The organism is Alteromonas sp. C1M14 (assembly GCF_018860965.1).
Lineage (GTDB): Bacteria > Pseudomonadota > Gammaproteobacteria > Enterobacterales > Alteromonadaceae > Alteromonas.
On record NZ_JAHKQF010000015.1, the window covers coordinates 173,014 to 230,684 of the forward strand.

Sequence of the window (57,671 nt, forward strand, 5' to 3'; positions counted from 1 at the left end):
ACACCAAATTGAACATTTCACCTTACTACATGAAACCAGGGTTTGCTTTTGGTGGATCCTGTTTACCTAAAGATGTTCGAGCGCTGGTGTATAAAGCGGGTGCGCTGGATATCAATACACCACTTCTCTCCTCAATTTTGCCGTCTAACCAGCAGCAAGTCGAAAATGGCATAAATTTGGTTACCTCAAAAGGGAAACGTAAAATTGGCATTCTCGGATTTAGCTTTAAAGCAGGTACTGACGATCTCCGCGAAAGCCCTATTGTAGAGCTTATTGAACGCCTGTTAGGCAAGGGCTACGATCTAAAATTGTACGATCGTAACGTCAACCTTGCTGCCATTGTTGGTGCCAACAAAGATTATATACTCAATCAGATCCCTCATATTTCCAAACTCATGGTTGATGATGCAGCTCAAGTCATCGCTGAAAGTGATGTGATTGTTATCGGCAATGGAGACGAACAGTTCCGTGAGCTCGTCACCACGATCCCGGCTAACAAGCACGTGATTGATTTGGTTCGCATTAATGATGATGCGTTAGGACAAGAAGGATATGAGGGAATTTGCTGGTAACCACCAGCATTTAATTTAATGGATAAATTCGTAGGTAAACTTCGTAAAGAATGGACTGACACCCTCAGGTATTCGCCTTGGGTAAGAAAAACGTTTCGTAAATGGTTTGAATTTAAAGGTGACCGAGCATCAACCCCTGAACGCCGCCTAGATTATTACTTCAAGGCGGCTACTTCGTTGCTATCGCCGGCGGAAGACACCTTAAGTCATAAAATCAATAAGGTCATTGATGAGATCCCTGATCTCTATCGCTGGACGACCGCCCGCTACCGCGAGCCACAGAAGGTGGTATCAAAAGGGATAATTATTAAACCCTGGGTGAGTGAACAGGAAAAGGGGGTGATCTACGTAAGCTTTGAAAAGCACCTCATTCGTTTGCTCAATACGCCGGATTTTCACGCCTTACAGAAACAATTTATCATTGTATTTGCGCCGAGTTGGAGTCCGCCCCACTCGCCTGCGCTGTTTACCATGCCCCGCCTATTAGAAGAAGATGGTTTATTTACCACCATCAGCAATGCCGATGATCACGCATATATGAAAGGGATCTCAGCACGTTTGAAGTCGTTACACCTTTACGCGTCAAGTTGGGTAAATACGGATAAATTTATTACGCGTCCTAACGACCAGAAGGATATCGACTTATTAGTCATTGCCAACTACGGTTCATTTAAACGCCATATTGCGCTTTTTAAAGCCTTAGCTGAGTTAGACCACCCCATTAAAGTCACCTTAATTGGACAAGACGAACCTGGGCGCTGCATCAAACATATCAAACGTGAAGCCGCGCTGTACGGTGTGAAAGACATGATCAACTTTGCCGGACCACAAAGGTACGACCAAATTGTTGATTACCTTGCAAGAAGCAAAACCAGTGCGATTTTTTCAAAACGAGAAGGCTCTTGTGTGGTGGTGGTCGAATCCATGGCAGCCAATGTTCCGGTGGCGGTGTTCAAAGATGCCGCCATTGGGTCAAAGGAATTTATCAATGACCAGACCGGGATATTGTTAGAAAATAACAATGTGGGTGCCCAACTCGCTCAATTTGTCGCGCAAGCCCACGCATTTTCTCCTCGACAATGGTTAATCGACAATGAGATCACCTATACCGGCAGTGTAAAATATCTCAACACCGCGCTAAAATCCTGGCACGAAACAAATCACAAACCTTGGAGCCGGGATATTCTCACTTTAGAGCGTAGCCCCTTAGCGACCATTGCTAACCCCGAAGAGCTAGCCGTGATGGAACAAGAACAACAAAGGGTTAAAAAGGAATTTGGCCTCTGGATTGGTAGGGAGTAAAACCAGTGAAACTACTCGATATACTCAAAGCCGATTTAGATTACAAAAAGCAAGTGTTCGCTGATGACGGTGCGTCCATTTCTACCCCACGCTTATTTGTCATTGACGGCACCGGCGCCAATATCCTTTTTCGCTTATCCCACGCTTGCGCAGCCACTAAATGGCTGAAGCCCATTGCTTTGATATTGCAAACATTGAACCGTTGGTTCAACGGTTGTGTTATTGGTGTTAACGCCTCCTTCGGCGACGGGCTTGTGCTTATGCATCCTATCGGCGTGGTAATAAACAGTAAGGTACGTGGTGGCAAAAATATCGTTATTGAAAGTGGCGTGGTTATCGGAGATGAAAAAGGCCGCTCCCCTGTGTTAGGGAATAACCTTTTTATCGGAGCCGGTGCGAAGATCATTGGCGATGTGACTATTGGTGATAACGTGAAGATTGGCGCCAACGCAGTGGTCGTTAAAGATTTACCCGATAACTGTACAGCCCTTGGTATTCCGGCAAAACCGAGGATAATCGAATGACGTTTCTTGTGTGGTTATTTTGGGTAAGCGCCGGCGCCATTATTTTTACTTACGCCGTGTATCCTGTCTTACTCATACTCATTAGCAGTATTGCTCAAGCGATTAGAGACACTAAGTTCGTGTTAAATAAGGATAGTCGACGTAAGGCTTCCATGGCGCTGCCCGATGTTACGGTGATCATCGCCGCTTACAATGAGCAAAAGTGTATTCGACAACGAATTGAGAACCTTTTATCGCTGGACTACCCAGACGATAAACTGACCATTATGATTGGTTCAGACGGCAGTCAGGACGACACTAATACTATTTTATCTGAATTTGCCGATCACCCCAGAATGAAGGTGTTTCTGTTTTCAGAAAATCGCGGAAAGATCAATGTGTTAAACGATTTGCTTAGCCGAGTCGAAACGCCGTTTAGTGTTTTTTCCGATGCCAATACCTTTTTTCAACAAGATGCCATTACCCGTTTGATGGCAGACTTTCGCGATGACAATGTCGGCGCGGTCTGCGGCGAGCTGGAACTGGTTGACCCGTTTTCTGGTAACAATAAAGACAGCCTGTACTGGAAATATGAGCAGGTGTTGAAATTTCATGAAAACCGAATTAATGCCATGCTAGGGGCAAACGGTGCTATTTACGCTATCCGCACCAATCTGTATACCCCCCTGCCTTCCGATACCATTATCGATGACTTTTGTGTTTTTATGAATATTGCCAAACAAGGCTACCGGTTGACCTACAACCCGGAAGCCCGTGCTATCGAGGAAATTGCACCGAATCTTGCGGAGGAAGCCACCCGGCGCATCCGTATAGGCGCGGGTAACTACCAAGCCATGACCCGCTTATTGTGGGCGTTAAACCCGTTCACTGGCTGGCGTTTTTTCAGTTATTTTAGCCATAAAATTTTGCGCTGGTTTGTGCCTCATTTTATGCTGATTTGTCTTATCAGTAGCGCGCCTTTAGCCTTTCACAGTGGCTTTTACTTTAGTCTTTTAGCTATTCAAGTCGTGACCTATGCGCTGTTTATGTATGGCCAGTCATCCCAGCACAAAAGTGAAGGGAAAGTTGCCTCTGTGATTAATCTTATTACCTTTTTCGTTTCCATGAATATCTCATTGGGACGAGGATTTATTTTATTTATGACATCTCGTCTGTCTGCAACCTGGGAGAGGACCGCCCGTTGATGATATTTTTGTTTCTTTTTATTCTTGGGATCACAACTGTACTAGCCGCTGGTGCTATCTTGATCCACAAAAAAGATATGCACACTTGGATTGTTGGTTTTTGTCGACGAAAAAAGCCCGTGCTTAACGACGTTTCAGGTCCTGTCCATGTAATGTTTTGCTTTGTGGATCATTATGAACCGCAATGGAAAAACAAAGACAATATCGAATTAGAAAGACAGCGAGTGGATCGGTGGATGCAGGATTATCCCAAGATGGCCAGCCAATTTACTGACGCCGACGGTTGTCACCCTAAGCATTCTTTCTTCTTTCCTGAAGAGGAATACCGCCATGAGCATCTGGCGAAGCTATCGGACTTATGTGCCCGGGACTTTGGCGAAATTGAAATTCATTTGCATCATGAAAATGACACCAGTGACAATTTACGTCGCACGTTGTCAACCTTTGCCCAAACCTTACACCAAGAACACGGCGCACTGGCCATTGATCCAAAAACCAATCAACCGGTATATGCCTTTATTCACGGCAACTGGGCACTCGATAACTCCCACCCGCAAGGGCATTGGTGCGGTGTCAATGATGAGCTAATTGTACTTAGAGAAACCGGTTGTTATGCCGATTTCACGTTTCCTTCGCCGGATGCAACCCAGCCTTCCATGCCTAATACCTTGTATTACGCCAAGGATGATCCCAATAAGCCCAAGTCTTACGACAAAGGCATTGAGATGAAAGTTGGCGGCAGCCCTTATGGCGATATGCTCATATTACAAGGCCCCTTAGGCTTCAATAAAGAACTGTCAAAATTCGGTGTGCTGCCTAAAATCGAACGAGCAGATATTCGAGCAACATGCCCGCCAACGGCCGGACGGGTAGATAATTGGGTAAATACCCATATACATGTGGCCGGTCGCCCAGAATGGATTTTCATAAAAATTCATACCCACGGCGCTCAAGACATCGATATGGACTGTCTGCTTGGCACGCCCGTAGAACAAATGCATCAACATCTGACCACAAAGTACAATGATGGCGAGCAATATAAACTGCACTATGTCAGCGCTCGGGAAATGTACAATATTACTAAGGCTGCCGAAGCCGGTATGCAGGGCGATCCTAACGAGTATAGAGATTACATATTGCCTAAGCCCACCTTCAAAAGGATGTAACGTGGATTTAAAACGGATTCAGATGAAGCTTGAGTCTTGGATGGGACTTACCGGTCATCGCTGGAAAAATACACCTAATGGCCTGTACAGCATTAATCTTCATCGAGTGGGTGACTTAGATAAAACCTCTGGTGATCCCAACGTGTATTCGTGTACTCAAGAGCAGCTATCAGCACACTTGGCTTTTCTGAAAACCCAATTTGATATCGTCAGTTTAAATGATGTTAAAGCGTTCGTTGCCAACCCAAAGATGCTCAGTCAACGACGTTGCTTAACCATTACTTTTGATGATGGCTATGCAGACAATTACGATTGTGCCTTTCCCATCTTACAAAGTCACCATGTCCCTGCCGCGTTTTTTATTGCGACAGGGCTCATTGGCAACAGTGTATTACCATGGTGGGACAAGGTGGCTTTTGTTCTTAAAAACAGCCCTTTAAACCAAGTAAAACTAAAAAATTGGAAACATCCCGTATGTTTTAAAGGTGACATGAAGCTGTTTATTCGCGGTGTGTTAAAAGAAATCAAAGCCACCGGTGTCGAACTAGAACAGCAAATAAAAGAATTAGAAGAAGTTTCTGATTTTCAGGGCCAATATCCCACCCCAGAATTTATGAGTTGGGAACAGCTCAAGCTCATGCATCAACAAGGTATGACTATTGGTGCCCATTCCCACCACCATTATATTCTATCGGCGCTAACCGATGAGGATATCTTGTTTGAATTGCAGCATTCTAAACATTTGCTGGAAAAAAATTTAGGCATCAATGTGAATGCGTTTAGCTATCCGGTTGGCAACCAATCTACCTATAACGATGGGGTCATCGAAGCGTTAAAATCATCGGGTTATGAATTAGCATTTAATTTTCGCCCTGGGGTAAATTTTCATGTGGACAAAAAACGCTACGATCTACACCGCTTTCCCATTGAGCCAAACATGACGCCCGCAGATTTTAAACAAATGGTTTCCTATGCCAAAGTCTACTAAGCCCCCCGTTATCCTTCATTGTGTTAGTAGCTTGCAGGTAGGCGGCGCTGAAAAATGTGCCGTTAACCTTGCCCTCGCGCAGCAGCAAGCCGGTTACTCTGTTGCCGTTCTGTCCTTTGGCCAAACCACAGATCCGTTTTACCAAACCTTGTCCTCACAGGGGATTACAGTACATTGTATCGCGGGAAATATGGTTCAACGCAGCATCCAAGTAAAACAGTGTTTTGCCCGTTATAGTTTTATTCATATCCACTCACCCGCAGTGATACGAGCCATTGCGCCACTGGCTTTATTTATTCGCCACAAGCACATTATATACACCATGCACGGCGAGCATTCGGCTAAACTCAGCGGAATGAAACTGGCCCATTCATTGGCTAACCTTTATTTAAATGCCAAATATGCGGTGTCTAAACGGGTACAAGAGGGCGTAGAGCAACGCTATGGTTGGCCAGTGTCAGAGGTTAAGGTTATTTCTAATGGCATTATGATCCCTCCCCGCCCCTTGCAAGACAATGTAGAATTACCATCGCCATTTCGATTTGGCATGGTCGCCAGGCTGGTGCCTTTAAAGCAAGTTGATCAAGTTATAGAAGTATTTTCAACACTGACAAAATCAATGGCGATAGCCCTTCATATATTTGGTGACGGGCCGGAAAAAGAAAAACTACAAGGGCTGATTTCAAGCCATCAATTAGACGCCCATATAACCATGCATGGGAATGAGTTGGATGAAGACAAGATTTACGCGCAATTTGATTGCCTGATCATCAACTCGAACACCGAAGGCTTACCTATGGTATTGCTAGAAGCCATGGCCAGAGCCCTACCGGTGATTTCTACCCGAGTTGGCGCTATTCCTGACATTGTTGAGCAGGGCAATACCGGGCTATTAATTGACTCTGGCGACAACTCGCAGTTAACCACGGCGATAAAAACCTTGTTAAAAAACCCGACACTGTACCGACAATATGCTGATAATGCCTATGATTACGTGCAGCAGCACTATTCCGTAGCGTCCATCTCAGACACCTATCTTGCTTCGTATTTCCACCAAGAGTAACTGGCAATGGCACACTCCCCGATTCTTTTTTTTTCTAATCTATATCCGGTAAGCTGGGATCCCAACCGTGCAGCGTTTAATTTTCAGCAAACCCAGTGCATGGAAGACAAGGCAGCCATGACCTACCTTGTGCCGGTACCGTTTGTCGAATGGTTTCGCCAGCGAGTACTAAAAAGGCAAAAGCAAAAGCCCTCGGTTACCACATTTCCGTTTTTCTATATTCCTGGAACGGGGCGGCGTTTTTATCCTTTAATGATGTTTCTGTCTGCGCTAATTTGCGTCGTACCGCTACTTAAATTTTGCGCTGCCAAGCGTGTCATCGCGAGCTGGGGGTTTCCCGATGCGGTTTGTGCTGCATGGTTTAAAAAGTTACTGGGGTTTTCGCTGATTATTCAATGCCATGGTAGCGACATCAATGTGCATATCGCCAATCCGGCCCGGCGTAAGCAGATGTTGTCGGCATTTCGACTAGCCCAATGCGTAGTGACAAAAAGCCAGGCTATGGCGAACCTTATTTTACAGTATGATCCCCATATCCACGCCCAGGCGATTTATAACGGCGTGGATTTCAACCGTTTCAAAGTGCGACCTCAGCCCACACATACCACCCCGCTAACACTGTTATTTGTAGGCTCTATCATCACAACCAAAGGCATTTTCGAGCTTATTGAAAGTATCAGTAAACTTAAGCGAGAAGGGCTTAATATTCATTTGCACATAGCCGGAAAAGGGGCCGAAATGGATAAACTGCAAATGCTTGTTAGTGATTATGTACTTGGCGATCATGTGGTGATCCACGGTTCCGTTGCTCACCAAAAAATAGCCGAGTTAATGGCGTCATGTCATGCCCTCATTCTGCCTAGTTACCGAGAAGGTGTGCCTAATGTCATGATTGAATCCTTAGCCTGTGGAATGCCGGCCTTGGTCACTCCAGTAGGAGGCGTGCCGGAAATACTCCATGACGGCAAAAACGGGATCATCCTTGCCAGCCATCAAGTTGAAGATATTTGTCACGGAATCACGCGATTTACCCAATCTTCTTGGGATCCCCAAGGGATTCGAGGCTCGATAGAACATTTGAACTGGGAAAATAACGTTAACCAAATTCTGGAACAGTATTAAAAAAGGCCCATAACGGGCCTTTTTTTAATACTGTGGCAGTAATTAGATACCATTAGGTTAGGCCACATTCGTTTAAAATAACCTGGGTGGTGTCTTCTAATGGTAATAAGGTTTCAGGCTTCTCAAAGGACTGAGTAGGCTTATAAACCCAGAACACCCCATGGGGATGATGCATGCCACTTTTTAAATTATCTGCTAGGTAAAACACATCACTAAATGCCATGTCTTTTCCCTGTACCTGGATGGTGGCGTTGTTTTTAACCGGTTGATAAATTCGACAACCGCCAAACACATCCTTTCCTTCCAATCGTAATGAGAACAAACCTTCACCGTCGTAGGTCACCGCTGCTAACGCGTCATAATTTGCTTTTGCTGCCGTTTCGGATTCACAGATAACATGAAATTGATGTGACATCACCGGACTGATTTTCTCTACCCCTGCCAAACCAAACTTTTCCGTCAGCACTGACATCTGGTGAGGTCGATAGAAGCGCTTTCCGCCTTCTTCGTCTTTTTCCGTATAGGGCTGTTGGCTTAACGCCGATGACAAAATGATGGTTGTATCGGGGTTGGCTAAATCAAACACCTTACCGATTAAAGCATCATGGTTTTTATACGCGTATAAAATGGCATCGCCGTACAGGTCTATTTCTTTTTGTGACGGCTTCATAGGGAAGCGTTCTGGCTCCATGTATCGCCAAAATTTGTGTTGAAAATGGGCCGTACTGTTAGAGAAAAAGGTCGCAAAACTGGGGGAATGTTTTTTATAAACATGAGCAAATACATCAAACTGCAACCAATCAAGGATGGTGGCTTTCTTCCACCTGTCATCGGCTTTCGTTACCTGTTTAAACACAATTTCAGTTAACCGTTTTAGGGTAGACATGCTAAGTCCATGCTTTAGCATAAACCCTAAAAAGGCCAAATTGTCCTTCACAGACAGACGATGATTACTATTGGTATGTTCCTGCACGTTCGCGCGGACAAAATGATAAAAAGGCTGCAACTCTTTGGGTGACGCCTCCACGTCGATACTCCAGGGGTCGGGCAAAACTAATAAATTCTTGTCGCTGTTATCCCAGCGCACGTTCATACTGCCACACAGCCAGGAGCCTTTGCCATGCTTTGAAAGAGTATCCCAAATGCTGTCATGCTGGAGGTTTTGTGCTTGTCCTAAACGAAATACCTTATGTTTTTCGAAAGGCAGCCCGGTATGCAAGGTAACCCATTGGATCCATGGTTCTAGATACTCCACATCACAGCGGGCGTCAGTAGTATAGGCTTTTGAACTACCGTAGAGTTTGGCAAAATTGGGGAGATGCCCTTGTGCTATAAACTTCTCTAAAAGCGGCGGGCACAACTCGTTAAATTCAAGTAAAATGACGTTCTGATTTTCCATAATGCTATCTCTAAATACGTTCCTGGTTATCGCGCACCTATTTACCACTGCGGCGACGAGCGAACATCTCGCTATGTCACTATATTACTCATGACTTTGTATAGAGTTCCAGCAATATTTACACTTCTGACATGAATATTGATTATTAAAGCAACAATTAATGTAAAGAAGTTTTCATGTTGCAATTGTATAGATAGTGTCAATTCAACAACTTGTCATATTTAATGAAGACATCCTAACAGTAGGTATATCCCCAAATACGCTATTAAAAAGTCATTTACGATAACGTCCTTGTATTGTCCTAAGAGGAGGTTGTCATGAAAACCTGTCATCTATTTCCCGTCATTTCATTGCTGTTCTTATTCACCTCTTTCTCCGTGCTGGCAGCAGAGTCTTGCAATGTTGAAGATTTATCCGCTGTACCGAACGGTAAAGAACTTGAGCCCTTATTAGAAGGGGTACCTGGAGCGAATGTAAGCAGCGACTGCGTGCAATTCATCAATGTGCCTGCTGACACCTTCGTGGCTCCTTATCGTCGTGAAACTCTGCGTATTAACGACACAACTGACACCACATCAGTGATACCGGTAACCGAAGGCATGACAGTGGCTATCCAAGGTCAAGTGTTAGCAGAAGCCGGTGGATCTCAAATCCTACGATTCGAATTACATTCCTATGACCAAAACAGTGCTGAACAAACCGTTTATTATCGCTGGCGGGTGCTAACAGAAAACCCTTTAGGTAATGCCTCTTGCCCATCAATACACGCCAACGAACAGTTAAATGTCCCTTATGCCGTTGAAATGGAAAATACCGAGGCCACGGCGTCAATTTGTCTATCAGCCTCACAGGACGGTTACCTCGTTTTTAATGAGTCGGGGATCGAAATTTCCATTAATGGGGCAAACAAAGAAAGTCCTCCTATGTTTGTACAAGCCGGTGACACACTAACCTTGTGGCAAGTAGAGGACAAAAACTCACGCACTTTTGCTTACAATGGTGGGTTTGAAAGCAACGACGGCACATTAACGAATATCGAATGGATAACGGTGAATGATATAAACATCTCGAGCCACTCAGGCGCGGATGACTCCCCTATTCAGGATCCAGAACCGGAAGTTTTCCCTCTCACCGCAGATCCTGACCTGTTCTCATCATGCCGAGAGGTCGCACTCTATATCAGAGAAAATGGCAAACGTTCTCAACGAGGCACCATGCTCGCTACCAGCCTAGAACTGCCTCCCGGTGAAGCTGCCACCTCAGAATGCATCGAATTGGCCGAACTCGAAGCCCCGGTCAGTGTGAGTAACAGAGCCAATGCTTGGTTTGCCGTTAATGGCGGTGAGTTTGAGCAAGGTGAGGTTGAACTGACCAATGGCGATCGTCTTGTTCTTGGTTTTGTTGCATCCTCCGAATACGGTGTGTCTCAAACTCAGCGTCTGAATATGGTGCCCACCGCTCAGGCGACCAATCAGGACACCTTTTATATTAAATGGGACGTGCAAACCGCCAATACGGCCAGAGCGCCCATCCAGTGGCATGTTGAGCCGGGTACACAGTACGAGCAAATCGAAGATATAGCAGAACAGTTAGTAGCCGGTGACGTGGTTAACGTCATCGGCGACAATGTTTATGAACCCTTTATTTTAGAAGGGATCAGCGGCACTCGCGCCCTCCCCATACGTATTGTCGGTAAATCGGTTAACGGTAAGCGTCCTATTTTTTCAGGCAGTCATAGCCGCTGGCCCTGGACTATCGGGGTACGCAGTTCACATAGTTTTCATTTTGAAAATATTGAGATCACCGGCGCCGATACCATTTGTTTTCGTCATGAGGCCGACGATATAACGCTAAAGAATGTGTATCTCCATGATTGTATCGTTCATGGTATTTTGGGTACCGATGCCTTATCCGGCAGTTTGACCATTACCGAATCAGAAATTACCTCTGCCGGAGGAAAACATGAAGATAGACCGTGGGGGCACGCTATTTATGTGGCTACCGACCAATTCCGCTTTCCCCACAGTGTGTTGACCATTTCCCATAGCTTTTTGCACAACAATAAGGGCAATACCATTAAGTCACGGGCAGAAAGGCTTGCCTTGTATTACAACTGGATAGAAGTTAATGATCTTGAACAGGCTAAATTTGCCGTAGAACTCATTGGCCCAGTTGTCGATACCCGCCACCCAATTGAACAAGATGTCACCGGCAACCTTTTCTGGTTGGATAAAGATTTCTACGCTATTCGTGCTGGTAGTGATGGCACGGGGGGGTCGAAAGGCATTGTCCGCTTTACCAACAATACGATCATTCACGCCAGCGAAACGGACGCCTATTCGTTTATGCGGCTAGATCATGAAATGACCGCTGTCGGGCTGCAGAACAACCTGTTCGTTAAGAAAAACCCCCAAGCGACCTATACCTTAATTAGAGACAATGTTACCGAAGAACGTTGGACATACGGCGAAGCAACAATCTACATTAACAATAATGTACTGCCGCTAGCGCCCTATATTAATTCAACAAATATTGAGACTCGAAGGGCCCTTATCGAAGACTATTTACCCCATGATAGGTATTTCGACAATCTGGCTGACAATACCATTGACCCGGTGACTGTGGACTACAGCGACAAACGTATTACTGCTGACACAACCCACGCTGTATTTCAGCTCGGCACTGCCGCTGAAGCCTTTAATGGTGAAATACAATTTGATAATCCCCTTCGCTATTTGGATGTGTCTTATAAAGCACCGAATAACCGCCCTGAGGAGCAGGCGCCCATTCTTAAAGTGCATAAAGATTGTGATGCCACTATCGGCGCTTTCTAAAACCTTATAAGGCTATCTTGCAGACAGAAAAAAAGCTGCCTTTGGCAGCTTTTTCTTTTCCTCAATTATATGCTGTAGCCAAGTCCTGGCAAAGCGGTAAGATCCTCAGCGTCATAGTTAACTAAATCATCCTTTGTGTACTTACGCTTACATTTGGTGGCATGGGGTAAACGCAACACCTTAGCGCGAGTCTCGGCGCAAACATCCACATTCAAAAACGCGATAACCCGCGCCATTGTTTCTGCCGGCGATGCACACAAATCTTCAAATTTGATCACCAAAAATTGATGGCTTGGTAGCTGTCGGCCTAGTTCTAAAACCTGCTGATTAGCCTGCACCCAATATTTTAACGACACACGCGGCGTGCAGGTTTGGACTGAGACCTTTTCATCAAGCACATACTCAGACCAGTTTATACACTGTTGTTGATTTTCGCTTAAGGACATATCTATGCCATTGCGAATGGTATGAATGTATTTTAACTCTGGATAGGCAGCTAAGAAATGAGATAACAGTAACCAAGAATTGGGCTCTTTAAGCCCCCATCGCGCTTGCTCACCTTGTTTGCGTCGACGATTATTCACGACCTTTAGAAAATTCTTATACGCAAATCGACGTCCTAGGCCATCAACGGTCTCTTCCCTTCGCATCCAGTCAAATAAGATTACGCCAAGTACCCGCAGATCGTTCATGGTCAACGAAACGTCGGTGCCCGATAAATGGGCGAAAGTACTGATCACCGGGGCTATCTTTTCTGGATCATCAATATGCTTTAATAGCCAATCTCTACGCTTAAAGAGTAAGGTAAAAAGCAAATTATCACTGGCATGATTAAGGGTGTGCCCCATATCAAACCCCATAAGTATTGAGGCTTCAGAGATAATACGGGTGCCACTACCGCCCACACCGCCCACGATAACTGGTTGGTTATTCATACTAGAAATAGCCTTTTTGGTGGTAGCCTGCGCAAGCAAAACATACATGCTTGGCCAAGATGAAACCAACCACATTGCCGTAATGCGACTCGACGGATGTGACGGCTTCTCGTTTATACCACTAGACTACTTCCATTCGAATAAAAAGTAATCAGTTATTCTTCATAATATAGCTTTGTTCCGTGGGACGATGAGTAAAAGGCACATTTAGCTGAAAATTCTTAACACTATTTTTTGTTGCCAATTGCTCTAACCATTGATGGTCACTCAAGTCTACCGAGACAAAATCGATAATGTCATTGTTGAGAATAACATCAGAGAAATAGGCTTCGGATAAATCCGCATTGCCCTTATCGTGATAATAAGGGGTGGCCACCTTGCCCACTTTATTCCCTTCGAAACGAACCCGCGGCTTGCCAAACGTCCATTGCTCTGGGGTTAACATATCCCGAATAAGGATCGGCGACGCATTCGCGATTAAAAAGACACTATCGACAACATCCAAAGATCCTAAACCGTGATAAATTCGAAATATGGTGCCGGAAAAATCTTTCGAAAAAACAAAAAGGTTTCCTTTAAAACTGACAGGCCCGCGATTACGCCCGGTCCCATCGCCCCCAACCCGAATGCTATGCTGATTGCCAATATGGACCAGTACATTGTTTTCTACATAGCCGTATAAGGGTTCACTGTCATCGTAAGCGTCGTATCCTATTAATTCGATGAGGTATCGAGACTGCTCATCGGTGGATGTTTCTAGCCAGTTGTCATGAATACGGGTGGTTTTAGCACGGGATTTTATCGCGTTGCCCCGATTACCGTGTACGAAACTGTTTTCCAGTGTAAAAACGCTATCAGGAAAGCGATCACGATCCGTGGCGATATATAATGCATGCCCCCATGCTCGCCCTTTAACCTTGCCCCCTGAAGACACCACTTCACTGTTTTTAATGGTGAGTGAGCCTGAATTTTGGTCTGTTCCCAAAACGCCGTGGTGGCAATTTCTTATCAGCACGTCGCTAATAACCGTATAGGCCGCTTCGTGACGGACACACACATCACCGTTTTCCACGATAAGGTTTTCTATATGCCAAAAATAAGAGCCTGAAAGCCCCACGACCCAATCTCGTCGGCCGCCCCCCTTACCAATTAAACGTGGGCGATCTTGGGGGTTTTTAGCATCGCTTTTAAGGGTGATAGGCGCAGCCTTTGTACCCGAAATATTTTTTGCAATAAAGCCCTGATAGCTAGCACCGGCCTCGAGCAAAATCGTATCGCCAGGGTGTAAGAGGGGGAGAACATCTTCAACTTCCCGGTATGGCGAATTAGGCCCAACCTTGTAGATTTTATCGCTTGGTGGCGCCGACGTATAAATACGCCAAATCATCAGATACTTCATACGCTTCAACTGCACCGCAGCGGCATCTTCCAATAAATTAACAATGACTCTTTGGCCTTTGCGCTGCTTAGACGGTGCCACCGCCCGTAACCTTAGGCTGTCGCCCTCTTTTATTTTCTGACCGTCAGCCACGACAAAAGGCTGTTCATTTATTGATACCTCCACGCCCTTACTCTCCAAAGTAAGGTAAGTATCAATACCGGTGAAAATAAGGCAAGAAGACACTAGCGCTTCATTAGGTTGCACCCCAACAACACTGGGAAAAGTCACCTGTTTGCGCTTGCCGTTACCCCGCACTGAAATATCTTTTTCCGCGCAACTATCAGCGGAACTGGTTTCTCCATAGCTGAAGGAGGAGAAGCTAACAGTTAACACCAGTAATAAGCAGAAAAAAGTATTCATAAGCGAAATTAGCGCCCCCGTAGTTTTAGTTTGATAGTACGAATTGGTTCTTTACGATGATCTAAAAATTGATATTTTGTTGTTAATGCCGAAGCAGAGCACAGCAGCTTATACTTTATCACTGAACTAGCAGGCACTGTTCCCCACCCCTCGGGCAAGGCATAACCCTGTTGCTGCATAAACGGGCCAAAGTTTTTCACCGCCGCCGCTTTCATTTTGTCATTTGTGTAATAAGCTTCAAATGTATCTTTCTTCACCCGCGTTTTGTTGCCAATTGGCAACGGTCTGACCGGCTCTGCGCCTACCGCCTTTAACATACTGGCAAAATCATCCTGTAGATTTTCAAAACGCATAACAAAATCGTAGGAAAACCCCGGAATGAAGTAAAAATTCATGTAAGTGTAATTTAAGTATTTCCAAAAATAGTCTTCGAATGAATAGCCAGCCTTATTCACATCCATAAAGGCTTCAACCTGAGATTTATGGCTCCAGCCACCATTTTCTTCCCAATTTTTTGGATCTGAATAATCATGGTGATCCGCGGTGTACTTGTAATACTGCGCCAACGTTTTATCAAGGGGGTTTCTAATGCCAATGACCTTCTTATACTCACGCTGTTGCGGTGTGGCAATTTTAAGAAACTTCTCGAATGAGTCGTGTTTAGACAATATGTGCTTTCCACCATAATTTTCGACTAACTCGTCGGCAATGACGGTACAGGCAGTTTGCTTATTCTGGATAAAAACAAATTTAAATTTATCACAAACGATCATTTCGCTTTCCTTCTAACTAACGCACCTAGTTCGTGAATAAACTCCACATTCACAAAATATAAAATCGTTAGATATATAATGGCTCCTGTGAGAACCTGTGCAATAAGAATACCAACTGAAAATAGCGCACTTCCCGATAACAGGGTGCCTAACCAGAACACCCCAGCAAACATAGCAACACCGGCAACAACCGGCGCGGTTATGTTCTTCCACTTATCTTTCAAAGATAAACCAATAATATTACATGCCCTAGCAGTGGTAATGATGTAAGCGAAGCTGTAACCAACCAGCCAGGCAATAGCCATTTTCTCGGGCGTAGTGCCAATAAAATAAAAACAGGGGATAAGAATAATCAGTGTGATGAACATATTAGAAATCATCACATTGAGGTTACCCGATGATTTAAGCAATGGCGAAAACATTTCAAAGCCTGAACGAAACGGCATAGAGAGACAGTACAGTAGGATCACCGTGCCAGCCGGCTGCCATTTGTCGCCGAAAACCAACGGTACGGCATTGGTAGCGCAAGCCGCAATTCCCCAAAACACAGGAATAAACAAAAGATAAGCCATTCGTTGTGATTTTTGGAAATAACGACATTGACGGGCGGGATCATTTTGAATTCTGGCATAAGCAGGAAACGCCACTTGTCGAATCAAAGGCAACACTTTTGAGGCGGGGATCATGGCCACCACAATCGCAAATTGATATATCCCCACTTCATAGTTGGACATAACGATACCCGCAATCGCAATATCGATATTGGCCGTAAGGTGAGCCAATATCCCAAAAAAAGAGGCTTTTTTTGCAAATTCTACCATCTCTTTAATGGATGATGTGATGCGACTGGGCCAGTACCAGGTTCTTTCAGCGATAAGATAACCCACTTGTTTAAGTGAACTGGCAACGAGGTTTCCTACCACAATCGACCAGAATCCAAAGTCCAGATAAGCCATTGAGACGGTGGTTAACGAGCCTACTGACTCACTGAACGCATCAATCATCGACAACTGCTTAAAGTTCATATTCCGATTTAATTGAGTTTGCTGCATGATCCCAAATAACACGATCAAAAAGTTAAATGAGGTAACTTGCAACACAGCCTCTATGGCGGGGTTGTCGTAGAAGGATGCGATCAAGGGCGCAGTTAATTGCATGACAGCAAAAAACAATAGGTGCGCTATGATCATAAATGAGAAGAACTGAGATTGTTTTTCGTCGGTTAAATTAGGCTCGCGAATAAGCGAAGAAGTAATACCGCCGGTACTGACAGACCACAATAACGCCGAGAAAAAAGAACCAAGGGCAATAATGGTGTAATCTTCAGGAAAAAGTAGTCTAAGGGTAAATATCGTCGTTATCCAGCGGATAGACTGTCCAATAATCTTACCAATCGCGACCCACTTTAATGAGTAAATGACCTCATCGCGCACAACTATATCCCCGGCTTATTTTTAAACAGCTTACGTACAAATTCTTCGACCTTTTTAACCGGCAAAATAGCTTTCCACCAAAATGTTCGGTACGCATCAAAGAACAAATGACGATAAAACACTTCGGATTTTTTGATATCACTGATGTGCTCTTTAAGCACAGCAGATAATGCATCACAGTACTGGTTATACTGCTCTACTAGGGTACCTGGCAGGTCGGCATTCTTTAATGCTTGATTAAATACCGATTCACTTAACGTGCCCAGCGGAGTCTGACTGACTTGCCGGTTATTTTGTTTTCGTAATCGCGTGTCTATAAAGTCGGATTTCGAATCGGATTCTACGTGTAAACCAATATGGGTGACGATTGTGTTGATTTGCCCTTGCGGGGACGACATCAAATCATCGAAAGAAACCACAATGCGATTATCGGCCGCGGTATTAACAAGGCTAGATAACGTATAATTTAACCAGAGCATTAAGGATTTGTCAGTAGAGAATTGATCTCGCTTAGCCAAAGAGCCCGCAACTTCTGCAGGGTGACGCATCATGACAATATAAGTAGGCTCTACGTCTACTTCAGCCAATACCTTCTGCCAAAAAGGCAAAAGTAATGAGGTTCTGGGATCTTTCATGCCCCAGATAGCGTGCTTGCCATACTCCTGTTTGATTAACGAAACAGCACTGGGCAACCACTTATCTAATTTTTCCCATTCGCATTTTTTATGGGCTGAGGCCAAAGGGTCATCCCAAGACCAATTTAATTCGTCAAACAGACGTTCGTTAAACCTGACAAGGGCGGAATTTTCAAAAAAACCTTTGTCATTTACACCTTTTTGCGGACCATACAAATCATCGCCCATAAAGACGCCCCGCTCTGCCAGTGCCCCTGACACCGCAGATGTACCACTTCGGTGCATGCCAATAATAATAAGAGCTTTTGTTTTCACTGCCATCCCTAAGAAATAATTGCTTTGCGTAGGCGCTTAAGCCTAACGAGTAGTGCCGGCGGTGTGCATGAGATCAATGCACCGATAAGTAACCAATCTAAACGCTGTTTGTCGGTTTGCCACGCAGCACGATAGCAACGGCCTGCGCTGCTTGTCTGGTTACGATAAAGGAAGTTATTGGCATAATGTAAATACACCTTTTGCAACCCCCTTTCCAGCAACCGAATTTCCTCTTCACTCATATCCGGTAATGCAGCTAGGGTTTGCATACAGTAGACATCGGCATCAAGCATTTTCTGATTGTCCAACGAATAGTTATCGCCGTGGATCACGTAAGTGGCCAGAGGCTTGTTCACTACCGCAAATTCACACAAACGCGAAACCCGCATCCACACAAAACGATCATCAACCCCTTGCAACTGCCGGTCTGCATTAAAGTAGCCGATTTGCTCAATGAGCGACTTTCGTAATACCACTGTACAACAGGTTATAAAGTTCTTTTCACTTAAAGCGGCGAAACACTGACCTTCATGGGTCGGCAGTATTTTTTGACTATGTCCTTGGGTATTAACCGCTTCAGTGCCCGTATAAACTAATCCGATAGCGGGATCATCAAAATGAGGCATCTGCTGTGCTAATTTATCTGGGTGCCAAATATCGTCCTGATCACAAAAGGCGATAAATGCCCCGCTAGCGGCTTTAATGCCCGTGTTTCTCGCCCCTGCCACACCGCCATTTTTCTGTGTAATAACGTGTAGACGGGGCTCATTTACAAATGCTTGAACATGGGCTTCGATGGGTTCAGGTGAACCATCATTCACCACAATCACTTCTATTTCCGTATAAGTTTGGGCAAACAACGCGGCTAGCGTTTTGCCCAGTGTTTTACCGCCATTATAAAACGGTACGATGACACTTACTTTCTGCTGAATACTCATCTATCGCTAAAGTCCAAGTAGAACGACAATTATTACGTACAATATTGGAAGGGAAATAAACGCCCCTAATGCACATTTAGAAAAACTAGGCCAAGAAATGGACGGTTCCAAATCAGGATGTAGTCGGCTTGCTCTGATATAACACGCAGCGCACATGGCTGCGAAAATATAGAAAAAGAGAATATAGGTACGGCTAATAAAAAACGCGGTGGTGCAAAACCCGATCATCGAAATGGTCAGGTACACGGCTACACTTTGCTCTTTTAAAAATAACGCCTTGTTAGTGGCACGCTGGGGATCTAACTTTCTGATACGAATAAGCATATAAAACATGATGACAATAAAGGTCATCCATAGCGTGTACCCCGCCGTGCCTAATTCTGCAAACGTCAATACATAGGAGTTATGCGCCGTTTTATTGTGATATTCGACAAACTGTTCTTTCCCTACACCAAACAAGGGGCGATATTTAAACATTTGCACCCCCTGATACCAAGCTTCCAAGCGCGAATTTGCACTTTCGTCATCGGTGGATATGGCGCGGAATTTTGTCATCACAAACAACGCCACAGGTGACGCCAACAATGACAAAACGATGGTTTTGGGCTTGCCATATCGAAGGTAGAAAAAAGCAATGAAAACAACAAATGTTCCCACCAACGACCCGCGACTGCCGGTCCAATAAATGCCCGCTAAAAATGCCACCACACAGGTCAGGTAAAGCAGCCTCATGATTTTGCTTGTCGCTTGGGTCATAAAGTACACAGCAATGGGCATATTCATGATCAAAAACATGCCCATGTCGTTGGGATCGTTAAAAATACCAATATAGCGGGCTTGCAGCGCATCCCCTCGGGGCATTGCCGCTTCGGCCCAACCTATGCCTAAGGGATTAGATATTTGTGACCACGCTTGCTGCACCATGATTAACGATGCGGCCATACTGACAAACATGATCCACTTTTGCCGCCCATGGGTTTGCAAAAACCCCACATACAACAAGAAGGGTAAAAAATTAGAGACGAAGGATTCCTGCATCACATAGGCGTTTGAGAAAAATCTGAATGCGCGAAATTCGGATAACACCACCACAAAAAACATGCCCAATAGCAAGGAGCACTGCACATTCCAGATTTTTGGCGCAAGGGATACAAGATAACTAACAAAGGCCAGAATAATGAAAATTCGCAGCAGCGGAAAATTGATTTCAAATAGTGGCCACTCGTGGGGACGCACAAATACCAATACGGTATAGATAAATAAGAAAAAGAACCCCATGGAACAGGTGGCTTTTAATTCATCTTGTGGCTGTGCATTATTGCCGTTTTTCACAGTCTTGATGGTTGGGTTATTCATTTCCAATTCCTGTAAAAACGTGCGATTAGTTTTTGAAGAAAAAGCACCGTCATTTCCCTGTATTTTCGCACTATTGAAGGATAAACCGTTATTTTGAAAAGCGGTGCATGGTAAGGGGTTAATCGGGTTTTATAAGTATTACCCGGTTTACTCCCTAGAAAGTCATATTCGTCGAGTCCTTCACTCAACGCATACTGCGCCTGAACGAGATGCATGATACTACCCGGCGATACATTCGGTTTAAATTCCTCATTAATACCGTTTTGATAAAAATACATACTTTTATTATTGAGAAACCCGTAAAACACAGCGATAACTTCATCCCCCACCGCCAGCTGAGTGAGCGCAAGTTGCTTACTTTTCCACAAACGGGGAATGAGCTGCTGGTGAAACGCCATAAAATCCCTGTCATCAAAAATGGTCTGTGTTTGTCTTTTCCGCCATCGACGTGTATGCAGCTTTACCAACGAATGAAAAATCGCCATGGCTTCATGTAATTCAGTGGGGCGCGTCACCGTGGCGTTTTCTTGCTTTAAAAATGTATTGTAGTAGCGCGTGGCTTTTTTTCTTAATTTAGACTTGGCTAACGGCGGGTTTTGCAATGGGATAAAATAGCGGCGCATGGGGCTTGTCGCTATTAGGCGCTGGGCAGGAATGCGCTTTTCCAGCCAGCCCTTTAGCACGGAATCGGCACGTACATTGGGGAACACCAAGGTTTCTTTAACATTCATGATCACCGGCATTAGCGCAGCGTACCCAGTATCGGCGTAGTCAGAGTCTAGCAGTACATCTAGGTATTCACTGCAAACTTCACTTTTTTCCGGCTCCCCCGTCCCCATAAAATACAGGTGACGAGGTTTACCCACGGGGCGATACAAGGGCAATAAGGCAACCAGCGTATCCCCATCCCAGGCACAAAATACCGACAACGACTGGATATGATGGGCAAACGTGTCACACCAAGTAAGTAACCATGAGCTACTTAAAAATACCTGACTGTTATGCGCTCGATTGCTTAACTCATCCCAATGACCTTGCAGCCGCCCCAGTTCAGCATAGGACGTTATGCGAGAAATGCGCACCTTCACCACGCTCGTGCAGTTTCATTCCAAGACACTTTTTCCGCGTCACAGTTTCCATTACACCGTATATGCACCCAATCTAAGCCCGACGAGCGAGTATTGGCAAACGCCTTTTGCAATCGCAGTTTCTTCATGCCAACCACGCTAGGGGTGGTTTGGCCATCAATAAAGAAGCGCCAGGCGAAAAGATGCTGCTGTCCTTTATGCACGGTAACGACGGTATTCCAGCCTTCATCAGTAGAACGACTAAGCATTCGCCAAGATTCGGGAAAGTAACGTATCTGGTACTGAGTAGGTTTGCCATCAAGATCCGAACCGTCAAAAACCACTTTAGCTTTATCTATTTTAAGGCCATTTTTTTGCACGGTTGTTACACATTTATAGGCAGGATAAGGCAGTAGAGGTACGGCTTCACCGAGGCTATCAAATGTGCCACATTGCGCTTCAGGCGGTTGGGGTGAGGAAAACACTGATAACATCATGGCAGAGGAAGAAAGCAGCACCAATGCAGACGCAGCAATCACTGCTTTACCATTGACCGATAACGTGGTGGCCATGGTGGGAGCAGCATCTTCCATAGGGTCTGACGGCTCTTTTTTAGCCAGTTTTTCGCCGTACCAAAATAAAATAAACACAAAGGGCGCATAAATATACCAGCCGAAATTATTATGGTCGCGCATGAGATCACTTTGCATATCCGAAAAATGACCAATCAAGACTAATGCCACAATACGAATCCAGTTGGTGATTAACGCTCCTGCAATAGCGAGTAGCATAAACTTCACAATGGCAGAGCGACGTCGTAAATTAAGAAAGACGAAAAGGGTTCCGATTGCCAGCGACACCAAGAAATACCGTAATCCACTGCACCCTCCCGCAATAATGAAAGTCCCAGCGGGGATCATTACAGAGGTATTTTCCACGTATGTGGGAATACCGGTTAGGGACATGATATTCATGACCGAAAACACAGAGAAATGTTGCAGCGCGGTTTGTAATGTGCCCCATAACGGATACATAAACAGTAAAAAGGCAACGGTATAAGCTAACCCCCACGAGAAGCGAAATACCATCCAGTAGATATTGGCAAGTAAGGCCAGAGACAATACCCAAACGAGTAGACTGATTTGCGACGCCACGGCGACGAAATACAAAAAGCATAAGCCCACTCCACAGACAACGGCTGGTATATACACGCGGCTTCGAGGAGTTAACTGGCCTGTTTTCGCCAGTACGTAAATGAGGTAGATAAAAATAAACGGTATCAAATACGCATGAGAATAGGTGCCATCATCGAAACCATGACGCCATAACGTCACCATTACCGGGTAGTTAACAAGTGCCCATGCTGCAGCAAGCAGCACGGGCAACCAGAATAATCTACGCGCGGGGTGAGTACTAAAAAACGATAAAAAACCGTCTTTACTTTTCATTATCTGCTTCCTATTGCTATTCCTGCTTCCCTGTTGGCAACACGTATAGTGGGTGACTAACGTCCTTTGCCGAACAAGACAATTTCAACGGTTCGGATAAGAATCAAAATATCCAGCAGCAAACTTTGATGTTTAACGTAGTAAAGATCAAACTTTAGTTTTTCCATGGAGTCTTCCACACTCGCTCCATAGGGATAGTTCAACTGTGCCCAGCCGGCTAAACCCGGTTTCACATTGTGGCGTTGATTATAATAAGGCACTTCTCGTACCAATTTCTCTACGAACTCGGGACGCTCGGGACGTGGCCCAATAAATGCCATTTCCCCTTTAAACACGTTAATAAGTTGTGGCAGTTCGTCGATCCGATATTTACGGATAAAATGGCCGATACGGGTAACCCGATCGTCGTTCTTGCTAGCCCACTTAGCGCCATCTTTCTCCGCATCAGGACGCATACTTCTAAACTTAATGATCTTAAATAATTTACCATTAAGCCCCACGCGCTCTTGCTTGTAGAACACCGATGAGCCAGTTCTTCGACCATCATCAAGCCAGATAATGAGCGCTGTCATCATCATAAACGGCCACGCAAACAATAAAACAAAGGTGGCAAGAAAAGCGTTCAAGAAATAATCTAGGGCGTCACGCAGATAGTTTTGACTATGGAAGCCGTTGGAATAAATCACCCAGCTTGGATACATGAGGTTGACCACAATTTGGCCGGTTTCCCGCTCCATGAAATCCAGCAAGTCAGTGACTTCAATGCCTCGTAAACGACACTCAAACAACACATCGATAGGGAGTGTTCCCCGACGCTGGTCACAGGCAATGACGATTTCTTCAATTTCATTTTCCGCAATAAACTGCTGAAAATTTTCATCCACTTTTACATGAACGATTTTTTCTCTTTTAATACCATCTTCACGGTTATCACCAGGAATGGGCACAAAACCCAACAAGTCAAAACCGATACGGTCCACGTCACGACGCATACGTTTTTCGATAATGGACGCCCGTTCACCGGCACCTAAAACCAAAATACGTACCTTGCCTAAACCAAGCAACCCAAGTCGATTAGTAAAATAGCGAAAGATAACCAGCATAATAATTGTGCTGGAAACTGCGGCAGGCAGAAAATAAGAATGCATGACTAGTTCATCGAACAGTGCTCGGCTTATCACCTCAACAAGGAAGTAACTTAACCCCACACTGACGAAAATACGCCTAATAATGCCACGAAATGTTTCTCGAAGTTTTGCTTCGTATAACCCTACTGATAGCGAACACAGCAATATACATACTGTGAGTAAGCCTACATTAACAACTAACTTTTCAATCGTTACCGGATTACTCAAGCCTATCTGAACCAGAATAAACTGAGTAATATAGCCCATATAGGCAATGAGTAACGCTTCGGTTACAACGAGTATATTGGAACGTTTACTCTGGTTGTGCTTATTTATCGCCACCCTTGGCCCCCTGAAACTGCAACATCTTTGTTCATAATAAAGGTTATTATTGTAATAGACTATACAAGATGTTGGCATTATAGTGTTATTTGCCGTAGGGTAAATTACATTAAGGCAAAAAATTGATTATAACGAGTGTAGGATGAACTCTCATGTATTGGTCTAAACACATTTTAAGCTTGACGGTTGTCGGCGCTATGACAGCCCTATCTGGATGCACAAGTCACTCAACGTTGCCGGAGGCAACAGCTCACCCATCAATGACAACCAATGTAAATGACTACCAATATCTTATTGGTCCAGGTGATTCGCTGACGATATTTGTCTGGCGTAACCCTGAAATCTCTGGACAATTTATTGTTCGTCCAGATGGTAAAGTTACCACATCACTGGTAGAAGATGTGGATGTTGCGGGTAAAACCCCTTCAATGCTTGCCAGAGAGTTAGAAGAGCAACTCTCTACCTTTATTAATAACCCACGAGTGACGGTTAGCGTTAATAATTTTGCCGGGCCATTAAGTGAGCAAGTTCGCGTTATCGGCGAAGCCACTAACCCTCGTGCAATTAGTTATTCTGAAAACATGACCCTACTGGATGTTATGATCGCAGTGGGTGGTTTAACAGAATTTGCCAATGGCAACGACGCTAAATTAGTCAGAGTGGTTGACGGTAAACAGACCACCTATGATGTCAATATTGATGATTTAATCCGAGATGGTGACATTTCTAAAAATATCGATATATTGCCGGGTGATATCGTTATCATCCCTGAAGCTTGGTTCTAGTAGTACAGGTAGTTGGAACAATAAATGCAGGAATTACAGCGCACCCTCGGTCAGCTGAATGACTACTTAAAGGGAATTTGGGTTAAAAAGCGTTTAATCATGGTGTGTACCTGGATACTTTGTCCAATCGGGTTCGCCTATGTCGCTATTTTGCCCGACATTTATCGCTCACAAGCGGTGGTATTTGTCGACACCCGCTCGGTTCTCCAACCGCTCTTGAAAGGCCTTGCCATCCAATCGAATCCCGATCAGGAGATTCAAATGATGGCAAAAACCCTGTTAAGTCGGTCGAACGTGGAAACTATCGCAAGGGAAAGCGATCTGGATTTAACCACCACCACAGACAAGGAATTCGATGATCTTATCGATACCTTGTCTCGTCAGATTCAATTACGCTCTACCGGTCGTGACAATATTTTCACGATTTCATACGAAAACAAAAGCGCATCCATGGCACAAACCGTTGTTCAGGAAACCCTGAATTTGTTTGTTGAAGGTGCGTTAGGTAATAATCGACGAGATACTGACACAGCAAATCGCTTTCTCGATGAACAAATTGCTGAATACGAATCTCGCCTATCTGAAGCCGAACAGCGGCTAGCGGATTTTAAACGTCAGTACAGCAATATCTTGCCCTTACAGGGCACGTTTTATTCAACATTACAGACGTTAAACAACGACTTAGAAGCGACGCGTTTACTGATTAAGCAAACCAATCAGCAAGTGGACTCGTTGAAAAACCAACTTTCACGGGCGAAAAAAACCGGAGACAGTTTTGGTGTTACCAACGAGACAGAGTCGGTGCTACGCACTCGCTACGATGAACGTATTAAAGCGCTAGAAGAACAACTCGACTCTTTACAGTTACGATTTACAGCACAACATCCTGATGTTATCGAAACAAAAGCGTTACTCGCTAATTTAGAGAAAGCCCGTCAAAAAGAAATTGATGAGTTTCTTAATGCCGATAGCGGGGATGAAAATGACGATGTTCCCATGAGCGATCTTAACCAAGAGATCAAACTGGAAATCAGTCGTCATCAAAGCTCAGTCGCAGCCTTACAGGTTAAAGAACAAGATCTGCAGCGTCGTATTCTTGAGTTGGAGTCTAAAATTGATTTAGTTCCGCAAATCGAAGCTGAATCGGCCTCGTTAAACCGAGACTATGACATTACTAAGAAAAAATACGAAGAATTGCTGTCTCGCCGCGAGTCTGCTGACTTATCTCGTCGCGCCGATGTGTCTGCCGAAGAATTGCAGTTCCGTATTATTGAACCGCCACTAGAACCTAATGCACCGTCTGGTCCTTATCGCATCGTGTTCTATACTATTGTTCTATTTCTTAGTTTCGCAACGGGTACAGGCTTGGCATTCATGGTCAGTCAATTCTCGCCGTTGCTCATACGAGCGTCGCAGTTACAACAAGTTACCGATTATCCAGTATGGGGCACTGTGACACACCTTCATATTGACGATATTAAAAAGTCAAACCGGATGCGTATGGGAGTCTTCCTATTATCGTCAGGCACTTTGTTTGTTATCTATGCTGTATTGGTTGGCGCTGAATTGCTTAATATTGATTTACTGCGGGGTGCTTTATAATGAGCAGTACTATTGAAAAAGCGTTACAGCGGCAGCGCGAAGCGCAGCAAAAGCAAAAAGCGAGCGGTATTGAGGCTCAGTCCAATGCCCCAGCAAGCCAAAGTAACGGCGGATCATCTACGCAAAAAACGAGTGCAGCTAAAGGGCGCGGAAAGGCCTCTGAGCTAGCGCCCTTCAACCTCGATATTGAACGACTTGAGAACAATGGTCATATTTCTATATCCGGTTTACGTAGACAAATTAACGAAGAATACCGTGAAATAAAACGCAAGCTGTTAAACAACGCATTTGGGCAACTGTCTTCTACGTTGAATAACAGTAATATCATCATGGTCACAAGTGGTCGTCCTTCAGAAGGTAAAACCTTTACTGCCTGTAATCTGGCATTGAGTATTGCCGCTGAACAAGACAAAACCGTTTTGCTTGTGGATGCCGATGTGCTTAAGCCTAACGTACTCAACACGTTAGGCTTAGAGCGCCGTAAAGGCCTAATGGAATATTTAACCGGTGAAGTAGAAGACATTTCTGATGTTCTCTATCCCACCAATGTGGATAAATTAAAAATCATTCCTGCCGGGCGTTCACACCATCTCACTACCGAATATTTAGCCAGTGAGAAAATGGCGGAGACTGTTAACGAATTTGCAAACCGTTACCCCGACCGTATCGTTATTTTTGATACGCCGCCTCTGATCGGTATTACAGAAACAGCGGTATTAGCTAACTTTGCAGGTCAGGCTGTGGTAGTGGTTGAGGAAGGTAAATCCAAACTCAATGATATTCGCCATGCAGTGGAACGACTAAACCCCAATATGGCGATTGGCTTTGTGGTTAATAAATCGGTAAACAGCGATCCGGAAGGAACCGGCTACTATGGTTATTACTACTCGGAAAGGCAAGAATCTTAGTATGCGACTACCTACTGGCAAAAACAATCAATGGCTTGTGTCGCTATCGCCTCTTGCGCTAGCGGTTGTATCCCAGTTAGGCGTTGCCAAAGGGCTAGATGTTACGGCTTCTGTAGAAGGGTCGACGTTACTGCAAAACCGCCATTCTGAAGTAATAGATGAAGAGCTACTAACCTATTCTATTACGCCTGAAGTCGTGGCGTTGTTGAATACCCGTACCTTTACAGGTCGTGTGACAGCCAATGTCACACACCTAGACCGAGATGCCGAAGACGCCTCAAGAAAAGATACCTTCGCAGAGTATAATTATGACTTGAGTTGGCAAGCCATTGATAACCTTCTGCGGTTTCAAACTCAGGGCACTCAGCGGTATATCGATAGCTCGGGTAGCGACTTTCTGGTGTCCGATTACTTCTTAAATGCTGACTCTCTAGCCAAGGTTCAAACCCAAAGTTATTCAAGTTTTTTAACCTTACCTCAAGGCGACTTAGTGGCAGGCAACGCCTCGCTCACCTATTCGAAAACAGAAGGGTCAGAGAACGAATTCCGTAGCACTGATGCCATCAATAACGACTCATTGACAGGCAACTTGTTATTTACCAGTGGTGATGACGCCAATGCGTATTTTTGGATGATTCAAGGCACCTATCAAGATCTCGAGCGTGATGAGTCCTCCTCTACCGGTGACTACACCAGTAAATACGCCAATGGTTATATTGATACCGTGCTGTACAGACCTTGGGCTGTGCGTGTTACTGCCACCTATGATGCCAATGAATTGGCAGATAGCACCGATGAGTTCTCTAATGATAGAAACTTTAAAAGCTACGGGATAGGTTTAACCTATCGCTTGGCTGCCGACCGCTATATTGCAGTAACAGCCAATAAAATTGATTCCGATGTAGAAGATGATGACGGTGATACCTTCGTCGGTCTAGATGCCCAATGGGCAATCACACCACGAACTAGCCTTCAGGCCTCCTACGGTCGTCGCTTTTATGGTAAATCGGCCAGTGCGAGCATCAATTACAATTCACGAAAAGTACGTGGTTTGGTAAGTTACACCGAGCAAGTCACCTCTTACTCGGCCTTAGCAGCCTCTCCCCAAACCCTTGGCGTGTTTGTATGTCCGGCCGGTGACTTTAGCGCCGATGCATGTTTCCAACCCAGTTCACTGGACTATACCCCTGCTGACGATGAACAATTAATTCAAATCATCACCACCGGGTTAGAATTGTCCAATGCCATTATATTGAGAAAATCAGCGGTGGCGCAGCTTGGGTTGCAAGGGCGACACACCACCTTGATATTCAACGTACAATATTCTGATGACGATTACTTAGAACTGGATCGGCAACGAGAAACCTACGCAGCCAGCCTAAGCGCCAGTTACGAACTCAGTCGCTACTCCAGTTTATTAAGTTCGGTGAAATATGGTTATATCGAACAAGCAGGTACCTCTACCAGTGAAGGTGATAACGAGCAATGGGCCGGTACCATTGGCTATAAGCGTGATTTCGGTCAATACCTATCAGGTAATGTAGAACTCGGCTATATTCGCCGTTCAGGCACGTTAAATACCACCGTTTACGGTACTGAGTACGACGAACGACGAATAACCTTTTCCCTTAAATACGACTTCAAATAAAAAAAGCCGCTTTTTAAGCGGCTTTTTTATGCAATTTTAGTTTTCACCTAGCTCAGTAGCCCGTCTTCCCTATTCACCATCTTCTTTTAGTCTGACGTACGTTTTATATTTCTTCTTAAGCATTTTATCGATGTATTGGGTCAGTTTGACTTTATGAGCAATGGCGTCATCTAACGCATCCACTAACTCAGCTAGCATCCCCTTGTAGTATTCGGCATCCTGAACTTCATTTCCATTTGGCGTAATCAGTTTTTTATGAGGCCCTTTTTGCTGTATTTGCGCCATCACCGCTTCAAGATCCAACTCCTCGTCGTCATCGTCACCGTCATCGCTGTCAGTGAGATCCGGAGTTTCCGGTACAAACATTTCTTCACGCACTTCATTGATAACCGTATTTACAGCAGTTTCATCAAGAACGTCTAGCTCTTCTAAAAATCCAAACAGTAAGATCCTGTCCATCAGCGTATTAATCTTACGGGGCACGCCACGGGTAAACTGATGAATGCGGGCAAAGGCTTCATCAGAAAACAAGGCATTACCGTTCCAGCCTGCATGCTCCATGCGGTATTCAATATAGCGTTTAGTTTCTTCTTCCACTAGCGGAGCAAGGTGACAAGACGCCACGATACGCTGTCTGAACTGCTCCATATTGGGAGCACGAAGGATGGGCTGGAGTTCTTCCTGCCCTAACAAAAAACTTTGCAACAAGGGTTTACCATTTTGTTGAAAGTTAGACAGCATGCGCAGTTCTTCGATGGTCTCAAGTGGCAAATTTTGCGCTTCATCCACCAACAATAATGCCCGCTGTCCATGCTTACTCAGCTCGTATAAGAAGCCTTCCAGTTCTTTTAAGATATCAGCTTTGGTTAAGCCGGCCACATCGATACCAAACTTTGAGGCTACCATTTTAACCAATTCATCGGGGGTTAGCTTAGGGGTAACAATTTGTGCGGCCACGATGTCATCTTCAATGTCAGACAACAAACTATTCGCAATGGTGGTTTTACCGGTACCAATATCTCCGGTAATCACAATAAAACCTTCAGCCTGAGATAGCCCGTATTGCAGATACGACATTGCCCTTTTGTGCCATTTACTGGCAAAGAAAAATGCCGGATCAGGGGTTAGCTGAAAAGGCTTTGAATCGAGTCCATAAAAACTTTCGTACATGAAAAATACCGCTGATACTAGAAACCACTGCTTACATTTTTCTAAGGGTATCCTAAAGAAACCCTGTTCGCCATGATTCTATCTATTTAGCATTGAATATGCCTAAACAGGCTGCTAATCGCCCACTATCTGACGAATAATACCTGTGGTCGACACCCCTTCTTCAAAGTGTAAAACACGCACTTCACCGCCGTTATCCATCACTTCTTTACCGCCGGCAATCTCCTCAACCTTATAGTCTCCCCCCTTCACCAATACATCCGGTAACAGATGGGCAATAAGACGCTGAGGCGTATCTTCGGAAAATGGCACAACCCAATCCACAACACCTAGCCCTGCTAAAACAGCCATTCTTCGGCTGACATTATTAATGGGCCGACCTGGTCCTTTTAAGCGGGTAACCGACTCATCATCATTAACCGCAACAATTAATCTGTCGCCCAACTTTGCTGCAGCTTGCAAATAACTTACGTGGCCGGCGTGTAAAATATCAAAACAACCGTTGGTCATTACAATACGTTCTTTTCGGCGACGTCCTTGCTCCATGGCTTCTGCCAGTTGAGCCTCTGTCATTACGCCGCCATCTAGATGAGCGGACTGTGCAGATAACGCCACCGCAAGCTCGGTGGTAGTAACCGTTGAAGTACCCAGTTTTCCGACCACGATACTGGCAGCAATATTGGCTAGCACACAGGCATCTTTAAGTGACTGGCCCGCCGCCATACAAACCGCCAGTGCAGAAACCACCGTATCTCCAGCGCCGGTCACGTCATACACTTCTTTGGCTTTGGCCGGCAAGTGGTACGGCGAATGGTCCTTTTCGTACAGCGTCATGCCCTGCTCTGAACGGGTCAGTAAGATGGCAGACAAATCGAGCCTGGTTCGCAGCTGCTGGGTTTGTGCAGACAAATGAGCTTCATCTTTAGCCGTACCTTGCACTAACGTCAGTTCGTCGCGGTTAGGGGTGATCAGGGTAGCACCTGCATAACGATTAAAATCGCTCCCCTTAGGATCAATGACCACCGGCTTACCGGCGGTTCGTGCCTCCTCAATAAGCCATTGTATATGAGAAAGACAGCCCTTTGCATAATCAGACAAAACCACCAAATCATGTTTTTCCAACACCTGTTTGAACTTGGCAAGAAGCTCGGTTTTATCTACATCTTGGTAACTCTTTTCAAAATCAAGACGCAACAGTTGTTGGTTACGGCTCATCACTCGTAACTTAGTGATGGTTTCCCGTTCGGGACAGCGAATGAGTTGGGGCTCAATACCAAAGGAGGCTAATCGCTCTGCCAGGATATGGCCATTTTCATCATCGCCACACAACCCCAACAAGGTAACATTTGCACCAAGCGTGGCGGCATTAATGGCCACATTGGCCGCGCCACCTGGGCGGTCTTCAGTATCCTGCACGTTTACCACAGGGACTGGGGCTTCAGGCGAGATCCTTGACGTCCCACCAGACCAGTAGCGGTCTAGCATAATGTCGCCAACGATTAGAATGTGGGTTTGACTGAAATCTGGTAAAATCATAGTTTCATTAACTGATAAAAGCGTTGCGCAAGAGTATACCAGTGAACAAGGAAAAAGAGCAGACAGGGCAGACAACCTGGTATATTTATATGGTAGAAAACCGCTACCAGCACTTGTATACCGGCATTACAACGGATATAAAGCGGCGTTTACGTCAACATAACGGCGAACTGAAAGGCGGCGCGAAAGCCTTAAAAGGAAAAGGCCCCGTGCAGTTACGATGGCTTGCCAGCACCTTGGGGAAAAGTCAGGCACTTAAAACCGAATATCAACTAAAACGCCTATCTAGACAGCAAAAAAACGCCCTTATTACGCAGGGAAACCAGCCCTTAAAAGCGCCGTTTGAAAACACCCTAGTTTGCACTAGCACTGACCAAGTTTTACCACTCGCTGTGGTAACCTTAAGCTAGAAATTCAAGCACGCCATTAACAATAAGCGCAATCCCAATACTCAAAGTCAGCTCAAGGCAGGCCACGCCGATATTGTGCTGTTGATCCACTTCCAATCGGTAATTCAAACCAAACAAGATGATTTTTTTACTGATGGTAACCAAGACCAGCAAGGCTAGGGATAACACGACACCCACAATCAGCCAGCCGGTTACGTTGCTTACGTATCCGGATGGATGGTAGGTAAGTAAATAACTGGCTGATGAAACAATCATGGCGATACCCAGTAAGTTACCGGCATGCTCCACTGCCAATGCTAACTGCCCCTTACGCAGTGCGCCTTGAAAAGAGTCATTTTGATTATCTCGGGCATAGCGTAATTCATACACCCGGGTCATCAGTAACAATAAACACAGCACCACCGTAAAGCCGGTGACGATGGCGATAAGGGCATTCATGTCACTTCCATCAACCCATAACACCATGCTTCTTAAAATAATGGCACTAGCAATCAAACTGGCAGCATCTACCAGAGCCACACTGACGCCCCGTTCTGCAATTAAACCTTCGGTATCGAGTCGATGAAGTACGATCTTGTCGTGGGCAAAGCGACCGAACTTAACCAGTACAATCCCCACTAAACCAAATGTCACCATACCAATAGCCGCATTGACGTAGCCTTGCCCTACGTGACGCCCGACCACCGAACCCAATACGATACACAAAGAGAGCATGCCCCCTGCCGTACTTATCCCAAAGGCAAAGTTATCCTGTACGGCCAGTACTTCTGCCACCGAGTGCTTGCGAAAAGCACCGGCTAACCATTTCATCACCATCAACAGCGCCAGGGCTAAACTGATGTCAATAACCAGGTAGATCCATAAATCATGGGGTAAAGGTGTGAGTTTAACGAGCGCTTCCATTAGCAAACTCTCCGGAAATAAATAAAAACGGTAACATTGAATACCACCAATAATGTGTGCCAGACTCTGTACAAGTAACTGATTGACGGTCACGCACATTATGCCTACGACGGAAATAAAAAACAGGATTATTAAACAAAAGGGTGAAGCTTATTGGGCTGAACTCATCGCCACGCACCCTTCACTGAATAGATTTACCGAACAACAAGATAACTTTGTTGAAATTTTAGGTAGCAGTGAATTTCTATTTCGGCAATTTTTGCAACACCCTCAGTGGTTTGAATCCTGTATTTGTGATACCCATTTGCCCGTGACCACAGAAGCTTACCAAGCCAAGCTGTTACCAACCTTAACCGGCACCGATGAAAGCCGTTTGCACAACGAGTTACGTTTATTTCGCCATGAATATATGGTGCGTATCGCTTGGCAAGATCTCAGTGGTCAACAATCAGTGGCAACCTCACTGGTGCAAGTTTCAGCCCTTGCTGATGCCTTAATTATGGGCGCTTATGAAACACTCTACCACCAGCATTGCCTTCAATACGGTACCCCTCAAGGGGAACATGGTCCCCAACCCATGCTGATTTTAGGGATGGGGAAACTTGGCGGCAAAGAGTTAAACTTTTCCTCAGATATCGATTTAATATTTGTATACCCTGCCAAAGGGGAAACAGACCGAGAAAGAAAGCCATTAGAAAATCAGCAATTCTTCATTCGATTAGCACAAAAACTGATTAGCGCGCTAAATAAAATTACCGTTGATGGTCAGGTTTTTCGAGTGGATATGCGCTTGCGTCCCTTTGGCGAAAGTGGCCCTTTGGTGATGCATATGTCGTCTTTTGAAGATTACTACCAAGAACAAGGCCGACACTGGGAACGTTTTGCCATGGTTAAAGCCCGAGTGCTTAACCCCCCTTCCCCTTATCGTGAAATGATTGAAAATATCTTAAAACCCTTCACGTTTCGTCGTTATTTGGATTTCACTACCATCGATTCACTACGGGAAATGAAACAACTCATTGCCAGTGAACAACGACGACGACAACTCAAGGGGAATATCAAGCTGGGCACCGGAGGCATTCGGGAAGTCGAATTTTTTGCCCAAAGCTTTCAGCTTATTCATGGCGGTCGTGAGCCCGCTTTGCAGGTAAAAGGCCTCAAGGAAACCCTTGATGCCATTCATGCTTTGGACCTAGCAAGCGGTGAAGAAATCAATACCCTGTATGATGGGTATTTGTTTTTACGTAAGGCCGAACATACCCTTCAGCAAATGAATGATGAACAAACCCAATTGCTACCGGAAACGCCTTTTCAGCAACAGGTACTTGCCAATGCATTAGGGTATGCAGACTACCACCAGTTTACCACCGCGTTACAGCAAGTCATGCAGACCATTCATGAGATGTTTCGCGATGTTATCGACACCACCGAGGATTCTCACGATGACGATGATACGGTATTTAATCGTTGTTGCGATGCGTGGCATCTATCCCTAGAAGAAGATGAATTTAACGCCCTGCTAAGTCCGCCAATAACCGCAGCAGACAGCCGCATTATTTTTCAACGTTTATACGACTTCAAAGATAAGTTAACTCACACTCGGTTAGGTCAGCGAGGGGCCGATACGCTAAACAAGTTAATGCCGGAAGTGCTCTACCAATTGGTTGAGCAAAACCCTGATAAAACTCGCCAAACCCTCACCCGCTTATTAAATGTGATATACGCCATCACGGGCCGTACCACTTATCTTGACTTGCTATTGGAAAATCCAGATGTACTGAAACAACTGATAAAACTGTGTGATCGCAGTGAATGGATCGCCGAACAAATTCAGCGTTTCCCTTTGCTACTTGACGAATTGCTCACCCCTTTGTATTTGCAGCAGCAAAACACCAATATCAATCAAAGTAGAGAGAATTATCAAGACGAATTACGTCAAGCTCTGTTGCGTATTGAACCCCAGGATGTGGAGTTGGTAATGGACGCATGGCGGCAATTTCGGCTCTGTCAGCAATTACGTATTGCTGCCAGCGATATAAGCGGCTCTTTACCCATCAATTGCGTCAGTGACAAATTAACCGCATTAGCAGAAGTGATCATTGAAAGTGTGCTCACCCATGCTTGGCAGCAAATGCTTGAAAAATATGGTAAGCCTTCTCACCTTACTGATGAAAGTACGGGCTTTGCTGTTATCGGTTATGGCAAATTAGGAGGCTATGAGCTGGGCTATGGTTCTGATCTCGATTTAGTCTTTGTGCACAACGCACCAAGGGACAGCACTACCGATGGCAAGCGCCAACTGGGTGCCGCCCAGTTTTATATTAAGTTAGCACAACGGATGATGCACTTATTAAACACCAAAACCCTGTTTGGCCAATTGTATGAAACCGACTTGCGATTACGGCCCTCAGGCAATGCAGGACTACTATGTTGCCACATTGACGGCTATGAAAAATACCAGCGTGAAGATGCCTGGACATGGGAACATCAAGCCTTAGTAAGAGCCCGTGGGATCACCGGCGAAAGAGCACTGCTAGACCAATTCCAATGCATTAGAAAACAAATTTTGTGTGCGCCTCGGGATATCAATACCTTGCGACAAGATGTCAGTGCCATGCGTGAAAAAATGCGCACTCATCTATTATCCAATACTGATAACGGAGTGGACTTAAAGCAATGCAGTGGCGGCATCACCGACATTGAATTTATGGCCCAATACTGGGTTTTGTCGTGGGCAGAAAAACACCCTCAAATTACGGTGTATCCCGACAATTTGCGTATTTTAGAAGAAGCAGAAAAACTGGAAATTATTGATACTAGCGACGCAAAAACACTGCAATCGGCCTATTTAACACTAAGGAATCACTATCATCAGCTCACTTTAGCAGACCATCGTTTTGCAGATCATAGTGAGGAGCTTGATGCCACGCGCCTGGCTGTCAGTCAAATTTGGCAACGGATCATCACGTCCCCCAACCCACCATCGCCCTAACAAATGTCCTATAAGGGCGATGGCGCAGGAACAGCCTGGCCCTCGGTTTGCTTATGTTAACCAAGGTTAAAAAAAGGGAGGTTAATTCACCACGGAACAGTTTTCTTGCAAATAGTCAGTGTTCTCGTACGTCACCACTAAGGTGCGTTGGGCAGGACAAACATAGGTTTTTACGGTTTTTTCGAAATTGGCGTCAATGGCCTTGGCGATCTCAGACAACGAGCCCACAATGGTATTGTCTAATTGAAAGTGATACTTGATAACGAAATCCTGCTCGAGATCCCAGATAACTTGCATACCTTCCATCTGTGCGTACTTGGTGATGGCTTCTCGCAGTGTATTCCCAGCCTTAAAGCTACGAAACTTATGCTCGCCTACCCAGGCTTTATCGGCAGGCTTAAAACCGCTAGACATATTCGCGAGTTGCTCATCTAAGCCCTGCGACGAGTTATCTAACTCAAGTACAAAATCACTGCTTTCATCGTCAATGGGATCGGTGGATGACATTCTGTATTCACGATAAAAGTTAGTTAACCCTTGGGAGACTGATTTTTCTTTTGTCGCGCCTTCGGGAACAGGGGCTGACGCATTCTTTTTATAAAGAAATAAAATAATGGTAGCGATGATCACCAACGCCAAAGCGAGGCTTAAATGCTTTGCCCAAAAAACCGCGTCAGACTGAGTATTTTTTGCCATATCTTACTTCCATAACCAAACTCTTAGCCTACTATAGATGAATGTCAGGGTATTTGATAACCTCGATTATCAGCCCCGCCCAAGATATTTCATTCACCCACAGTCAATTATTCATACAAAGAGGGCGCAGACTTATCGGGGCGAGTTTTAAATCGCTTGTGCATCCACAAATAACTTTCTGGCTGTTCGTTAACGGCTATTTCTATATGTTCATTCAACAAGGTTAACGCAGGAATGTCATCAAGGGTCGATAACGCCTCAAGGGGAGGATAGAACTTCACCTTGTAACCTTTTGAGGTAAACTGAGAGGTGATCAGAATAGGCACCGCTTTTGTTCGCCGCACAAACATCAATGTGGCCGTCGTGGTCGCCGTGTCCTTAACACCACCGAAGGGAACAAATACACTTTGTCCACGGCCATAATCTTGGTCGGGTAAATACAGACACAATTCTTTTTCTTCCAGTGCCGCTAACAATGCTCGGGCATTACGCTTATGGATCATGTACTTATTGGACCGTGCACGCCCATGATACTGAAGATAATCCATTAACGGATTATCATGTTTGCGATAAAATGCGATTGAGGGGTGGGTATAGCCTAATCCCCGGCAGGCAAACTCAAGGTTCATGTTATGTAACGCCATGCCAAAAACCCCTTTGCCTTGGGCTAGGGCCGCTTCAACATGTTCATACCCTTCTATTTCCACGTGTTTTTTAACACGCCAAGCCGGCCACCACCAGCCCATGCCCGTTTCAAACAGCGCCATCCCCGCGCAGCGAATATTGTCACGCAGTAAGCGTTCTCGGTCTGCTTCATCCAGATCTGGGTACATTAATGCTAAATTGCGTCTCGCCACATTCACCCGTTTAGGCACAATACGAGCAATGAGCTTGCCGGCACCGGCACCAAGAAGACGAATAATGGGAAACGGCAGCCATAGTAGGAGATAAAGCACGACCACACCTAGCCAAATTCCCCAGTACTTAGGAGCAAAAAAGGAAAGTTTAAACGTAGGGGGCTTAATTTCAACAGACAAAAATTTCGATTCCAGCGGGTTATTTAATTGCTATTGTACCTATTTGCAGGTCGCTATCCTACCAGCTTGAACCGAAATTTTTTTTATTCTGACGTTTATAAAACGTACGTCATTGCTCTGCTATTGCCTAGCAAAGCAATGACATCTTTAGTGATTTTTATCGATTTCTTTTAGTTTTTTCTCGAATTGCTCAAAGGCAGAATCTGACGGGTAATCAAAATGGTACTGATTATGGAAGCCGTACTGTAACTTCACCTGTGCATCTTCCACAAAAAGGGTATAACCGTCGAGATCAGTAAATGCAACGATCCCGTTTAAACGGTACTTATCTTCTGTCTTTGTTCCTGCTTGACGGATTTTATCAAACACCCGCAATAAAAATTTGCTGTCTAATTCGTTTTTCATCATTCTTCACCCTTTAACGCGTTATACCTATTTATACCGCCAAACTTGTGTAGAAGATTACTTTGCCCCGAGGTAATTAATTAAAATTGTACCGAAACCCAAGACTTATCAGGCTCGCTTCGAAGTCATCCTCACCACGAATATAAAGCCCTTCTAGTCTTATCATACTATTTATACCAATATGATAATCGAAGCCTAACCCGACTAAACCAGCCACCACACCCTCATCATAGGCACAGTAATCTTGCAGCGAGTTGTCAGGAACGATGCACAGAGCCGAGCCTTCTGTATCCCCCTGAAACCCTTTTACATCGGCATCCATGATCCCTAATTTATAGTAAAGCTCGCCAACCGGGCCTCCGGCTTTACCTAGCAATGCGAGGTACAATCCTTCAGCTTCAATCGTATCGAGGCCATCGTCAGCATCGATTAAATTAAGATAGCCCCCTTCGACATACCATTGGTCACTGAATTGATGGCCTAAGGCAAGGCCATAACTCATTTTACTATTATCAGCTTGATTAAACGCCACGTCTGCGTAGCCAAGGCTGGCAACTCCGTACATCCGTTCCGTTCCCTGTGCGCCAAAACATGCCAATGTGAAGCAAGCAGCGGTCAATATTCCTTTATTCATTGTTACATCCCACAATTAGAAAAAGTATTCCAATGCGACCTGAACATGATCGTCCCGTCGCATATACCAAAATGTATCATCTGTGTCATTGGATGAGAAAAAATACGCATCCACTTTCCAGCGCCAATTGTCTGTCATACGACTAGAGGATTCGACAAAGGCGCTGTAGGTATCGCTGTTATCTAAGTCTTGAATAAACCCCGTTAAGATTTCGGTACCATCGATATCGTTCCATATCCAACGTAAACCGAGCATCAGGTCATTTTGACCGGTGGCAAAAAAGTTATCGTCGCGCTCGTCGTATTGGTATTCCATAAGAAAACCAAGATCATAAGCGGTGTCAAATACCCCGACAGTGGTGCGCTCGAATCCGGCCACGGCGGCAGCAAAATCTTCGCTCTGGCCACTGCGGTAAATCCCTTCAAACTTAAGTAACCATGCCCCTTGTACTTTCAGTAGATCCACACCGTACTGTTGAATTTGGGCATAATAAGGTTGAATAACCAACTCGCTATTTTCGTCAAAATGCTGAAGCAGTTCAGGCTCCCGCGAGGTCCCATCAAAGTAAGAGACACCGATTTCCCAATCCCCTAAGGAACGTTGCCAACGGAGTGCAAAATCTATGTGTTTTTCTTCATCATCAGATTCGTACAAGGCATTGCTGTGTTGTATTTCCACCGGCGGACGTAAACGTCCTTCTTCGCCGGGAAAGGTACGCTCACGAAAATACGGTAAAATAAACCCCGACAAGGTACCCCAATCGCCATACACATTAAGGTTGACCATGGGCTGCCCAAGTTTATCTTCGCCGTCGATATTCTCTACCATGTCAGTTTGATTAATGATATCCACAAGATGAATAGATTCGGTTTGCCCCCAAAACACCTTGCTGATCCCCACTCGGGTTTCCCAGTCGGTTTTAGCATGCATCCACATTAATTCACGAATATCACCATGTGTACGTTCATCATCGTGCTGATCCACCCGTACAAATGGGTTAAACAATAAGCTATCCGTACGGTCGTTCCATTCGGTGTACAACTCAGGAGAAAGAAACGCAGAAACCTGCGAGCGGGGTTGCCCTTCATAGGCCGCGTCCTGAATAAAATAGCGAGTTTCCACACCGGCTGAACCACTCAGTTCGATGTCTGACATCTCTGCCATTGCCACAGGAGACACCAGTGCAGAGCACATTAAGCCGGCCCACTTTTTCATAAAGCTAGCGCGCTCTGCGTAAGCTATTGCTGTCAAAATCCGATTCCTCTAATTCTGTTTTGAAAACCAAAGAATGTGTCACCAGTTCCGTGGATTTCTGAGTTTGCAGATTGTACATAAAAGTACGCATGGGACGCCAGAATTCACCGTCGAATAATTGGTATTGTTCAAACTCTAACACTTTAAGCGGTGCCCCTTTGCGATCGAAAAACTCTACTTTCCTAGGACGAAAGTGTTCTTTGTCAATCCAGACGATTTGTTTTGAGTAACCGGAATATTTGTCCAAAGGCTTTTGTTCCAGTACATAAACCGCGTCACCGTTATAAGTATCTTCCCGCAATAAGTCATAGGTAAATTTAGGTACTTCAAAGGAGGTCATATCTTCAAAGGCGTATTCACTGCCTAAGAACGGCCCCGATTTGTTGCGGGTTGAAATACGTTTTACACGCTTCACGGCGGGTAAAAAGATCCATTGTTCATCGGGGGCATCAATATGCGAAAAGCTTAAAAAAGCGGTGCCAGACAAATCTCGGGGAGAATCAAATATGGTCAAGGCTTTATCGCCATCGGTGGGCACTTCTAGGGTTTTTACCCGCATTTCTCGTTTCGCTTCCTGCCCTTGGGCATTACGTAGCGTCATCGTGATGGTGGCCACGCTATTGACCCAGCCACGGTTCACATCCTTACGGGCTGTGGCCACACGTAACCCCTCTTTTTCTGACGCCTCGTCCCCTAAAGCCGGATTCGCCAACAGTAATCCTGTTAGCATGGATAGCCAGGTTAGATTGCTAAGAACTTTCATGGTGCATACCTCACTTTTTTCGCTTTGTCTTTATCCAGCCATATCAAAAATGAGGGCAGGAACAGTAAATCAATTAGGAGCGCGGCGACAAAAATAATATTTGTCATCAAACCCATATCCGAATTTAACCTGAAATCGGAAAATAACAACACGCCAAACCCGGCCGCAAGCACCACGGTGGTGGTAATCATCGCCCTGCCTACCGTCTCGAAAGCATATTGTACCGATTCCTTAACACTTGAGTTGCCTTTGCGCGCCGCTTGGTATTTCAAGAGGAAGTGGACCGAGTCGTCGACAATAATACCCATGGTCATACTCAGTTCAACTGAAAGTGCCATGTTAATCTCCCCCGACATCATCCCCCACAAACCAAAACCCACCCCCGCGGGCATCAAATTCGCCATCAAACTCACTAACCCTAGCCGCCAAGAACGCAACGCCAAGGTAATTAATAAAGAGATCACGACCAGGGCTGCTAGCGAGCCCCATACCATACTTTCCATATTGCGGGCGCCAATATGGGCAAACATCAATGCGGGGCTCGCGGCTTCCAAACGCAATTCCGGCGCCAGTTTGTTAAACCAACGTTTAGTGCGCTCTTCAAATTCGGTGAATTCATTGCTGCCAAGATTTTCCAACACCGCAATCATACGTACGGCAGATTTATCGATATCGATTTGATTATTAAGATCTAACCCATAAGGCAATGACATCTCGTACAACAGTAAATACTGCGCTGCCAACTCTTTGGAATCTGGCAACCTAAAGTATTGGGGATCATCGTCATGCATATTCATATTTAAGCGTTTGATGATATCGGCAAAACTCAGTACATGTTTGACCTCCGGTTGGGAGCGTAGCCATTTTGCCAAGGCATCCACCTCTTTCATGACCGCAGGATCATTCACGCCGTATGGCTCATCGGTATAGATGGCAAAGTCGATATTCGACATGCCGCCGAGATATTTTTTCTGCAGTTCCACCGTTTGTCTAAACGGCGAGGACAAATCGAAGTACTCCACCGCCACATCATTTAGCCGGTTATTTAAGCAAAATATTAACGATACCGAGACAATCAATATTGAGTACGGCAAGATCCTACGGTGATGTGACACTACCCACTGACCCAGTTTACGCACTTTATGTTCGCCGCCACTATCAGACACATTGCGCGGAGCGGGTAACAGTATTAATAGCGCCGGCAGCACGGTTAACGATAGGATACACGCCAGTATCACCCCTACCGCAGTCAGGTTCCCCAAATGGGAAAGAATGGGAACTTCTGCAAAATTAAGCATGAGAAAACCAATGGCTGTGGTTAAGCTCGTCAGAAAAACGGCTTTAATATTCAGCTGCACACTTTCCTGCAATGCAGTTGCTTTGGCTACGCCCTTTTTTAATTTCTGTCGATAGGTCACGATGATATGCAGACAGTCAGCTACCGCTAACGTGGTCACCATGGTCGGCACATTCACGGTGGATGGACTGAGGAAAATGCCCCACCATCCGGCCACGCCCATGGTCATCACAATACTGCCGCCGACGATAATCATCACCACCCCTGCGGCTGCCCAAGAGCGCGTTAAAAAGCGGATCATCAGCGCAATAATGATAAACATAAGAGGAATTAGGGTGGTCGCATCGTCTTTTGCGGTAAGGGCAAAGGCATCATTCATAATAACGATGCCCGATAAATAGATTTTATGATTTGGGTAGGCGGTCTCGTATTTCTGTTTTAATTGTTTTGAAAAGGTCGCGATTTTGATGATGTTTGGGGTTTGATCGCCATCAGGTAGCTGAATGGTAACGTTTATTACCGCCATCCTGTTATCTAAAGAAACCAATCGCCCTTGCACATTCTCTAACGGCGCCACGGATTTTTTCACCCATTGAATGTGATCGGCATCGGTTTGTCCTTCCTGAATGAGGTCAGTTACTACCAGACCTTCTTCATCGGCATAGGTATAGGGATAATTGGATAACGACTCTACTCGAATTGACAGCGGGATTTGCCACGCCTCTTCAGTGAGCTCATTAATCAGCGCAAAGGTGTCGGGCTGATACACGTCTTCGCTGTCCGGCAAGATCAAGAATGTGACATTCTCACTTTTACTGAACACGTTCTGCATTTCTTCATAGGCCAGTTTTTGGGGGTCGTTTTCCTCAAAGAAAACCTTATAGTCGCCACGAAAATATAACTTCCCCGCTCCCGCTCCTGTCATGATGCACGCCAACAAAAACAGCACCAATACCGTTTTCGGCTTTTCCATGCACCATCGCACCCATACAGGAAGTGTTTGCATAACCCTTTTTTTCCTTGTTTATTTACGCCCCTTTTAGTGTATCTGGTAAACCCGATTTGTGTAACTATTTCGCCGCCAATTACCCATTTAACACAAATTTAATGAATCAAAAATAAATAACAAAAACATAATATTGGCATTTGATAAATCCCTCTGTCAGCCACCTTCCACACATAATATTTGATCTTTGAAAAATGTTAGGTACTATAAAGCGAAACCAACTGGTCAGATGAGCGGATGAGTAAAATGAGTATTAGAAAACGCCTGAAAAAAGTTCTTCCCCCGATTTCTTTAACGGAGCAAGAAGCCCTGGATGCTGGAGATATCTGGTTAGAAGCCTCTATATATCAAGGCAAACCAGACATGAGCGCGCTGCGGGCTGTTCCACAGGCCTCCTTGTCGAAAGAGGAGCAGGCGTTTCTTGATGGGCCAGTGCAAGAATTGTTAGCCATGACCGACGACTTTGAGTTGGCAAACGGCGTGCATATTCCTGACGAGATCCTCGCGTTTATTAAAAAGCACCGCTTCTTTTCTATGATCATCCCCAAGAAATTTGGCGGATTAGAATTTAGCCCGTACGCAAATTCTACCATTGTTGCGACCTTAGCAGCCAAAAGTGGCGCTCTTGCCGTCACCGTCATGGTGCCAAACTCGCTGGGCCCCGGTGAGCTGCTAATGCATTACGGAACAAAAGAACAACAAGACTATTACCTGCCACGTTTAGCCGTAGGCGATGATATTCCTTGCTTTGCCCTTACCAGCCCAGAAGCAGGCTCTGATGCAGGGGGGATCCCCGATGCCGCCATTGTGACCAAAGGTGAATGGGAAGGCAAAGAAGTAATCGGATTACGGGTAAGTTGGGATAAGCGTTATATTACCCTCGCCCCTATCGCCACCGTGTTAGGTCTGGCTTTTAAAGTTTTCGATCCCGATCATTTAATTGGCGATAAAACCGAGCTAGGTATTACCTGTGCCTTGTTGCCGAAATCCCATCCTGGGGTTCAACTCGGTAATCGTCATGATCCTATGGGCCAACGTTTCTACAATGGTACCACCCGTGGTAACGATGTATTCATCCCCATGGATTTCATTATTGGCGGACAAAAAAACATTGGTAAAGGCTGGCAAATGCTGGTGAGCTGCCTCGGAGCTGGCCGTGGTATTTCTTTGCCGGCAATGGGTGTGGCCACGGGCCAAGCAGCCCTAAAGGCCTCCGCAGAATACAGTTTTGTCCGCGAGCAATTTGGCTTACCCATCGGTCGCTTTGAAGGTATTCAAGGCAAGCTTGCAGATATTGCAGGTAAAACCTTTCTGCTTGAGTCTATGCGGGTTCTTACCACAGAAGGCTTGGGCATGGGGATAAAGCCCTCGGTGGTCACGGCCATCGCCAAATACCACATGACAGAACTAGGTCGTGACGTCATGAACTCGGCCATGGATATCTTAGCCGGTAAGGCCATACAACGAGGCCCGCAAAATACGTTAGCGGGAGGTTACGCCTCTTTGCCCATTGCCATAACTGTGGAAGGGGCCAATATTCTTACCCGTAATTTAATGATATTCGGTCAAGGTGCTATGCGCTGTCATCCGTACCTTAAAGACATGGTCGATCTGATTCACAGCGATGAGGAAAACGCCGATGAAGAATTCAACAAGGTACTGAAAAAGACAGTAAGCTTTAGCGTAAAAAATGCATTTCGCAGTCTAAAAAACAGTTACTTACCCTTTTTACGACAATCTAAAAGCGCGTTACCCGAGGTGACTCGCTACGAGAAACGCCTGAACGCCATGGCGGCCAAACTGGCACCAATGGCGGATTTATCTTTGGCTGTGCTAGGCGGTGATCTGAAAAAAGCGGAGTTACTTTCTGCCCGTTTAGGGGATGTAATGAGCTATTTGTACGGCGGTATGGCTGCAATTCGTTTTTACGAACAAAAGGTAGACGACCGCAAACAAGCTCAGCCTTATTTTGAGTATGCGATGGCCTGGACCTTACAACAAGCAGAGCAGGCATTGGTGGACTTTGTCGCCAATTTCCCCAACACCCCAACACGATTGTTGATGCGTACGCTTACCTGTACTTATACGAATTCAGTGAGTGGGATCAGCGATAAGCTTGCTAGCCAATTAGCCATTGCATCGATGCAAGATAACAGCATCAAGGCCCAGTTAACTCACCTTGTACGCACCGTGCCCGGAGACGGCAACGACATCAATGAACAAGCCTTTAAGGCGAAACATGGGGTGTCTCATTTACTCGGTAAAGTACAAAAAGCGCTGCGTAAAGAGCCAGTGGTGCCGTTTATTTCCTTTGAACATGCACTCAATACTCTGCAAACACGGGGGGTTATCACAGCCCAAGAAGCGGCAGATCTTCATGATTACGATGAAAAACGTAAGCGCGCGGTTCGGGTGGATGAATTTACCTTTGATTTAGCACCACTTAGTGATGCCCAATCAAATAAAGAAAAACAACAAGACGCGGCTTAACCGCGCCTAACGACACAATTAGGTGGTGTAAAAACCACCTTTTTTTTGCTTTTTCACTGCCATCGCCTATAAGCTTTATTAAGCCATAACGAATAACGCGATTATTTACTATCCACACAGGATGATGCAGTGCGCCTATTATTCAAATCGATTTATCCAGATAATGACACCCTAAGTGACATTGTTCATATTTTGCATACGAATACCCTCAGCGGCATGCTCGTGTCAATATTGGCCATCTCAGCATTAACGTTTGGGTTTGAGTCTCAACAAACACTACATCTGAAAACCGCTTTTTGGCTATTTATGGTGTCGTTGTTATTTTTTCGTTTTGCCGATGCCATGTACTGGATGAAGCGCCTACGGCACCAACGTCATAGCGCTTTTGCAGCATTTTCACGTTTCTTTGTGGGCGTCACTCTAACCGCATTAACCTGGGCGACCTATACCATTGCCCTGTTCCCTAAAATGCCCATTCTTGAACTGGCCACCACCATGGTGGTGTTGTCTGCATTAGCAGGAGGCGCAGCCACTGTGCTAGGCGCTAGTCGTACGCTGGTTTGGACATTCTGCACCCTGTTACTTGTTCCTATGTCTGTTATGGCCTTACTGGAATCCAACAAAGAAGTTAACTTACTGGGTTTCTTAGGGATGGCATTTTGGTTAACCATGCTCAACGCTTCCCGCAAAACAAACCGTTTTTTCATGCAAACCATGGAGCTAAAAAAGCATAATCAGCAGTTGGTCGCGCAAATGGAAACCGAACGCAATGAAGTGATTCGTGTTAATGCAGCACTAAAACAAAGCAACCTGCAGCTAGATGCCATTAATAGTCACCTTGAAGAAACGGTAGAACAACGGACAAAAGACGTTACCCGCCTATCGAACTTAGATCCGTTAACCATGCTCATGAATAGAACCGGCTTCTTAAAGCAGTTATCTTTATCCATCGATAAGTGCAAAAGCCATAACGCCTCCCTTGCCCTTCTTTTTATTGATTTAGATGGCTTTAAGCAAGTTAACGATAGTTTAGGCCACCCCATTGGTGATCGCGTATTAGTCAAAGTTGCTGATGTACTAAAGCAACACGCCCCTAAGCATAATCTGGCGCGCTGGGGAGGCGACGAATTTATCATTATTATTGAAAATGTGAGTGCAGAAACAGCCACCATAGCCGCCTTAGCTATCCGTAAAGATATCGCGGCTCCGATGAACATCGATGAAAACGAAATTAGCCTCGATGCCACCATCGGCATTGCCCTGTGCCCTGAGCACACCGATGATCCACAACGACTCATTCAAGAGGCGGATCTCACCATGTATCATGAAAAACGACTACGCCAGTCGCATGTTGCAGTGTTCAATACAGCCATCTATGCCTCAGTTCGCCGCGAACAACAGCTTCGAGAAGGGCTTCGAATTGCCATCGAACAAAATGCATTTTATCTAGTCTATCAGCCACTCATTTGTTCGAGAACCGGTATGGTGTCGTCTTTTGAGGCCCTTATACGCTGGCAATATAATGACACCCTCATTTCCCCTGGCGAATTTATTCCCATTGCAGAGCGCTGTGGCATCATTATCCACCTTGGGGAATGGGTATTGCGTACGGCTTGCAAGGATGCGGCACGCTGGCAAGACTCTCGCATTGCGGTGTCTGTAAATGTATCTGTTGCCCAACTGATGGAAGATGACTTCGTTGCCAGATTATCCCAAATACTATCTTCTACCGGCCTAGCCCCCACCCGATTACACCTTGAAGTAACAGAGTCGGTATTTGCCGACAACACGACAAAGCTTACCGCGCAGATTAATGGCATTAAAGCTATGGGGGTGACCATCTCCATCGACGACTTTGGCACTGGCTTTTCTTCCCTTAGCCAACTACACATCTTAAATTTTGATCATATAAAAATTGATCGCTCATTTATTCAGGCACTGGACACTACAGGCGAGCCCATTGTCCGAGCGGCGCTGCTCATTGCCGGTGAATTTGGCTGTAAAACCATCGCCGAGGGCGTAGAAACTGAAAATCAAGCTGCAAGATTAAAGGCAATGGGTGTAGACTGCTTGCAAGGTTTTTACTTCGGTAAACCGCAGCGAGAAGAAACCCTCACGCAGTGGTTCCACAACGATAAATAAACATGGCTCAACTTTATTTTTATTACTCTGCAATGAATGCAGGAAAATCCACGTCTTTGCTTCAATCTGCCTACAACTACCGTGAACGGGGGATGCATGCGGTCATTTTCACCGCGGCTATTGATGACAGGTATGAAGTAGGAAAGGTGACGTCTCGCATCGGTTTGCAAGCAGAGGCGACACTCTACAAAGCAGAAGATGATTTATTTCATGCCGTATTGGCTCAGCATCGCCAGCAACCCCTCGACTGCGTATTTATTGATGAAGCCCAGTTTCTGACCAAAGCCCAAGTCAAACAGCTTGTGGAAGTGGTCGATGAGCTCAATATCCCGGTACTGGCGTATGGTTTACGTACAGACTTTCTCGGCGAAGCCTTCGAAGGCAGCCACTATCTTATGGCCTGGGCCGACAAATTAACGGAATTAAAAACCGTTTGTCATTGTGGCCGCAAAGCCACCTTCGTTGTACGATTAGACGAAAATGGACAACCGGTTACCGGCGGTAACCAAGTAGAAATAGGCGGTAACGACCGTTATGAATCCATGTGTCGCAAACACTTCAAACAACTGGTATGGGACTAACTTGTTAAATTAATTGAATAAAACGCAGAATACCCCATAGACGGATATCATTAACAATCGCTTAGTGCAATTGATCGTGACCTGTCTATCTGTGGTCGACTCTGCGTTGACTTCACAACCTCCCCCATTAACAGTGATGAAAAAATAAAGGAATACACTATGTTGATGTCTTTTCGTATTGGCCTGTCCATACTCGGTTGTACCCTCTCCTCGTTGACTTTTGCTAACACGCCAGCGGTCAATCATCTACCTGACAACCTCGCTGGTCTGCCGCAAACCATCGATAAGGCTTTAGCCCAATTTCACACACCGGGCATGAGTGTGGGTATCATTAAAGACGGAGAAACCGTCTATCTTGCAGGCCACGGTATGCGAGATTTGGCAAATCAACTACCGGTAGAGCCTGACACCTGGTTTAGGCTTGCCTCTACCAGTAAAGCCTTTACCGCCACCACCGTGGCTCAGCTCGTCGATGAACAAAAGCTTACCTGGCACACCAAAGTCACCGAGGTTTTACCCGCGTTTCAAATGGCAGATCCCTGGGTCACCCGAGAAATGGACATCACCGATTTACTGACTCACCGAAGTGGATTGTCCTCCGGTGCCGGCGACTCCATGTTATGGCCCGAGCCCAGTGGTTTTAGCCGCGATGAGATTATCCACAATCTGCGCTATCTTACTCCAGCTTATAGCTTCAGGCGTCACTATGCCTATTCCAATGTCATGTATATCACTGCAGGGGAACTGGTCGCCAAGGTAACCGAACAACCGTGGGAAAGCCGCGTTCAGGAAAGCGTATTCGCGCCGTTAAAGATGCAATGCTTTGGTGGCGATGTGCCCGACACAGTGCTGGATAATCGCGCATTAAGTTACGGCTACAACGATGAGCGGGGTATTTACCCCATTCCTCGTAATCAAATTGAACGCAAAGGGATCGTTTCTGCTGCCGCAGGTGGCGTCACCTGTAATGCGCCAAGTATGTTGTCGTGGCTACAAATGTGGCTAGATGGCGGCAAACTGCCTTCCGGTGAACCCCTACTACAGCCCGACACCGTAAAAACCATGTTAACGCCCCAGACTATCTTATCGGTAACCGATACGGATGCCCAATGGGATAACATGCACTTTAAAGCCTATGGTTTAGGCTGGCGATTAATGGATATCGATGGCCAGGAGGTGATTTCTCATACTGGCACCTTGTCGGGGTATCAAACCTATGTTGCCTTTATTCCCGATTTGCAGCTCGGGGTGGTTATCTTAAATAATGGTTCAAATTCCGGCGCCCGTGGTTCGGTGATGGAAACCATTTTAAAAGCCTACATACCCGATGCGCCGCAAGAAGACTGGGTTGACACCTATCAGCAATACCGTGATGAACGTGCCGCTAACTATCGGGCCCGTCATCAAGCGCCAAAAGGGTCAGGAACCACTTCCCTCGCACCTGAGAGCTACCTCGGAACCTATGAAGATAAGTGGTTTGGCACCTTTACCTTGTCTGCTAAAGGCCAATCCGTACGTATTGTGTCGGCAAAAATGCCCACTTTACAAGGCACCCTTGAACCCTTTGATAGTCATACGTTCATGATCCGTTGGGATAACCAGAACGCTGCCTCTGATGCCTTTATTCGCTTCGATACCAATCCGTTAGTACAAGTAACAGGGTTTAGTTTGTCCCCTTATACCGTCCGTGAAAGCACCCAACATGAATGGCGTGATATGTATTTCACCAAGGTGTCTACCCCGGCACCCGCGGCTAAATAGCTGACTGATGAGGCCGGGTTACAGTAACCCGGCCTAACAACTTTAGGCGTAAACCGGTCTTGCCGCAGTAAGAGTCGCAACCTGTTCTTTTATCTTGGTCGCGGTCCCTTCATCATCAGGGTTGTCCAATACCTCACACATCCATGATGCCAATTGCTGGCAGTCATTTTCAGTAAACCCACGGGATGTCACCGCAGCGGTTCCAATACGAATACCACTGGTAACAAATGGAGATTGGGGATCATTTGGGACGGTATTTTTATTTACCGTGATATTCACACTGCCCAATAGCGCATCGGCTTGCTTACCGGTCATTTTTTTATCGATAAGATCCACCAAGAACATATGATTTTCTGTTTTGCCAGATACCACTGAAAATCCGTGCTCAATGAATGTTTCCGCCATTTTCTTTGCATTGGCCAGCACCTGCTGCTGATACATTTTGTATTCCGGTGTCATGGCTTCTTTTAACGCCACAGCTTTAGCCGCGATAACATGCATCAATGGGCCCCCTTGAATACCAGGGAAAATTAACGAATTAAACTTTTTCTCCAGCGCTGGGGCTGATTTACACAGAATTAAGCCACCTCTTGGGCCCCGCAGTGTTTTGTGCGTAGTGGTGGTGACCACATCTGCCACTTGCACGGGGTTGGGATACAATCCAGCGGCAACCAATCCGGCTACGTGAGCCATATCGACCATCAGGTAAGCCCCGACACTGTCTGCAATATCACGGAATCGCTGCCAATCAATAACACGAGAATAAGCAGAAAAACCGGCCACAATCATTTTAGGCTGGTGTTTTTGTGCCAGTTGGGCCACCTGCGCAAAATCTATTTCGCCGGTTTGTGTATCTAATCCGTATTGCACGGCATGATAAAGCTTACCGGAAAAATTAGGCGCCGCTCCGTGGGTTAAATGGCCACCGTGATCAAGACTAAGGCCCAAAATGGTATCACCTGGCGACAGCAAAGCCATATATACAGCCGCATTGGCTTGGGAGCCTGAGTGTGGCTGTACGTTCGCGTAATCGGCCCCAAACACGGCCTTTGCTCTATCAATAGCCAGTTGTTCAGCTTTGTCTACTTGCTCACACCCGCCATAATACCGCTTGGCAGGATAGCCCTCTGCGTACTTGTTGGTGAGTTGACTTCCCTGCGCTGCCATGACCGCCTTGCTCGTATAGTTTTCAGAGGCGATCAGTTCGACATGATCCTCTTGCCGTTGTGCCTCTAATTGCAATATTTCGGCAATATCTGCATCCACTTGCTCTAAAGAATTATTTAGCGTGCTCATGTTCACTCCGTTGTGATTTGATTTTCTTTATGCTAGATGTACATATGCAATAAATAAAATTAATAATAAATATGGCATCATAAGAATATGAAATAGCGAAAACCCTAACGCTTTGGAGAAAAAACATGAAAAACCTATCCGTCGATTTTCTGCGATCGTTTGTTACCATTGCACAAACGGGCAGTTACACGGTGTGTGCAGAGCGTTTAAAACGTACTCAACCGGCGATTAGTCTGCAAATCAAGAAACTCGAAGAAACCGTGGGCGAAAAATTATTTACCCGGGAGGGTAATCGGTTAATGCTTACCCTAGCGGGCAGTAAACTACTAGAGTACGGTACCAAAATTCTCATGCTTAATGATCAAGCCATGGCGGAATTTGGCCGCCCTCAAATAAGTGGCAATATTAAATTGGGGATCCCCAGTGAGTTTTCCACCACCTTGATGCCAAAAATTATCCGTCGATTTACCCAGTCCTACCCTGAAATCTCCATGGAGGTGCATTGTGCATTGAGCAAAGATTTATTATGCGAACCACTAAAAAATCAGTTTGATTTGATTTTATCGTTACAAGAAGAGCCCGAACCAGATCAAGACGGCTATATTGTTACCGATGAATTGGTTTGGGTGGGGGGACAACGCTTCGTCAACAACATTCCCGACAAGCTTCCTTTAATTGCGGCGCCATCACCGTGTATTTATCGCAAACGGGCGACAAACTTATTAGCAAAAGTGAAAAAGCAATGGCAGGTGGTGTACACCATCGGTGATCTAAACGGCATTCAAACTGCAATCAACGAAGGGTTAGGGATCACGGTGCTGGCAAAAAGCACGGTACCTAGTGGCCTTTCCATTCTTTCCCCATCGCCAGGATTGCCTTCCCTTGGTCGCATTGGTGTCTGTTTGATTAACCCGCAGAAAGTGCATTCTGAAGCCATCGATTTACTGGCAAAAACCATTGCAACAGAATTAGCATCACATGCCTAAATGGGCCGCCTTGTGAATCACAAGTACGGCAAGTATTCTTTTGTTATCTGTTAGCGGGTGCCGAAAATTTTATCGCCTGCATCCCCTAGTCCAGGAAGAATATAGCCATTTTCATCCAGTTTATCGTCGACAGACGCGGTAAAAATAGCCACATCAGGGTGGGCCGTGGTTACCGCTTCAATGCCTTCTGGTGCGGCCACAAGAAACAAACCCATAATGCGGGTACACCCTTTTTGTTTTAGCAGATCAATAGTTGCAATGAGCGTACCGCCAGTGGCCAGCATGGGGTCAACAATAAGCGCCGTACGCTCATCAATATCTTTTACCACCTTATCGAAATAGGCCACAGGCTGCAGGGTGGTTTCATCACGGTATAACCCTACAACGCTGATTTTTGCATTAGGAATAAGTTGTAGAACCCCGTCTAACATCCCTAAGCCCGCGCGAAGAATAGGCACGATGGTAATTTTCTTACCCTTGATTTGCTCTACATTTAGCGCTTCGCCGGTCCAGCCTTCAATTTTAGCTGTCTCTGTGGGTAATTCCCGCGTCGCCTCATAGGTCAGTAAATTGCCTATCTCACTGGCAAGCTCGCGAAAATCTTTACTGGAAATATTGGCTTCACGCATCAAACCAATTTTATGTTGAATAAGGGGGTGCTTTATTTCGTGAACAGACACCAGATTCTCCTGTGTACGTGTCAAATATCAGTCGTGCTAATGATATAAACATCACCGTTTATGAAGGCGCACATTGCAATCATAGCTCAAAAAATGCAAGTCATGCGCGACGACTATCAGGAATTTTAGCCATAGTCTGCGCATTATGAGGTGCCTCAAAACCGTTTTTACCCCAATTGGCCCAGCGCTGTTAAACCTGTGATTTAACACACTGGCCGGACAGTTTCTGACGTCTATCGCGAATACTTTGCTTTTTATCTACGTCGCTAGATAGTTTATGCTTAACGTTTCCCTAATAAGAGCACACTACAATGAAAAAAAGCGCACTACTACTCGGATTATCTTTGCTCACCCATCAAGCCTTCGCCGCCCTGACGGAAAAAGAACAAGCCATGGTTGATTATATTAATCAATCAAACCCTAAAGCGCTGACACTGTTAGAAGATCTGGTCAATATTAACAGCGGTACGATGAATTTTGCCGGTGTGGAAAAAGTTGCCAATACCCTCATCCCCGAATTTAAAGCTTTAGGCTTTGATGCCCGCTTTGAAGAAGGCTCGGCCTTCAACCGAGCAGGTCATTTGGTTGCCGAACTCCACGGTGGAACTGGCCCTAAGTTACTGCTCATCGGCCATTTAGATACGGTTTTTGAACCTGAAAGCCCGTTTCAAACGTTTGAAAAAATAAGCGATACCGTAGCGAAAGGCCCAGGCATTGCCGATATGAAAGGGGGCGATGTCATTATATTGCAGGCGTTACGGGCCCTTGATGCCACCGGCGAACTAAAAGACATGAACATCATGGTGGTTATGACCGGCGATGAAGAGCTCAGTGGACGCCCGCTGGCGCTTTCAAAGAAAGCCCTTACTGACGGCGCAAAATGGGCTGATATCGCCCTTGGCTTTGAAAATGGCGATGGCAACCCAGCCACGGCCAATGTATCACGTCGAGGCTCGGTCGACTGGACGCTCACGGTAAAAGGGGTGCCATCTCATTCATCACAGATCTTCAAAGATAGCGTAGGTGCAGGGTCGATTTATGAGGCATCTCGAATCTTAACCACCTTCTACAGCGAATTAAGAAGTGAGGAATTACTTACCTACAACCCGGGAAGAATTATGGGAGGTACTGACGTAACCCACGACAAAAAAAGCAATAGTGGTACCACCTTCGGTAAAAACAACGTGGTCGCGGAAACCACCATTGTTACCGGAGATATCCGCGCGATTTCTGAAAAGCAGCTGACCCGCGTAAAACAAAAGATGTCAAAGATTGTTGCTGACTCTTTACCTCAAACCCAAAGCCATATTGAATTTGGCGAAGGTTATCCAGCACTTGCCCCCACGGCGGGAAATAAAGCATTACTTGGTATCTACAGCACGGTTAGTGAAGATCTTGGTCAGGGCGCTGTAGGAGCCGTGAACCCGCTAAACGCTGGGGCGGCAGATGTTTCCTTTACCTCTCAATACGTCGATATGGCCATTGATGGCCTGGGCATGAGTGGTGCTGGCGCCCATACGGTAAAAGAAACGGGTATACTCAACGCGCTGCCAGCCCAATCAAAACGAGCGGCTGTTTTGCTTTATCGTTTAAAGCGTCAAGATTAATAATAAAACCCTACTGGACAGAGGAATAGTCATGAAATTATCACCCGTTAACGCGGCCCCGCTAATGTGTATCGGTGTACTTTTTACCGCTTTACTTTCCGCGCCACTACAGGCCCAAGAGAGTGAAAGCAACACCTACGCCCGTTCTGTGCCGGTGGAAACTGCAGTGACCACCAAACATAAATCCACCATCAACGGCGAGCGGATAAACTATACGGCCACAATAGGTATGCAACCGGTATGGGATAAAACAGGTCAGCCAGTGGCCACGCTTCAGTATACCTATTACCAGCGAACCGATGTCAAAGCTGATCCGTCTCGCCCTTTACTCATTAGCTTTAACGGCGGACCAGGTTCGGCATCGGTATGGATGCATATTGCCTACACTGGCCCTAAAGTTTTGAATATCGATGATGAAGGCTATCCTCTGCAACCCTATGGCGTAAAAGATAACCCATATTCAGTATTAGATGTGGCTGATATTGTGTACGTAAACCCAGTGAACACCGGATATAGCCGTGTGCTGCCCGACGCTGAAGGGAACATGCCTAGCAAGGAAAAGCAAAAAAGCATGTTCTTTGGGGTTAATGCCGACATCGAATATCTCGCCGAATGGCTCAATACTTTTGTAAGCCGGCAGAATCGCTGGCGTTCACCGAAGTTTTTGATCGGCGAAAGCTATGGTACCGCACGGGTTTCTGGGTTAGCGGCCGCGCTACAAGAACAACAATGGATGTATTTGAACGGAGTGATCCTAGTTTCTCCCACTGATTTGGGCATTAGTCGCGATGGCCCAGTAGACGCCGCCAATAGATTGCCCTACTTTGCCGCAGCCGCCTGGTATCACAATAAATTATCAGCGCAATACCAAAGTAAGCCACTTGAAGAGGTGTTACCAGAAGTAGAAGGGTTTGCGGTGAATACCTTACTGCCGGCATTAGCCAAAGGTGCATGGTTGACCGATAGCGAAAAGCAAGCCGTTGTTAAACAGTTTGCGGCTTATTCCGGTTTATCAGAAACCGAAATTTTGCAAAATAACTTAGATGTTAGCCCACGGTATTTTTGGAAAGCGCTGCTTCGCGATGAAGGTAAAACCATCGGGCGTTTGGACAGTCGATATTTAGGGTTAGACAAAAAAGAAAGCGGTGACAGACCTGACTATAATGCCGAGCTAAATGCTTGGCTGCATGCTTTCACCCCAGCCATTAATGACTATATTAAAAGCGACCTCAAATTCACCACCGACATTAAATATAATATGTTTGGTTCGGTGCACCCTTGGGACAGAACCAACAATCACACCGGGGATGATTTACGTCACGCAATGGCTTCTAACCCCTATTTACATGTCATGATCCAATCTGGATACTACGATGGTGCAACCAATTATTTTGACGCTAAATACACCATGCACCAGCTCGATCCAAGCGGAAAAATGAAACAGAGATTTGCATTTAAAGGGTATAGAAGTGGCCATATGATGTATTTACGTCACGAAGACCTCAAAACAGCGAATGACGACATCCGTACCTTTATCAGCGGTGCGCTACCGTCATCAACTACACCGGCGAAATACGAGCGTTAACAGAAGCTGGCGGGTAGCACCATGCCCGCCAATTCTTCGATGTATTGACGCCCTTAACGATGTTATGAATTATCTGGCCCATTTGTTTATAGCCCAACCTACCGCTGACTCCTGTTTCGGTAATTTGCTTGGCGACTTTCAAAAAGGGGTGTGTCATCAACAGTTACCTAGCACCGTGCAAGCTGGGTTACAAACTCATCTGCTCGTTGACAAATTTACTGACAGTCACCCTCTTACACGCTGGGCGAGACAACAGTTCAGTCCCCAACGTCGTCGGTTTGCTGGCGTCACGCTGGATATTTTGTTTGATCACTTTCTTATCAACCATTGGTCGGATTTTTCTCATCTCTCACTGGAAGCGTTCTGCCTTTCACGCTATCGCATGTTGGAAAAACGGCTCGCCATGATGCCTCCTGCTATGCAGCGGGTGGTGACAAGTATGATAAATGAAGGTTGGTTAGACGTTTATCGCACCATCGAGGGGGTGGATAAGGTGATCCACCGTACCGCTGCGCGGGTTAGGTTTGAAAACCAGTTTGCCAATAGTATTGAAGATGTCATGCCGCTGTACAACCAGTTAAATCACGATTTCCCTGCTTTCTTTTGCCAGTTGCAACAACACATAAAAGAAAAGGGTCTAGAAGACCCTTTATCTCACTCACCATTAACCTAATTTTCCGGCAAGGTAATATTCAGCTCTAGCACACTGCAGTCATCGCTGTTTTCCAGTTGCACTGACACATCATCTTCGGCAATTTCTACATATTTACGTATCACCTGAAGGATCTCCTGTTGCATCATAGGAAGATAGTCAGGCTGAGACCGTTTTCTGCGCTCATGGGCAACGATGATCTGCAACCGTTCTTTGGCAACGGCCGCGGTATTTGGCTTCCCTTTCTTCAGCAGATAATCGAATATTCCCATTACTTACCCCCTAGCAATCGCTTGAAGAATCCTTTTTTCTGTACATCAAGAAAACGGTGTTCAATGGTTTCACCTAACAGACGTTTCACCGCATCGGCATAGGCTTGGCCGGCATTAGATGCGTCATCAAGAATAACCGGCGAGCCCTGATTCGATGCTTTAAGTACCGCTTCCGATTCGGGGATAACGCCTAGCAATGGTACCGCTAGAATTTCTTCCACATCGGCAACACTGAGCATTTCAGCCGTT

General features: G+C 45.6%; 48 protein-coding genes (2 of these 48 only partly in view). 23 read left to right on the top strand and 25 right to left on the bottom strand.

What is annotated here, in order from left to right:
• The 8 genes in view from KO501_RS13285 to KO501_RS13320 are tightly spaced (at most 18 nt apart) and all read left to right on the top strand, a layout consistent with a single transcriptional unit that may run on beyond the window.
• Positions 1 to 572: the 3' portion of a UDP-glucose/GDP-mannose dehydrogenase family protein gene (locus KO501_RS13285; RefSeq protein ID WP_216030156.1), read on the top strand. 742 nt of this gene lie to the left of the window's left edge; only the last 572 of its 1,314 coding nucleotides appear in the window; the start codon falls outside the window, past its left edge; its stop codon occupies positions 570 to 572.
• A gap of 18 nt (positions 573 to 590) precedes the next feature.
• The gene (locus KO501_RS13290) at positions 591 to 1,874 is read left to right on the top strand and encodes a glycosyltransferase (RefSeq protein ID WP_216030157.1); all 1,284 of its coding nucleotides are present in this window, start codon (positions 591 to 593) and stop codon (positions 1,872 to 1,874) included.
• A gap of 5 nt (positions 1,875 to 1,879) precedes the next feature.
• The gene (locus KO501_RS18575) at positions 1,880 to 2,398 is read left to right on the top strand and encodes a serine acetyltransferase (protein ID WP_216030158.1); all 519 of its coding nucleotides are present in this window, start codon (positions 1,880 to 1,882) and stop codon (positions 2,396 to 2,398) included.
• A complete protein-coding gene (locus tag KO501_RS13300) occupies positions 2,395 to 3,582 on the top strand; it encodes a glycosyltransferase family 2 protein (RefSeq protein ID WP_216030159.1) in 1,188 nt (395 codons plus the stop codon). Before KO501_RS18575 ends, KO501_RS13300 begins: the two co-directional genes overlap by 4 nt.
• On the top strand, positions 3,582 to 4,748 hold the full coding sequence (locus tag KO501_RS13305) for a hypothetical protein (protein ID WP_216030160.1): 1,167 nt from the start codon (positions 3,582 to 3,584) through the stop codon (positions 4,746 to 4,748). Before KO501_RS13300 ends, KO501_RS13305 begins: the two co-directional genes overlap by 1 nt.
• A gap of 1 nt (position 4,749) precedes the next feature.
• Complete coding sequence (locus tag KO501_RS13310; RefSeq protein ID WP_216030161.1) at positions 4,750 to 5,736, top strand: polysaccharide deacetylase family protein; 987 nt, start codon at positions 4,750 to 4,752, stop codon at positions 5,734 to 5,736.
• A complete protein-coding gene (locus KO501_RS13315; RefSeq protein ID WP_216030162.1) occupies positions 5,720 to 6,799 on the top strand; it encodes a glycosyltransferase family 4 protein in 1,080 nt (359 codons plus the stop codon). The genes KO501_RS13310 and KO501_RS13315 overlap by 17 nt, the downstream gene beginning before the upstream one ends.
• A 6-nt stretch (positions 6,800 to 6,805) precedes the next feature.
• Positions 6,806 to 7,921: a glycosyltransferase gene (locus KO501_RS13320; protein WP_216030163.1), complete on the top strand. Its 1,116-nt coding sequence runs from the start codon at positions 6,806 to 6,808 to the stop codon at positions 7,919 to 7,921.
• A gap of 52 nt (positions 7,922 to 7,973) precedes the next feature.
• Here KO501_RS13320 and KO501_RS13325 read toward each other — a convergent pair whose 3' ends face one another.
• The gene (locus tag KO501_RS13325; RefSeq protein WP_216030164.1) at positions 7,974 to 9,320 is read right to left on the bottom strand and encodes an alkaline phosphatase family protein; all 1,347 of its coding nucleotides are present in this window, start codon (positions 9,318 to 9,320) and stop codon (positions 7,974 to 7,976) included.
• A gap of 317 nt (positions 9,321 to 9,637) precedes the next feature.
• Here KO501_RS13325 and KO501_RS13330 point away from each other — a divergent pair, with 317 nt between their 5' ends.
• The gene (locus KO501_RS13330) at positions 9,638 to 12,154 is read left to right on the top strand and encodes a hypothetical protein (protein ID WP_216030165.1); all 2,517 of its coding nucleotides are present in this window, start codon (positions 9,638 to 9,640) and stop codon (positions 12,152 to 12,154) included.
• A gap of 65 nt (positions 12,155 to 12,219) precedes the next feature.
• On the opposite strand, the gene KO501_RS13335 is transcribed toward KO501_RS13330, so the two are convergent.
• The 10 genes from KO501_RS13335 to KO501_RS13380 form a co-directional block, all read right to left on the bottom strand.
• Positions 12,220 to 13,089, bottom strand: coding sequence for a sulfotransferase (locus KO501_RS13335; protein ID WP_216030166.1), 870 nt, complete (start codon positions 13,087 to 13,089; stop codon positions 12,220 to 12,222).
• Positions 13,090 to 13,240: 151 nt separating this feature from the next.
• A complete protein-coding gene (locus KO501_RS13340; RefSeq protein WP_216030167.1) occupies positions 13,241 to 14,890 on the bottom strand; it encodes a hypothetical protein in 1,650 nt (549 codons plus the stop codon).
• Positions 14,891 to 14,898: 8 nt separating this feature from the next.
• Entirely contained in the window at positions 14,899 to 15,663 is a 765-nt protein-coding gene (locus KO501_RS13345) for a sulfotransferase family 2 domain-containing protein (RefSeq protein ID WP_216030168.1), read from the bottom strand.
• Positions 15,660 to 17,096: a lipopolysaccharide biosynthesis protein gene (locus tag KO501_RS18580; protein WP_216030169.1), complete on the bottom strand. Its 1,437-nt coding sequence runs from the start codon at positions 17,094 to 17,096 to the stop codon at positions 15,660 to 15,662. The genes KO501_RS13345 and KO501_RS18580 overlap by 4 nt, the downstream gene beginning before the upstream one ends.
• Positions 17,097 to 17,098: 2 nt before the next feature.
• Positions 17,099 to 18,046, bottom strand: a complete 948-nt coding sequence (locus KO501_RS13355; RefSeq protein WP_216030170.1) for a sulfotransferase — start codon at positions 18,044 to 18,046, stop codon at positions 17,099 to 17,101.
• A gap of 8 nt (positions 18,047 to 18,054) precedes the next feature.
• Positions 18,055 to 18,984: a glycosyltransferase family A protein gene (locus KO501_RS13360; RefSeq protein WP_216030171.1), complete on the bottom strand. Its 930-nt coding sequence runs from the start codon at positions 18,982 to 18,984 to the stop codon at positions 18,055 to 18,057.
• 6 nt (positions 18,985 to 18,990) lie between these two features.
• Complete coding sequence (locus tag KO501_RS13365) at positions 18,991 to 20,340, bottom strand: O-antigen ligase family protein (protein ID WP_216030172.1); 1,350 nt, start codon at positions 20,338 to 20,340, stop codon at positions 18,991 to 18,993.
• Positions 20,337 to 21,428, bottom strand: a complete 1,092-nt coding sequence (locus KO501_RS18585; protein WP_216030173.1) for a GNAT family N-acetyltransferase — start codon at positions 21,426 to 21,428, stop codon at positions 20,337 to 20,339. Before KO501_RS18585 ends, KO501_RS13365 begins: the two co-directional genes overlap by 4 nt.
• A complete protein-coding gene (gene xrt / locus KO501_RS13375) occupies positions 21,425 to 22,855 on the bottom strand; it encodes an exosortase (protein WP_216030174.1) in 1,431 nt (476 codons plus the stop codon). The genes KO501_RS18585 and xrt overlap by 4 nt, the downstream gene beginning before the upstream one ends.
• A 56-nt stretch (positions 22,856 to 22,911) precedes the next feature.
• Positions 22,912 to 24,324 (bottom strand): TIGR03013 family XrtA/PEP-CTERM system glycosyltransferase, encoded by a 1,413-nt coding sequence (locus KO501_RS13380; protein WP_216030175.1) that lies wholly within the window; start codon positions 24,322 to 24,324, stop codon positions 22,912 to 22,914.
• 152 nt (positions 24,325 to 24,476) lie between these two features.
• On the opposite strand from KO501_RS13380, the gene KO501_RS13385 reads away from it, so the two are divergent.
• The 4 genes from KO501_RS13385 to KO501_RS13400 are packed head-to-tail and all read left to right on the top strand — an operon-like array spanning position 24,477 to position 29,267.
• Positions 24,477 to 25,109 (top strand): XrtA/PEP-CTERM system exopolysaccharide export protein, encoded by a 633-nt coding sequence (locus KO501_RS13385; RefSeq protein WP_216030176.1) that lies wholly within the window; start codon positions 24,477 to 24,479, stop codon positions 25,107 to 25,109.
• 24 nt (positions 25,110 to 25,133) lie between these two features.
• A complete protein-coding gene (locus KO501_RS13390) occupies positions 25,134 to 26,711 on the top strand; it encodes an XrtA system polysaccharide chain length determinant (RefSeq protein ID WP_216030177.1) in 1,578 nt (525 codons plus the stop codon).
• Positions 26,711 to 27,619, top strand: a complete 909-nt coding sequence (locus KO501_RS13395; RefSeq protein ID WP_216030178.1) for an XrtA-associated tyrosine autokinase — start codon at positions 26,711 to 26,713, stop codon at positions 27,617 to 27,619. The genes KO501_RS13390 and KO501_RS13395 overlap by 1 nt, the downstream gene beginning before the upstream one ends.
• Position 27,620: 1 nt before the next feature.
• On the top strand, positions 27,621 to 29,267 hold the full coding sequence (locus KO501_RS13400; RefSeq protein WP_216030179.1) for a TIGR03016 family PEP-CTERM system-associated outer membrane protein: 1,647 nt from the start codon (positions 27,621 to 27,623) through the stop codon (positions 29,265 to 29,267).
• A 69-nt stretch (positions 29,268 to 29,336) separates the two neighbouring features.
• On the opposite strand, the gene KO501_RS13405 is transcribed toward KO501_RS13400, so the two are convergent.
• Positions 29,337 to 30,437, bottom strand: coding sequence for an XrtA/PEP-CTERM system-associated ATPase (locus KO501_RS13405; RefSeq protein ID WP_216030180.1), 1,101 nt, complete (start codon positions 30,435 to 30,437; stop codon positions 29,337 to 29,339).
• A 114-nt stretch (positions 30,438 to 30,551) separates the two neighbouring features.
• Positions 30,552 to 31,973 carry a bifunctional D-glycero-beta-D-manno-heptose-7-phosphate kinase/D-glycero-beta-D-manno-heptose 1-phosphate adenylyltransferase HldE gene (gene hldE, locus KO501_RS13410; RefSeq protein ID WP_216030181.1) on the bottom strand — a complete coding sequence of 474 codons (1,422 nt, stop codon included), beginning with the start codon at positions 31,971 to 31,973 and terminating at the stop codon, positions 30,552 to 30,554.
• A gap of 41 nt (positions 31,974 to 32,014) precedes the next feature.
• Between hldE and KO501_RS13415 the strand changes: the two genes are divergently transcribed.
• Positions 32,015 to 32,383 (top strand): GIY-YIG nuclease family protein, encoded by a 369-nt coding sequence (locus tag KO501_RS13415; protein WP_354667834.1) that lies wholly within the window; start codon positions 32,015 to 32,017, stop codon positions 32,381 to 32,383.
• Here the strand turns inward: KO501_RS13415 and KO501_RS13420 are convergent.
• Positions 32,375 to 33,286: a DUF350 domain-containing protein gene (locus KO501_RS13420; protein WP_216030182.1), complete on the bottom strand. Its 912-nt coding sequence runs from the start codon at positions 33,284 to 33,286 to the stop codon at positions 32,375 to 32,377. The genes KO501_RS13415 and KO501_RS13420 overlap by 9 nt on opposite strands.
• 100 nt (positions 33,287 to 33,386) lie before the next feature.
• Between KO501_RS13420 and glnE the strand changes: the two genes are divergently transcribed.
• Positions 33,387 to 36,278: a bifunctional [glutamate--ammonia ligase]-adenylyl-L-tyrosine phosphorylase/[glutamate--ammonia-ligase] adenylyltransferase gene (gene glnE, locus KO501_RS13425; protein ID WP_216030183.1), complete on the top strand. Its 2,892-nt coding sequence runs from the start codon at positions 33,387 to 33,389 to the stop codon at positions 36,276 to 36,278.
• Positions 36,279 to 36,359: 81 nt separating this feature from the next.
• On the opposite strand, the gene KO501_RS13430 is transcribed toward glnE, so the two are convergent.
• From KO501_RS13430 to KO501_RS13460, 7 genes are all read right to left on the bottom strand, one after another.
• Positions 36,360 to 36,974: a TcpQ domain-containing protein gene (locus tag KO501_RS13430; RefSeq protein WP_216030184.1), complete on the bottom strand. Its 615-nt coding sequence runs from the start codon at positions 36,972 to 36,974 to the stop codon at positions 36,360 to 36,362.
• 107 nt (positions 36,975 to 37,081) lie between these two features.
• Entirely contained in the window at positions 37,082 to 38,011 is a 930-nt protein-coding gene (gene lpxL, locus KO501_RS13435; protein ID WP_216030185.1) for an LpxL/LpxP family Kdo(2)-lipid IV(A) lauroyl/palmitoleoyl acyltransferase, read from the bottom strand.
• 147 nt (positions 38,012 to 38,158) lie between these two features.
• On the bottom strand, positions 38,159 to 38,416 hold the full coding sequence (locus tag KO501_RS13440) for a DUF3081 domain-containing protein (RefSeq protein ID WP_216030624.1): 258 nt from the start codon (positions 38,414 to 38,416) through the stop codon (positions 38,159 to 38,161).
• 76 nt (positions 38,417 to 38,492) lie between these two features.
• On the bottom strand, positions 38,493 to 39,050 hold the full coding sequence (locus KO501_RS13445; RefSeq protein WP_216030186.1) for an outer membrane beta-barrel protein: 558 nt from the start codon (positions 39,048 to 39,050) through the stop codon (positions 38,493 to 38,495).
• Between the two features lie 15 nt (positions 39,051 to 39,065).
• Complete coding sequence (locus tag KO501_RS13450) at positions 39,066 to 40,301, bottom strand: hypothetical protein (RefSeq protein ID WP_252728415.1); 1,236 nt, start codon at positions 40,299 to 40,301, stop codon at positions 39,066 to 39,068.
• On the bottom strand, positions 40,270 to 41,067 hold the full coding sequence (locus KO501_RS13455) for an outer membrane lipoprotein-sorting protein (protein ID WP_216030187.1): 798 nt from the start codon (positions 41,065 to 41,067) through the stop codon (positions 40,270 to 40,272). The genes KO501_RS13450 and KO501_RS13455 overlap by 32 nt, the downstream gene beginning before the upstream one ends.
• Positions 41,064 to 43,370 carry an MMPL family transporter gene (locus KO501_RS13460; protein ID WP_216030188.1) on the bottom strand — a complete coding sequence of 769 codons (2,307 nt, stop codon included), beginning with the start codon at positions 43,368 to 43,370 and terminating at the stop codon, positions 41,064 to 41,066. The genes KO501_RS13455 and KO501_RS13460 overlap by 4 nt, the downstream gene beginning before the upstream one ends.
• Before the next feature lie 246 nt (positions 43,371 to 43,616).
• On the opposite strand from KO501_RS13460, the gene KO501_RS13465 reads away from it, so the two are divergent.
• The 4 genes from KO501_RS13465 (at position 43,617) to KO501_RS13480 (ending at position 50,344) form a co-directional block, all read left to right on the top strand.
• Entirely contained in the window at positions 43,617 to 45,860 is a 2,244-nt protein-coding gene (locus KO501_RS13465; RefSeq protein ID WP_216030189.1) for an acyl-CoA dehydrogenase, read from the top strand.
• Positions 45,861 to 45,989: 129 nt separating this feature from the next.
• Positions 45,990 to 48,002: an EAL domain-containing protein gene (locus KO501_RS18380; protein ID WP_216030190.1), complete on the top strand. Its 2,013-nt coding sequence runs from the start codon at positions 45,990 to 45,992 to the stop codon at positions 48,000 to 48,002.
• A gap of 2 nt (positions 48,003 to 48,004) precedes the next feature.
• Positions 48,005 to 48,583 (top strand): thymidine kinase, encoded by a 579-nt coding sequence (locus KO501_RS13475; RefSeq protein WP_216030191.1) that lies wholly within the window; start codon positions 48,005 to 48,007, stop codon positions 48,581 to 48,583.
• A gap of 159 nt (positions 48,584 to 48,742) precedes the next feature.
• A complete protein-coding gene (locus tag KO501_RS13480) occupies positions 48,743 to 50,344 on the top strand; it encodes a serine hydrolase (RefSeq protein ID WP_252728417.1) in 1,602 nt (533 codons plus the stop codon).
• A 42-nt stretch (positions 50,345 to 50,386) separates the two neighbouring features.
• Here the strand turns inward: KO501_RS13480 and glyA are convergent, their stop codons facing one another.
• Complete coding sequence (gene glyA, locus KO501_RS13485) at positions 50,387 to 51,640, bottom strand: serine hydroxymethyltransferase (RefSeq protein ID WP_216030192.1); 1,254 nt, start codon at positions 51,638 to 51,640, stop codon at positions 50,387 to 50,389.
• 125 nt (positions 51,641 to 51,765) lie between these two features.
• On the opposite strand from glyA, the gene KO501_RS13490 reads away from it, so the two are divergent.
• Positions 51,766 to 52,626 (top strand): LysR family transcriptional regulator, encoded by an 861-nt coding sequence (locus KO501_RS13490; protein ID WP_216030193.1) that lies wholly within the window; start codon positions 51,766 to 51,768, stop codon positions 52,624 to 52,626.
• A 50-nt stretch (positions 52,627 to 52,676) separates the two neighbouring features.
• Here KO501_RS13490 and upp read toward each other — a convergent pair whose 3' ends face one another.
• Positions 52,677 to 53,306, bottom strand: a complete 630-nt coding sequence (upp, locus tag KO501_RS13495; RefSeq protein WP_216030194.1) for a uracil phosphoribosyltransferase — start codon at positions 53,304 to 53,306, stop codon at positions 52,677 to 52,679.
• 311 nt (positions 53,307 to 53,617) lie between these two features.
• Here upp and KO501_RS13500 point away from each other — a divergent pair, with 311 nt between their 5' ends.
• From KO501_RS13500 to KO501_RS13510, 3 genes are all read left to right on the top strand, one after another.
• Positions 53,618 to 54,913 carry a M20/M25/M40 family metallo-hydrolase gene (locus KO501_RS13500; protein WP_216030195.1) on the top strand — a complete coding sequence of 432 codons (1,296 nt, stop codon included), beginning with the start codon at positions 53,618 to 53,620 and terminating at the stop codon, positions 54,911 to 54,913.
• A 64-nt stretch (positions 54,914 to 54,977) separates the two neighbouring features.
• Positions 54,978 to 56,498, top strand: coding sequence for a carboxypeptidase (locus KO501_RS13505; RefSeq protein ID WP_216030627.1), 1,521 nt, complete (start codon positions 54,978 to 54,980; stop codon positions 56,496 to 56,498).
• Between the two features lie 64 nt (positions 56,499 to 56,562).
• Positions 56,563 to 57,171 carry an ACP phosphodiesterase gene (locus tag KO501_RS13510; RefSeq protein ID WP_216030196.1) on the top strand — a complete coding sequence of 203 codons (609 nt, stop codon included), beginning with the start codon at positions 56,563 to 56,565 and terminating at the stop codon, positions 57,169 to 57,171.
• Here the strand turns inward: KO501_RS13510 and minE are convergent.
• Both minE and minD read right to left on the bottom strand, forming a co-directional pair.
• A complete protein-coding gene (gene minE, locus KO501_RS13515) occupies positions 57,168 to 57,422 on the bottom strand; it encodes a cell division topological specificity factor MinE (protein ID WP_216030197.1) in 255 nt (84 codons plus the stop codon). The two genes, KO501_RS13510 and minE, sit on opposite strands and share 4 nt — an antisense overlap.
• On the bottom strand, positions 57,422 to 57,671 hold the final stretch of the coding sequence (minD, locus tag KO501_RS13520) for a septum site-determining protein MinD (protein ID WP_216030198.1). The gene runs 560 nt beyond the window's last position; only the last 250 of its 810 coding nucleotides appear in the window; its start codon lies off the right edge, out of view; the stop codon is at positions 57,422 to 57,424. Before minD ends, minE begins: the two co-directional genes overlap by 1 nt.

What these genes read in the sequence shown, in the direction of transcription:
- xrt (WP_216030174.1), bottom strand. Translation starts at nt 22,855, where the DNA reads ATGAAAAGTAAAGACGGTTTTTTATCGTTTTTTAGTACTCACCCCGCG.
- KO501_RS13395 (WP_216030178.1), top strand. Translation starts at nt 26,711, where the DNA reads ATGAGCAGTACTATTGAAAAAGCGTTACAGCGGCAGCGCGAAGCGCAG.
- hldE (WP_216030181.1), bottom strand. Translation starts at nt 31,973, where the DNA reads ATGATTTTACCAGATTTCAGTCAAACCCACATTCTAATCGTTGGCGAC.
- KO501_RS13385 (WP_216030176.1), top strand. Translation starts at nt 24,477, where the DNA reads ATGTATTGGTCTAAACACATTTTAAGCTTGACGGTTGTCGGCGCTATG.
- minE (WP_216030197.1), bottom strand. Translation starts at nt 57,422, where the DNA reads ATGGGAATATTCGATTATCTGCTGAAGAAAGGGAAGCCAAATACCGCG.
- KO501_RS13405 (WP_216030180.1), bottom strand. Translation starts at nt 30,437, where the DNA reads ATGTACGAAAGTTTTTATGGACTCGATTCAAAGCCTTTTCAGCTAACC.
- KO501_RS13390 (WP_216030177.1), top strand. Translation starts at nt 25,134, where the DNA reads ATGCAGGAATTACAGCGCACCCTCGGTCAGCTGAATGACTACTTAAAG.
- KO501_RS13430 (WP_216030184.1), bottom strand. Translation starts at nt 36,974, where the DNA reads ATGGCAAAAAATACTCAGTCTGACGCGGTTTTTTGGGCAAAGCATTTA.
- KO501_RS13305 (WP_216030160.1), top strand. Translation starts at nt 3,582, where the DNA reads ATGATATTTTTGTTTCTTTTTATTCTTGGGATCACAACTGTACTAGCC.
- KO501_RS13440 (WP_216030624.1), bottom strand. Translation starts at nt 38,416, where the DNA reads ATGAAAAACGAATTAGACAGCAAATTTTTATTGCGGGTGTTTGATAAA.
- KO501_RS13325 (WP_216030164.1), bottom strand. Translation starts at nt 9,320, where the DNA reads ATGGAAAATCAGAACGTCATTTTACTTGAATTTAACGAGTTGTGCCCG.
- KO501_RS13465 (WP_216030189.1), top strand. Translation starts at nt 43,617, where the DNA reads ATGAGTATTAGAAAACGCCTGAAAAAAGTTCTTCCCCCGATTTCTTTA.
- KO501_RS13460 (WP_216030188.1), bottom strand. Translation starts at nt 43,370, where the DNA reads ATGCAAACACTTCCTGTATGGGTGCGATGGTGCATGGAAAAGCCGAAA.
- KO501_RS13500 (WP_216030195.1), top strand. Translation starts at nt 53,618, where the DNA reads ATGAAAAAAAGCGCACTACTACTCGGATTATCTTTGCTCACCCATCAA.
- KO501_RS13335 (WP_216030166.1), bottom strand. Translation starts at nt 13,089, where the DNA reads ATGAATAACCAACCAGTTATCGTGGGCGGTGTGGGCGGTAGTGGCACC.
- KO501_RS13505 (WP_216030627.1), top strand. Translation starts at nt 54,978, where the DNA reads ATGTGTATCGGTGTACTTTTTACCGCTTTACTTTCCGCGCCACTACAG.
- KO501_RS13365 (WP_216030172.1), bottom strand. Translation starts at nt 20,340, where the DNA reads ATGAATAACCCAACCATCAAGACTGTGAAAAACGGCAATAATGCACAG.
- KO501_RS13475 (WP_216030191.1), top strand. Translation starts at nt 48,005, where the DNA reads ATGGCTCAACTTTATTTTTATTACTCTGCAATGAATGCAGGAAAATCC.
- KO501_RS13315 (WP_216030162.1), top strand. Translation starts at nt 5,720, where the DNA reads ATGCCAAAGTCTACTAAGCCCCCCGTTATCCTTCATTGTGTTAGTAGC.
- KO501_RS13455 (WP_216030187.1), bottom strand. Translation starts at nt 41,067, where the DNA reads ATGAAAGTTCTTAGCAATCTAACCTGGCTATCCATGCTAACAGGATTA.
- KO501_RS13490 (WP_216030193.1), top strand. Translation starts at nt 51,766, where the DNA reads ATGAAAAACCTATCCGTCGATTTTCTGCGATCGTTTGTTACCATTGCA.
- KO501_RS13510 (WP_216030196.1), top strand. Translation starts at nt 56,563, where the DNA reads ATGAATTATCTGGCCCATTTGTTTATAGCCCAACCTACCGCTGACTCC.
- glyA (WP_216030192.1), bottom strand. Translation starts at nt 51,640, where the DNA reads ATGAGCACGCTAAATAATTCTTTAGAGCAAGTGGATGCAGATATTGCC.
- KO501_RS13360 (WP_216030171.1), bottom strand. Translation starts at nt 18,984, where the DNA reads ATGAGTATTCAGCAGAAAGTAAGTGTCATCGTACCGTTTTATAATGGC.
- KO501_RS13400 (WP_216030179.1), top strand. Translation starts at nt 27,621, where the DNA reads ATGCGACTACCTACTGGCAAAAACAATCAATGGCTTGTGTCGCTATCG.
- KO501_RS13320 (WP_216030163.1), top strand. Translation starts at nt 6,806, where the DNA reads ATGGCACACTCCCCGATTCTTTTTTTTTCTAATCTATATCCGGTAAGC.
- KO501_RS13300 (WP_216030159.1), top strand. Translation starts at nt 2,395, where the DNA reads ATGACGTTTCTTGTGTGGTTATTTTGGGTAAGCGCCGGCGCCATTATT.
- KO501_RS13480 (WP_252728417.1), top strand. Translation starts at nt 48,743, where the DNA reads ATGTTGATGTCTTTTCGTATTGGCCTGTCCATACTCGGTTGTACCCTC.
- KO501_RS13290 (WP_216030157.1), top strand. Translation starts at nt 591, where the DNA reads ATGGATAAATTCGTAGGTAAACTTCGTAAAGAATGGACTGACACCCTC.
- KO501_RS13420 (WP_216030182.1), bottom strand. Translation starts at nt 33,286, where the DNA reads ATGGAAGCGCTCGTTAAACTCACACCTTTACCCCATGATTTATGGATC.
- KO501_RS13445 (WP_216030186.1), bottom strand. Translation starts at nt 39,050, where the DNA reads ATGAATAAAGGAATATTGACCGCTGCTTGCTTCACATTGGCATGTTTT.
- KO501_RS13345 (WP_216030168.1), bottom strand. Translation starts at nt 15,663, where the DNA reads ATGATCGTTTGTGATAAATTTAAATTTGTTTTTATCCAGAATAAGCAA.
- glnE (WP_216030183.1), top strand. Translation starts at nt 33,387, where the DNA reads ATGCCTACGACGGAAATAAAAAACAGGATTATTAAACAAAAGGGTGAA.
- KO501_RS13340 (WP_216030167.1), bottom strand. Translation starts at nt 14,890, where the DNA reads ATGAATACTTTTTTCTGCTTATTACTGGTGTTAACTGTTAGCTTCTCC.
- KO501_RS13330 (WP_216030165.1), top strand. Translation starts at nt 9,638, where the DNA reads ATGAAAACCTGTCATCTATTTCCCGTCATTTCATTGCTGTTCTTATTC.